Source organism: Variovorax ginsengisoli (genome assembly GCF_030486595.1).
Lineage (GTDB): Bacteria > Pseudomonadota > Gammaproteobacteria > Burkholderiales > Burkholderiaceae_C > Variovorax > Variovorax ginsengisoli_B.
Genome location: NZ_JAUJZH010000038.1, coordinates 1 through 57509, shown reverse-complemented (window position 1 = coordinate 57509; position 57509 = coordinate 1). Strand labels below are relative to the sequence as shown.

General features: G+C 61.3%; 47 protein-coding genes and 10 pseudogenes. 29 read left to right on the top strand and 28 right to left on the bottom strand.

The annotated features are described in order from the left end of the window. Positions 1 to 103: 103 nt before the first annotated feature. The 8 genes from QZH52_RS34145 to QZH52_RS34110 form a co-directional block, all read right to left on the bottom strand. Positions 104 to 1255, bottom strand: coding sequence for an alpha-hydroxy acid oxidase (locus tag QZH52_RS34145; protein WP_301815668.1), 1152 nt, complete (start codon positions 1253 to 1255; stop codon positions 104 to 106). 357 nt (positions 1256 to 1612) lie between these two features. Then, on the bottom strand, positions 1613 to 2758 hold the full coding sequence (locus QZH52_RS34140) for a multidrug effflux MFS transporter (RefSeq protein WP_301815666.1): 1146 nt from the start codon (positions 2756 to 2758) through the stop codon (positions 1613 to 1615). A gap of 92 nt (positions 2759 to 2850) precedes the next feature. After that, complete coding sequence (locus QZH52_RS34135; protein WP_301815664.1) at positions 2851 to 3963, bottom strand: alkene reductase; 1113 nt, start codon at positions 3961 to 3963, stop codon at positions 2851 to 2853. A gap of 259 nt (positions 3964 to 4222) precedes the next feature. Further along, complete coding sequence (locus QZH52_RS34130) at positions 4223 to 5359, bottom strand: epoxide hydrolase family protein (protein WP_301815662.1); 1137 nt, start codon at positions 5357 to 5359, stop codon at positions 4223 to 4225. A 381-nt stretch (positions 5360 to 5740) separates the two neighbouring features. Then, positions 5741 to 6721, bottom strand: coding sequence for a 3-hydroxyacyl-CoA dehydrogenase (locus tag QZH52_RS34125; protein WP_301815660.1), 981 nt, complete (start codon positions 6719 to 6721; stop codon positions 5741 to 5743). Continuing rightward, the gene (locus QZH52_RS34120) at positions 6718 to 7737 is read right to left on the bottom strand and encodes a Bug family tripartite tricarboxylate transporter substrate binding protein (protein WP_301815658.1); all 1020 of its coding nucleotides are present in this window, start codon (positions 7735 to 7737) and stop codon (positions 6718 to 6720) included. The genes QZH52_RS34125 and QZH52_RS34120 overlap by 4 nt, the downstream gene beginning before the upstream one ends. A gap of 855 nt (positions 7738 to 8592) precedes the next feature. Next, on the bottom strand, positions 8593 to 8994 hold the full coding sequence (locus tag QZH52_RS34115; RefSeq protein ID WP_301815656.1) for a tautomerase family protein: 402 nt from the start codon (positions 8992 to 8994) through the stop codon (positions 8593 to 8595). A gap of 92 nt (positions 8995 to 9086) precedes the next feature. Beyond that, entirely contained in the window at positions 9087 to 10226 is a 1140-nt protein-coding gene (locus QZH52_RS34110) for a saccharopine dehydrogenase family protein (RefSeq protein ID WP_301815654.1), read from the bottom strand. 288 nt (positions 10227 to 10514) lie between these two features. Here QZH52_RS34110 and QZH52_RS34105 point away from each other — a divergent pair, with 288 nt between their 5' ends. After that, positions 10515 to 11021 (top strand): winged helix-turn-helix transcriptional regulator, encoded by a 507-nt coding sequence (locus QZH52_RS34105; protein ID WP_301815653.1) that lies wholly within the window; start codon positions 10515 to 10517, stop codon positions 11019 to 11021. Between the two features lie 197 nt (positions 11022 to 11218). Here QZH52_RS34105 and QZH52_RS34100 read toward each other — a convergent pair whose 3' ends face one another. Together QZH52_RS34100 and QZH52_RS34095 are read right to left on the bottom strand one after the other, a co-directional pair. After that, positions 11219 to 12166, bottom strand: coding sequence for an IS5 family transposase (locus QZH52_RS34100; RefSeq protein ID WP_301815685.1), 948 nt, complete (start codon positions 12164 to 12166; stop codon positions 11219 to 11221). Positions 12167 to 12279: 113 nt separating this feature from the next. Further along, on the bottom strand, positions 12280 to 13086 hold the full coding sequence (locus tag QZH52_RS34095) for a gamma-glutamyltransferase (RefSeq protein WP_301815651.1): 807 nt from the start codon (positions 13084 to 13086) through the stop codon (positions 12280 to 12282). Between QZH52_RS34095 and QZH52_RS34090 the strand changes: the two genes are divergently transcribed. Beyond that, positions 13077 to 13271: a hypothetical protein gene (locus tag QZH52_RS34090; protein WP_301815649.1), complete on the top strand. Its 195-nt coding sequence runs from the start codon at positions 13077 to 13079 to the stop codon at positions 13269 to 13271. The genes QZH52_RS34095 and QZH52_RS34090 overlap by 10 nt on opposite strands. Positions 13272 to 13456: 185 nt before the next feature. On the opposite strand, the gene QZH52_RS34085 is transcribed toward QZH52_RS34090, so the two are convergent. From QZH52_RS34085 to QZH52_RS34075, 3 genes are read right to left on the bottom strand one after another with little or no spacing between them, the layout of a single operon-like run. Then, a complete protein-coding gene (locus tag QZH52_RS34085; RefSeq protein WP_301815648.1) occupies positions 13457 to 14890 on the bottom strand; it encodes an amidase in 1434 nt (477 codons plus the stop codon). Continuing rightward, positions 14887 to 15597: a TetR/AcrR family transcriptional regulator gene (locus QZH52_RS34080; RefSeq protein ID WP_286624973.1), complete on the bottom strand. Its 711-nt coding sequence runs from the start codon at positions 15595 to 15597 to the stop codon at positions 14887 to 14889. The genes QZH52_RS34085 and QZH52_RS34080 overlap by 4 nt, the downstream gene beginning before the upstream one ends. Continuing rightward, complete coding sequence (locus QZH52_RS34075; protein ID WP_301815644.1) at positions 15594 to 16430, bottom strand: cysteine hydrolase family protein; 837 nt, start codon at positions 16428 to 16430, stop codon at positions 15594 to 15596. The genes QZH52_RS34080 and QZH52_RS34075 overlap by 4 nt, the downstream gene beginning before the upstream one ends. Before the next feature lie 305 nt (positions 16431 to 16735). Between QZH52_RS34075 and QZH52_RS34070 the strand changes: the two genes are divergently transcribed. From QZH52_RS34070 to QZH52_RS34055, 4 genes are read left to right on the top strand one after another with little or no spacing between them, the layout of a single operon-like run. Beyond that, positions 16736 to 17653, top strand: a complete 918-nt coding sequence (locus QZH52_RS34070) for a BMP family protein (protein WP_301815684.1) — start codon at positions 16736 to 16738, stop codon at positions 17651 to 17653. A 7-nt stretch (positions 17654 to 17660) separates the two neighbouring features. Next, a complete protein-coding gene (locus tag QZH52_RS34065; protein ID WP_301815643.1) occupies positions 17661 to 19190 on the top strand; it encodes an ABC transporter ATP-binding protein in 1530 nt (509 codons plus the stop codon). Positions 19191 to 19213: 23 nt separating this feature from the next. Next, on the top strand, positions 19214 to 20266 hold the full coding sequence (locus tag QZH52_RS34060; RefSeq protein ID WP_301815641.1) for an ABC transporter permease: 1053 nt from the start codon (positions 19214 to 19216) through the stop codon (positions 20264 to 20266). 5 nt (positions 20267 to 20271) lie between these two features. Beyond that, the gene (locus QZH52_RS34055) at positions 20272 to 21192 is read left to right on the top strand and encodes an ABC transporter permease (RefSeq protein ID WP_301815682.1); all 921 of its coding nucleotides are present in this window, start codon (positions 20272 to 20274) and stop codon (positions 21190 to 21192) included. A 186-nt stretch (positions 21193 to 21378) separates the two neighbouring features. Here the strand turns inward: QZH52_RS34055 and QZH52_RS34050 are convergent. Further along, positions 21379 to 21768 (bottom strand): annotated as a pseudogene (locus tag QZH52_RS34050) (FAD-binding oxidoreductase); the annotation flags it as partial. A gap of 134 nt (positions 21769 to 21902) precedes the next feature. Between QZH52_RS34050 and QZH52_RS38785 the strand changes: the two are divergent. Beyond that, positions 21903 to 22316 carry a saccharopine dehydrogenase family protein gene (locus tag QZH52_RS38785; protein WP_366919355.1) on the top strand — a complete coding sequence of 138 codons (414 nt, stop codon included), beginning with the start codon at positions 21903 to 21905 and terminating at the stop codon, positions 22314 to 22316. 24 nt (positions 22317 to 22340) lie between these two features. Here the strand turns inward: QZH52_RS38785 and QZH52_RS34045 are convergent, their stop codons facing one another. Next, positions 22341 to 23078 carry a TetR/AcrR family transcriptional regulator gene (locus QZH52_RS34045; protein ID WP_301815639.1) on the bottom strand — a complete coding sequence of 246 codons (738 nt, stop codon included), beginning with the start codon at positions 23076 to 23078 and terminating at the stop codon, positions 22341 to 22343. Positions 23079 to 23329: 251 nt separating this feature from the next. On the opposite strand from QZH52_RS34045, the gene QZH52_RS34040 reads away from it, so the two are divergent. The 5 genes from QZH52_RS34040 to kce all read left to right on the top strand — a co-directional run bounded on the left by QZH52_RS34040 (position 23330) and on the right by kce (position 28579). Further along, on the top strand, positions 23330 to 24091 hold the full coding sequence (locus QZH52_RS34040; protein WP_301815636.1) for an enoyl-CoA hydratase/isomerase family protein: 762 nt from the start codon (positions 23330 to 23332) through the stop codon (positions 24089 to 24091). A gap of 1 nt (position 24092) precedes the next feature. Then, entirely contained in the window at positions 24093 to 25322 is a 1230-nt protein-coding gene (locus QZH52_RS34035) for a CaiB/BaiF CoA transferase family protein (RefSeq protein ID WP_301815635.1), read from the top strand. A 10-nt stretch (positions 25323 to 25332) separates the two neighbouring features. Continuing rightward, a complete protein-coding gene (gene fahA / locus QZH52_RS34030) occupies positions 25333 to 26715 on the top strand; it encodes a fumarylacetoacetase (RefSeq protein WP_301815633.1) in 1383 nt (460 codons plus the stop codon). Positions 26716 to 26758: 43 nt separating this feature from the next. Next, on the top strand, positions 26759 to 27541 hold the full coding sequence (locus tag QZH52_RS34025) for an SDR family oxidoreductase (RefSeq protein ID WP_301815631.1): 783 nt from the start codon (positions 26759 to 26761) through the stop codon (positions 27539 to 27541). A gap of 105 nt (positions 27542 to 27646) precedes the next feature. Beyond that, entirely contained in the window at positions 27647 to 28579 is a 933-nt protein-coding gene (kce, locus tag QZH52_RS34020; RefSeq protein WP_301815629.1) for a 3,5-dioxohexanoate:acetyl-CoA acetone transferase, read from the top strand. A gap of 164 nt (positions 28580 to 28743) precedes the next feature. On the opposite strand, the gene QZH52_RS34015 is transcribed toward kce, so the two are convergent. Next, positions 28744 to 29793 carry an IS630 family transposase gene (locus QZH52_RS34015; RefSeq protein ID WP_301815627.1) on the bottom strand — a complete coding sequence of 350 codons (1050 nt, stop codon included), beginning with the start codon at positions 29791 to 29793 and terminating at the stop codon, positions 28744 to 28746. Positions 29794 to 29863: 70 nt separating this feature from the next. Here QZH52_RS34015 and QZH52_RS34010 point away from each other — a divergent pair, with 70 nt between their 5' ends. Next, complete coding sequence (locus tag QZH52_RS34010; RefSeq protein ID WP_301815626.1) at positions 29864 to 30820, top strand: D-2-hydroxyacid dehydrogenase; 957 nt, start codon at positions 29864 to 29866, stop codon at positions 30818 to 30820. A 477-nt stretch (positions 30821 to 31297) separates the two neighbouring features. On the opposite strand, the pseudogene QZH52_RS38780 reads toward QZH52_RS34010, so the two are convergent. The 5 genes and pseudogenes from QZH52_RS38780 to QZH52_RS33985 all read right to left on the bottom strand — a co-directional run. Next, positions 31298 to 31966, bottom strand: a pseudogene (locus QZH52_RS38780) (MDR/zinc-dependent alcohol dehydrogenase-like family protein); the annotation flags it as partial. Further along, positions 31935 to 32650, bottom strand: a pseudogene (locus QZH52_RS34000) (SDR family NAD(P)-dependent oxidoreductase); the annotation flags it as partial. The pseudogenes QZH52_RS38780 and QZH52_RS34000, both read right to left, overlap by 32 nt. Before the next feature lie 13 nt (positions 32651 to 32663). Next, the gene (locus QZH52_RS33995) at positions 32664 to 33467 is read right to left on the bottom strand and encodes an alpha/beta fold hydrolase (protein WP_301815625.1); all 804 of its coding nucleotides are present in this window, start codon (positions 33465 to 33467) and stop codon (positions 32664 to 32666) included. Positions 33468 to 33519: 52 nt separating this feature from the next. Further along, positions 33520 to 33993, bottom strand: coding sequence for a hypothetical protein (locus QZH52_RS33990; protein ID WP_301815623.1), 474 nt, complete (start codon positions 33991 to 33993; stop codon positions 33520 to 33522). Positions 33994 to 34059: 66 nt separating this feature from the next. After that, complete coding sequence (locus tag QZH52_RS33985; protein WP_301815621.1) at positions 34060 to 34704, bottom strand: TetR/AcrR family transcriptional regulator; 645 nt, start codon at positions 34702 to 34704, stop codon at positions 34060 to 34062. Positions 34705 to 34916: 212 nt separating this feature from the next. Between QZH52_RS33985 and QZH52_RS33980 the strand changes: the two genes are divergently transcribed. Next, positions 34917 to 35708 (top strand): SDR family NAD(P)-dependent oxidoreductase, encoded by a 792-nt coding sequence (locus QZH52_RS33980; protein WP_301815619.1) that lies wholly within the window; start codon positions 34917 to 34919, stop codon positions 35706 to 35708. Between the two features lie 916 nt (positions 35709 to 36624). On the opposite strand, the gene QZH52_RS33975 is transcribed toward QZH52_RS33980, so the two are convergent. Continuing rightward, entirely contained in the window at positions 36625 to 36969 is a 345-nt protein-coding gene (locus tag QZH52_RS33975) for a DUF4148 domain-containing protein (protein WP_301815618.1), read from the bottom strand. 430 nt (positions 36970 to 37399) lie between these two features. Between QZH52_RS33975 and QZH52_RS33970 the strand changes: the two genes are divergently transcribed. Further along, the gene (locus QZH52_RS33970; RefSeq protein WP_301815617.1) at positions 37400 to 37954 is read left to right on the top strand and encodes a tyrosine-type recombinase/integrase; all 555 of its coding nucleotides are present in this window, start codon (positions 37400 to 37402) and stop codon (positions 37952 to 37954) included. Between the two features lie 10 nt (positions 37955 to 37964). Next, positions 37965 to 38139: pseudogene (locus QZH52_RS33965) on the top strand (transposase zinc-binding domain-containing protein); the annotation flags it as partial. Between the two features lie 270 nt (positions 38140 to 38409). Here the strand turns inward: QZH52_RS33965 and QZH52_RS38905 are convergent. The 3 genes and pseudogenes from QZH52_RS38905 to QZH52_RS33940 all read right to left on the bottom strand — a co-directional run bounded on the left by QZH52_RS38905 (position 38410) and on the right by QZH52_RS33940 (position 41932). Further along, positions 38410 to 39557 (bottom strand): annotated as a pseudogene (locus QZH52_RS38905) (IS110 family RNA-guided transposase). Between the two features lie 388 nt (positions 39558 to 39945). Then, a complete protein-coding gene (locus QZH52_RS33945; RefSeq protein WP_301815681.1) occupies positions 39946 to 40578 on the bottom strand; it encodes a nitroreductase family protein in 633 nt (210 codons plus the stop codon). 601 nt (positions 40579 to 41179) lie between these two features. Then, a complete protein-coding gene (locus QZH52_RS33940; protein WP_301815610.1) occupies positions 41180 to 41932 on the bottom strand; it encodes a TetR/AcrR family transcriptional regulator in 753 nt (250 codons plus the stop codon). A 420-nt stretch (positions 41933 to 42352) separates the two neighbouring features. Between QZH52_RS33940 and QZH52_RS33935 the strand changes: the two genes are divergently transcribed. The 5 genes from QZH52_RS33935 to QZH52_RS33915 all read left to right on the top strand — a co-directional run bounded on the left by QZH52_RS33935 (position 42353) and on the right by QZH52_RS33915 (position 48191). Then, entirely contained in the window at positions 42353 to 42670 is a 318-nt protein-coding gene (locus tag QZH52_RS33935; protein ID WP_301815608.1) for a DUF485 domain-containing protein, read from the top strand. After that, entirely contained in the window at positions 42667 to 44370 is a 1704-nt protein-coding gene (gene actP / locus QZH52_RS33930) for a cation/acetate symporter ActP (RefSeq protein ID WP_301815607.1), read from the top strand. The genes QZH52_RS33935 and actP overlap by 4 nt, the downstream gene beginning before the upstream one ends. Before the next feature lie 697 nt (positions 44371 to 45067). Beyond that, the gene (istA, locus tag QZH52_RS33925) at positions 45068 to 46336 is read left to right on the top strand and encodes an IS21 family transposase (RefSeq protein WP_301815605.1); all 1269 of its coding nucleotides are present in this window, start codon (positions 45068 to 45070) and stop codon (positions 46334 to 46336) included. Continuing rightward, a complete protein-coding gene (gene istB / locus QZH52_RS33920) occupies positions 46333 to 47154 on the top strand; it encodes an IS21-like element helper ATPase IstB (RefSeq protein WP_301815604.1) in 822 nt (273 codons plus the stop codon). The genes istA and istB overlap by 4 nt, the downstream gene beginning before the upstream one ends. 98 nt (positions 47155 to 47252) lie before the next feature. Next, complete coding sequence (locus QZH52_RS33915; protein WP_301815603.1) at positions 47253 to 48191, top strand: NADPH:quinone reductase; 939 nt, start codon at positions 47253 to 47255, stop codon at positions 48189 to 48191. A 470-nt stretch (positions 48192 to 48661) separates the two neighbouring features. Here QZH52_RS33915 and QZH52_RS33910 read toward each other — a convergent pair whose 3' ends face one another. Next, entirely contained in the window at positions 48662 to 49756 is a 1095-nt protein-coding gene (locus QZH52_RS33910) for an AraC family transcriptional regulator (protein ID WP_301815601.1), read from the bottom strand. A gap of 153 nt (positions 49757 to 49909) precedes the next feature. On the opposite strand from QZH52_RS33910, the gene QZH52_RS33905 reads away from it, so the two are divergent. The 6 genes and pseudogenes from QZH52_RS33905 to QZH52_RS33880 all read left to right on the top strand — a co-directional run. Continuing rightward, entirely contained in the window at positions 49910 to 50449 is a 540-nt protein-coding gene (locus QZH52_RS33905; protein WP_286622432.1) for a 2,4'-dihydroxyacetophenone dioxygenase family protein, read from the top strand. After that, on the top strand, positions 50446 to 51528 hold the full coding sequence (locus QZH52_RS33900) for a zinc-binding dehydrogenase (protein ID WP_286622433.1): 1083 nt from the start codon (positions 50446 to 50448) through the stop codon (positions 51526 to 51528). Before QZH52_RS33905 ends, QZH52_RS33900 begins: the two co-directional genes overlap by 4 nt. Before the next feature lie 51 nt (positions 51529 to 51579). Further along, on the top strand, positions 51580 to 51843 hold the full coding sequence (locus tag QZH52_RS33895; RefSeq protein ID WP_301815595.1) for a hypothetical protein: 264 nt from the start codon (positions 51580 to 51582) through the stop codon (positions 51841 to 51843). 140 nt (positions 51844 to 51983) lie between these two features. Further along, on the top strand, positions 51984 to 53045 hold the full coding sequence (locus tag QZH52_RS33890; protein WP_301815593.1) for an alpha/beta fold hydrolase: 1062 nt from the start codon (positions 51984 to 51986) through the stop codon (positions 53043 to 53045). A 572-nt stretch (positions 53046 to 53617) separates the two neighbouring features. Then, a pseudogene (locus QZH52_RS38775) lies at positions 53618 to 53791 on the top strand (Zn-dependent hydrolase); the annotation flags it as partial. Further along, positions 53740 to 54150, top strand: a pseudogene (locus QZH52_RS33880) (M20/M25/M40 family metallo-hydrolase); the annotation flags it as partial. The pseudogenes QZH52_RS38775 and QZH52_RS33880, both read left to right, overlap by 52 nt. A gap of 329 nt (positions 54151 to 54479) precedes the next feature. On the opposite strand, the pseudogene QZH52_RS33875 reads toward QZH52_RS33880, so the two are convergent. Next, positions 54480 to 55537: pseudogene (locus QZH52_RS33875) on the bottom strand (IS630 family transposase). 207 nt (positions 55538 to 55744) lie between these two features. Here QZH52_RS33875 and QZH52_RS33870 point away from each other — a divergent pair. After that, positions 55745 to 56641: an alpha/beta hydrolase gene (locus tag QZH52_RS33870; RefSeq protein WP_301815590.1), complete on the top strand. Its 897-nt coding sequence runs from the start codon at positions 55745 to 55747 to the stop codon at positions 56639 to 56641. Positions 56642 to 56856: 215 nt separating this feature from the next. On the opposite strand, the pseudogene QZH52_RS33865 reads toward QZH52_RS33870, so the two are convergent. After that, positions 56857 to 57111: pseudogene (locus tag QZH52_RS33865) on the bottom strand (leucine zipper domain-containing protein); the annotation flags it as partial. A 98-nt stretch (positions 57112 to 57209) separates the two neighbouring features. Here QZH52_RS33865 and QZH52_RS33860 point away from each other — a divergent pair. Next, positions 57210 to 57410, top strand: a pseudogene (locus QZH52_RS33860) (IS5/IS1182 family transposase); the annotation flags it as partial. Positions 57411 to 57509 lie beyond the last annotated feature (99 nt).

Sequence of the window (57509 nt, the reverse complement as noted above, 5' to 3'; positions counted from 1 at the left end):
AGCGCGACCAGCGTGACCGCCTTTCTCGGGAATGCGGGTCGACCTCATAGTAGCAAATATTGATTCGTCACCAGCGGTACTTTTTCTGTTCTCACTCAGTCATCTATCGCGGAAAGCTTCCGGCGAATAGGATGCTTCTATCCACATCACCGATGTCCCGACAACCACAGAAAGCCATCGTGATGTCCAGCTCCTTGTGGATGATTTCGAGCGCCTTTGTAACGCCGGCTTGGCCCATGGCCCCCAGTCCATACAAAAACGCGCGCCCAATCATCGTGCCTCGTGCGCCGAGGGCCACGGACTTGAGCACGTCCTGGCCTGAACGGATACCGCTGTCCAGCCAGACCTCAATTTGCGAGCCAACGGCCTCGACGATAGCCGGAAGCGCTTCGATACTCGCCGGCGCGCCGTCAAGTTGGCGTCCGCCATGATTGCTCACGATCAGCGCATCTGCGCCGCTGCTGACCGCGAGTCGTGCATCTTGTGCATCCATGATCCCTTTGAGAATCAACTTGCCACCCCAAAGCTTTTTGATGCGCTCCACATCGGCCCAGTTCAGCCCAGGGTCAAACTGTTCTGCGGTCCAAGAACTGAGCGACGAAAGATCACCCACTCCTTTCGCGTGACCAACGATGTTGCCGAAGGTGCGCCGTGGGGTGCCGAGCATCCCAAGGCACCAGCGTGGTTTGGTTGCAAGGTTGATCAGGTTGGCCAAGGTCGGCTTCGGAGGCGCAGATAGCCCGTTCTTCAAATCCTTGTGACGCTGGCCCAGGACTTGCAAATCGAGGGTTAGAACAAGAGCGGAACAGTGCACAGCCTTGGCGCGCTCGATCAGTCGCGTGACAAAATCTCGGTCGCGCATCACGTATAGCTGGAACCAGAATGATGCAGTGCTGTTTGCTGCTACATCCTCCATGGAGCAGATGCTCATGGTCGATAAGCAAAAAGGCACTCCGAAAGCCTCAGCCGCGCGTGCCGCAAGAATCTCCCCATCTGCATGCTGCATGCCGGTAAATCCGGTCGGGGCTATGGCCACCGGCATCGCCACCTCTTGTCCGATCATTGTCGTTCGGGTGCTCCGCCCTTGCATATTGATTGCCACACGCTGGCGAAGCTTGATTTTCTGGAATTCGCTTTCGTTAGCTCGATAGGTGCTCTCTGTCCAAGAGCCCGAATCGGCGTAGTCGTAGAACATGCGCGGCACTCGGCGTTGTGCCAGCACTCGCAGGTCTTCAATTGTGGTGATGATGCTCACGATGTCTTACTCGGCAAATTCGACAGGCATGCCAGTGGGATCCGATGGATGAATTGACGCCAGGGCAGAGTCACGGCTCGAAAGGCGTCGAACGGCTCATCGCCGCTACTCGAGCTTGGGTATCTGCAGATGCCTGCGGGCTGTCATCCAGTCTGACATTTCGACTAACTCCCCGAGGAAACCGTCTACCGAACACATAGTCCATTTACCGTCGTCGCGACAGCCCCAATAGACAAATACGAACCAGAGTCCCGCCAGCGCCAGCCCCCCGACAAGCCCTGCGACAGACTTGAATGATTTCTCCTTTTGGGAGCTCAGTGCATTTCTCCCTGGGTGATCCGCCGACATACGTCAGCCTCACCTCGTCGTTCGTACGGACAAAAAGCATAGAAAGGACGCCGCAAGCGATGTAAACAATACGACACCCAAAGCGGTATACGCTGGCAAGATCAGCATCCCTCCAAAGGTGATGGCCAGCGCCGCGCACCCCATCTGAAGGAATCCCAGCAACGCCGAAGCGGCTCCTGCTTGCTGTGCAAAGGGTTGCAGCGTGATGGCCGTTCCGAGTGGATTGAAGATGCCCATCCCGAACAGGAAGATGGTCAGATACACGCTGAAGGAGACGAACTCTGTTCTGCCGAACAGCAATGCCGCACTTCCAACAAGTGCGATGGAAACACCAGCACGAGCCGCCACGACCGGTCCCCATCGTTTGGCGAGACGCGGCGCCAGTAGGCCTGACCCGAACACGACGAAAGTTGTCGATGCAAAGAACAACCCGAACGTCAGCGGCGAGAGCCTGAAGCCGGTGATCAGAATGGCGGGAGCCATAGAAAAGAAGGCATAGAGCGCCCCGACGACCAGACTCACAGACAGGGCGGGCGCCATGAGACGAGGATCAAAGGCCAGCTGCTTGTAGCTTGCAGCGACGCTTGTGGGCGAGAGCGCGGATCGCCGGTCCGGCGCGTGCGTCTCACCCAGCTTGGCGATGTATCCAACGGCCAGCGCGAATGCCAGCGCTGAAATCACGAAAAAGGCAGACCGCCAGCCGAAGAGGCTGTCCAGGGCGCTGCCTATCAGCGGAGAAAATCCCGGCGCAGCCGCCATGGCCACCATAGTCAAGGAAAGCGCACGCGCCAGTTCCTGGCCCTCGAATAGGTCGCGCGCGATGGCGCGGGACAGCACCGACGTCGCGCACACGCCCAGCGCCTGGACCACCCGGCCACCGATGAGCTGCGGCAGCGTGCTCGCTATCGCACAGACCAGGCTGCCAACGATGAAGATGGCCAAGCCGATCAGCACCAGCCGCTGGCGTCCAAACCGGTCCGAAAGCGGTCCGACGAACAACTGACCCAGCGCGAAGGCTACGAAAAAGCTGCTCAGCGTAGCGCCGAGATCCCGGACCGAGACGCCAAGGTCCTCGCCCATCGAGGGGAATGCTGGAAGGATGATGTTGGTGGCCAGTGCGCCCAAGGCTGCCAGTGCGGCCAGCAGGAACAGCACGCCTCCAGTGAGTGAACGCCCCTCCAACTGAACGGTAGATTCGACTGGAAATCGGGGTGCTGGCGGTGATGCGCGCGTCACGTGTCTACCGCTCACTGGTCCAGCGCTTCGAGCGTCGGATAGTCCACGTAGCCTTCGACGCCGCCACCATAGAAGGTGGCACGGTCGTAGGTATTGAGGTCGGTGCCCCGTCGTGCGCGCTCGGGGAGATCAGGGTTCGCGATGAACAGGCGTCCGAACGCGATCGCGTTTACGCGGCCCGATTCGATGGCCGCCGCCGCGGTGTAGGGCCTGTAGTTCCCGGCCGCGATCAGGGCTTTCGGCCAGTGCGGTCGGAACAGCTCGGACGCAAAAGGCACGTTCTGGTGATCAACGTCGGCCTGGCCCGCGCCACTGGCCCGCGGCTCGATCAGGTGCAGATAAGCCAGGTCCAAGCGTGCGAGGCTTTGAATCAGGTAGGTATACAACGGCAGCGGCTCGTCCTCGCCGCTGCCGTTGGCCACGCCGAAGGGGGACAGACGGATGCCGACGCGATCGGCGCCAAATACGGCAGACACGGCCTCAACCACCTCCAGCACGATGCGGCTGCGGTTCTCGATCGAGCCGCCGTAAGCGTCGGTGCGCCGGTTGCTGCGCCTTTGCAGGAACTGCTCCAGCAAGTATCCGTTGGCCCCGTGGACTTCCACGCCATCGAAGCCGGCCTGCTTCGCATTGCGCGCCGCTTGGGCATAGTCGGCGATCACCGAAGCGATCTCTGCCGTTTCCAGCGCTCTCGGAGTCTCGAACGGAGCGCGTTCAAAGTTCGCCTTGAACGCATTGCCGGGGGCCGCGACGGCGGACGGCGCCACGGGAAGTTCGCCACCCAGGAGCGACGAATGCGAGATGCGTCCGACATGCCAGAGCTGCAGAAAGATCAAGCCACCCTTGTCGTGCACGGCCTGCGTGACGGCTTTCCAACCCTCGACCTGTGCCTGGCTGTGGATGCCCGGCGTGGCCGGCATCCCCTGGGCGGTCGGCGAGATCTGCGCGCCCTCGGTGATGATCAATCCGCCGCGCGAGGCTCGCTGGCGGTAGTACTCCGCATTGAGAGCGTGTGGCACGTTGCCTGGTTGGGACGAGCGCATCCGGGTGACCGGCGCCATCACCACGCGATGCGAAAGCGTCAATGCGCCGAGCTTCAGCGGCGAGAACAGAACCTGGGTCATTCAAAGAATCCTTATACGAAAGTGATCGAGTCAGAGATTGATCGCGTGCCCCGTGAGCCCATGAAAGCCGTTCTGCAGGGCTTCGCCCAGACCGATCTCCGGTGCTTAGGTCGACGACCGATCCGATGTTGACGATGGCCCCTTGCCGGCCGGATTGCGCCGAGCGATTGTGAACACTGTGGCTCCCTCAAGTTCGATGCCCTCTTTGGCGCGCGGTGGAACAAGGCCGACGGTTGACCCGCAATCGGCCTTGAGCCGTCTATTTCCCATGTTCGAGCGCATCGAAAAACCGACGAAGATCGGCCAGCAGCAGCATTGGTTGCTCCAACGCCGCAAAGTGACCACCCGCGGGCATGTCACTCCATTGGACGATGTTGTAGCTTTTTTCAACTAGTGAACGCGGAGGCATCAGGAAAACGGGATCTCGAAACGCGGCGACGGCGGTCGGAACCGTGACGCGGTTGCCTGGGTCGAACAGGCGCGCGCCCTCGAGGATATTGCCCCGGTAGAACCAGGTTGACGTGACGATCGCGTTCGTCACGAGATACAACATGAGATTGGTGACCAGAAACTCCTCACTGAATGCCTTCCAGACGTCGGGACGCCCTTCGGCATCGCGTGGCACGTCGGACCATACGGCGAACTTTTCAAGGATCCAACCCGCCACCCCGACCGGGCTGTCCGCAAGCGCAACAGACAGTGTCTGGGGCCGGGTTCCCTGTTCGATGGCGTAGCCCATTTCGTCGGCGGTCGTCCGCTGACGAGCCTCCGCCCACCCGCGCTCTTCTTGGGTTTCAGGTATCGCATCTCTGGCTTGAACCATGATCATATTGAGATGTAGGCCGTAACAGCGTTCGGGAAAATCGTGAGCGATCCATGCAGCGACCGCAGCGCCCCAATCTCCCCCCTGTACCAGATAGCGCTTGGTGCCAAAGAGCCTCTCCATGATCTCGTTGCACAACATAGCAGTCCGACGCGAACCAATCGGAGAATGAGGACGCCCCGAAAATGCGAAACCGGGCAGCGATGGGACCACCACATCGTGCCCGTCCGCGACGAGATGGTCGACGATATGCCTGAACTCAAGGAACGATCCCGGCCAACCGTGCAGCAGGATGACTGGCGCCCTGCTCCCATCGCCCTTGCTGTGGAGGAAATGAATATCTTGGCCGTCAATAGTGGCGAGGAAGTGCGGTTGCGCATTCAATTGCGCCTCCGCGGCCCTCCAGTCGTATTGGCTCAACCAATAGTCCGTGAGGCGACGCAGATCGGCCAGGCCGACCCCGGACCGCCATCCGCCTGCGTCTGCCAGTCCGTCCCAGTTATATTGTTCGATGCGCTCTCGGATCTGATCGATCCGGACTTTGGGGATGTCGATGTGGAAAGGCTTAATCAAGTCCGTTCTCCGAGAATGAATATGCCTTGGTGAGAGGCGAACGCCTGATCGGCGTAAAGAGCAGGTTGAGTGCCCCATCCGACCAGGACCGCACCGGGAAGATTTAACGCATCGAGCAGACTCATGAACTCAACCACGGTGTGCAGGACGGTATAGGCATACGTTCAGGCAGCGCGCTCGACTTGCCGCAACTGCGCAGATCCGTCGATATGCTGCGCGGTAGCTCTTCCGACTGCAACCGCCAATCAAGCCACGTGTTGGGGAGCCCCTCGCAAAAGAGACTGGCTTGCCATCCCCTGCCTCAACGACGTTCAGCGTGATGCCATTGGTTTCAACGTGCGCATGCTTCATCTCATTCACCGGCGATGTGGTGCCAAGAGCCTAGCGTCCACGCTCGGCCTCTGGAGACAGTTTGGTGACGTTCTCAGCATGTGCGGCCTTCTGCTTATGTACCATCAATTGCATGAGCCGACGGTCACGCCAAGCTTGGCGCTCAGCCAACTCTGAGCTCGGGAGAGTCTCCCGACGTTGGCCGTTGAGCGTCTCTACCAGTTCCGGCGACCAACCCTGGCCCATTTTTCGTGAATTCGTGGACTGCTCGAACGACTGGTACATGCCGCCGTAGCGCTTACAGTAGTCAGACAGCCCGGAAGGCGCATTGAGGTCAATGGTTTCAAAGGGTCCCATAAATGCCCACCTCAGACCCAATCCTTCACTCACCGTCGCATCCAGTCCGGCGGCGTCAACATACCCGTTTTCGACCAGCCAGAACGCTTCCTGCAGCAAAGCACCCTGCAAGCGATTGAGAATGAAACCATCGATTTCGCGTTTCACCACCACAGGCCGCTGGCCGATGCTCTCCATCAAGGAACGTGCACCTTCGATCGCCGCTGATGAAGTCCACGGTGCTCCGCACAACTCGACGACGGGAATCAGGTACGGCGGATTGACCGGATGCGCAATCAGGCATCGCTGACACCCAGGGAGGCCTTGCGTGAAGGCGGATGCAGGGAAGCCGGAAGTGGAGCTTGCCAAAATGGCACCACCGGGTGCGAGCGCATCCAAGCGGCCGAATATCTCGACCTTCAACTCGAGCACTTCGGGCAAGCTTTCCTGGACATAGTGCGAACCGACCAAGGCATCCGCCAAATTGGAAGTTGGCAGCAGCTTCTTTAGCACTTCATCTACATCGCTCACGAGTCCATAATCTTTCAGATCGGACAGTCGCCGGGCGATGGCTGGCACGGCGCTTTCAAGAGCGCGTGAGTTCCCATCCCACAGACTCACCTCGCAGCCACCACGGGCAAAGACGATGGCCCACGCCTGTCCAATCAGACCAGCACCGACAACTGCTACTTTCATTCAGCTCGTCCTTCCTGGCGGCCGGTTTGGGGCTTTATCGCACTTGCCGCGCGCATCATAGTTGTGGACTCCGCCTGAAATAGTTCGTTCATCTGTTTCACCGACAACGGCTCTAGCGGCGATGCACCAATGGTCTCCTGACGCGCACGCCCTTCTGCGCTGGCAATGTAGACGTTCATGGCCTTATTGAGGCGTGCAATCACGGCTTCTGGCGTGCCGGGCGGAGCGAAGACTGCGGAGCGCGCAGCATAGGCAAAATCCTTGACGTGCTTGCTTTCATTGATGGTGGGCACATCCGGTAACAACGGATTGCGTTTGTCTGCAGCAATCGCGACTGGCTTCACGATCCCTGCTTTGATCAAACCCACGAGCGAGCCGCCCATCGGCGCGAAAGTCAGATCGATCTGCCCGCTACCAAGATCCGGAATAATGGGTGCGGCGCCCTTGTAGGGCACATGCAGTAGCTTGATGCCACCCCTTACGGCGAAGTCCGCAGCAACAACGTGTGTCAGAGAGCCCGCGCCCCAATTGCCGATCGACATCTCCTTCCCGCTGGACTTCGCGTATTCGATCAATTGGTCAGCGCTCTTGAAATTGTACGCTGGACTGCTGAGCAAAACGAGGTCACCCGAACCGAGCAGTCCAACAGGTTGGAACGCCTGAGGCTTGTACTTCGCAGTTGGAATAATCAGAGGCGCCAAGATCAGATCGCTCGTCACCGTACCCAAAAGCATGTAGCCGTCTGCTGCTGCATGCTGCACATTCATCGCTGCAATAGAGCCGTTGGCTCCCGGCATGTTCTCAACAACCACTGGCTGCCCGATTTCACGTTGCAGCACCGGCAGCACATCGCGAAGAGCGGAATCTGCAGGTCCACCTGCGGGATAGGCCATCCGTACCACAACCGGCCGGTTCGGGTAACCGGACTGTGCTGAAGCATGCCAAGCACAAGTTGCCAAGATCAGCGCCGTTGCTGCGCTGCGAACCGTTCCATACCAATCCAAACGTAAGTTCATTGCGGTCTCCTGTTGTTAAAGGCGGAAGATCACCGTGAGACTTCCGCCCCAGATGGTAACGCTGTTAACCAGGAGTCGCTAACAGTGTTTACCCCAACTCTCGCCGAAACCCACTGTGGTCAGTCCGGCCTCGACGGGACCCCGGAGCCCGGTTGCGACCGTCTCGCCCAGATCAAGCGATCAAGCTATGAGGCAACTGACGGGCTAACGGCCTGTCAAGAGGGCCTCGGCCGCACTCGGCCGCACTCGGCCGCACGCTTACGCGTGAGCGTGTAGCCAATGGCTCGCGCGAGTTCAGACTTGGCCGACACACGCCCGATCAAGCGCAACGGCGGCCTGAAGCGGCTTCAAGCTCTCGCGCGATCCGCGCCTTGAGCACAAGCTGTCGGAAGTGAAGTCGTGGAGTGTTGGCGCCGGCCGATCTTCACCGCAAAGAGGACTTCCGCGTAGGACAACGGGTCTGCTTCGCAGACCAGAATCTGAAGCGACATGTCGGGGAGGTCGTGCACATCAACCAGCGCACAGTGACGGTTCACTGCGACGGCCACGCCTGGCGAGTGGCGTTCGCTCTGCTCCAGCACATCATCGACGTAACGCCCTGAGCCTCACGAGGGTCAACCACGGCCTTGAGCGGACTACTACCCTGTTTCGAACTAACGGCGCGGGTTGTGCGGCGCTTGGTGCGATGGCGTAGCGACTTTCGACTTCGAGGTGATAAATGCGTCTCGAGCCTCATCAGATCGTTGCCGTGAGGATCCTCAAACACCGAAAGCACGTCGAAAAAGGTGCGCAACTCGTCGATCAGCTTGCGGTTGATGTTCCGATCGCCTTATGGAGCCGCCTGCCATCCCCTTCTCATCCCGCTGGATATTCGATATCGGAGGCGACTTTGCCGCCCCCGAACGACCAATCGTCCATTACGGTGTTCGCCGAGAGGCGGACGAAAACGTCGTCCGGCGACAGGCCTGGCGACGCCGCAAGCTTCTCGACGAGCCGGGCCACGAACGCCTGCTTCTCATCGCGTCGCCTTGCGTCGGACTCGATGTTGATGAGGATGAAATCGTCGCTTCGTTCGCCGTCGATCCCGAACTGCCGATCGTATATGAGCGCCCCAGGCTCCAACTGTTCAATGATTTGGAACATGTCGTTCTTAGGCATGAGATATTCCTCAACGAGGGTGTCATAAATGCTCTGTGATAGCTGCTTAATATATTCGGCGGGCTTGCCTTTAATCATAGTAACGCGTACGAGTGGCATGATCTTTTTTCCTCTTTCTGTGGCTCTGGGTTGTGTAGGCGAGAAACGAATAGGAGAGTGGCATTCTTGTGCGGCCACGGTGGCTTGGATGGCTAATCCTCGATGCTGAAACGCACGCCTGCGTGCTTCTGCAGCCGCTCAATCAGGCTGCCTTGCAGCGCAGCACCAGGGGTCCAGATGCCACCCGGCACGTCCTGCGCGTCGACCAGAGCGATCGCCGTTTCGGCCAGCATCTTCGATGACGCGCCATAGCCCGGGTCGATGTCGCCCTTCACTGACGTGCGTACTTGTCGCCCATCCGCCCCAATTCCGATGAACAGGATGTCGTAGAAGCCGGCCTCGCGCTCCTCCTTAGTCGGCCCCTCGCCGGGTTTGGGCAGGGGTCCCATATCCTCGACGTTCGGTAATTCGCCGCCGCCGACTACCATTTCGTCGTAGAGGAAATCCCTGCCATAGGGATGGCCCATCAGCAGGTTCGAACGATGGACGTTCTTGGTGTCGAGCATCGCCATGATGAACGGCCCGACGGGCCCCACGTCAGGGTCATTTCCGACCTCGTTGCCAGATGGCTGAGCTGGCCCCTCGAAGCCAGGCGTCAGGCCGAACGGGCTCATCATGACCGCGTGCTGCATAGCGTCATTCTGAACCGCCGCCATCGTGGCCATCACGCTCGCGACCGAGCCCCCTGAGGGGCCGCCTTGCATGCCTCGTAGCCGGGCCTTCACGCGCGGCGCATGGGCGCCCAGCTTCGCCTTCGCCCTCTCCTGGACGCAATAAACCCCCAGCTCGAACACCAAAGAATCGAATCCGCATGAGAATAAGATCCGGGCGCCGGACGCCTTCGCCGTCGCCTCGTGCGCATCGATCATCTGGCGGATCCAGCCGGGCTCGCCGCACAAGTCCAGGTAGTCAACCCCCGCAGCCGCGCAGGCGGCCACCAAGTTCGAGCCGTAGAACTGATAGGGGCCAACGGTCGTCACAATCGCCTTGGTCCGCTCGATCATCGCGGCGAGTTGAGCCGTGTCGTTCGCGTCGGCCTCCACCAGCGGCATGTCCTTCGGCGCCCCGAGCTGATCGCGCACCTCTGCCAGTTTGGCTTGGCTGCGACCGGCCATGGCCCACTTCACCTTACCGCCCACGCCATAGCGCCGCGCGAAGTGTTCCGCGACGAGTCGGCCTGTGTAGCCGCTCGCCCCATAGACAATAATGTCGAACTCCGCCGCCGGGTTCATGGCAGGCTCCCTTTAGCTAATCGCACTTGTTCTTCGCTCCAATTTGTCCGAGCTGGCAAGCATTCCTCGCAGGCCTCATCGGGGCGCCCCACCAGGAAATGTCTCAACAGATCAGTTTAACTTTGCAACTACAACCGACATGGTACTCTGCCTGGTTTATTTTTGCAACTCACAGCTTGAATACGAATTGATACAAAACACGACACCACAGTGACTTCGGCGCTGTCGGACTTGGATCGTCTATAGCAACAAGCCGCTGGCATGCACACACCAGCATGAAGGAGTGAGATGAAGGGCAAGCGTACAACGCTGGAAACCAGCACTTGCGCGATCGCGCGATCCCTCGAGTCAATTGGTGACTGGTGGTCGCTGCTGATTGTTCGTGACGCTTTGGCGGGAACGCGGCGTTTTGGGGAGTTTCAGCGGAGCTTAGGACTAGCAAAGAACATCTTGACCACGCGTCTGCGGAAGCTGGTGGCCTGCGGCGTTCTCACCACGGCACCCGCCTCCGATGGATCCTCCTATAGAGAGTATGTCTTGACCGAGAAAGGTGAACGGCTCTACCTAGTGGTCGCCTCGCTTTGGCAATGGGGAGAAGAATTCTGTTTCCCTCCCGGGCAACTCTCCTACGATCTGGTGGACCGACAAACGCACGAAAAACTCCGCCCACTTGAGTTGAAGTCACAGGACGGCCGCACGCTCGGCCCGCACGACTTCGTTTCGCGCGCGCTCGAACGAGGAGACAGAGATCCTTCCTCAACCGCCCTGAGTCAAGGGGATCCGCTAAGAAAATGAGCGCCTGACTCATGAGCAATCGAAGGCAAAATTTGCTCGAGTCGCGGGAATTGGAAGTTAAGGAGATGCTGATCAATGAACGACGTCGTCGGATCTGAGGACATCACGAAGCGATGCGGTCGCGATTCCGGTCGACTTTGCGCGGTGAGGCCCGCCGGCCGGGCGCTTTGCACCTCTTGCGAGGCCACTTTCGATGTTCAAGACGCACCTCGGCCATGAGCGATCAGCAACGACCGCTTGGCGATGACCAGATTGGCCAACCCGAACAGGCTGAACCGCTGTGCCTCGTTCTTCGCCAGGCCCTTGTAGCGGGTCTTCTTGTGACGAAACAGGTTCTTGATCACGTGGAACGGATGCTCGACCTTGGCTCGGATGCTAGCCTTCAACTGCTCGGCCTTCTCGAGCAGGCGGGCCCACTTGCGCGTCGGGTCGAGTTGCCGCCGCTTGCCTGGCTGCATCGTCACGTGCCACTGCGGCCCTTGCGCTTCCTCGCGCTTGTGCACGCCCCGATACCCAGCGTCGCCGAAGGCCGCCGTCTCCTCGCCGTGCAAAAGCGCGCGAGCTTGCGTCACGTCGTTGACGTTGGCCGCCGTGGCGATCACGGTGTGCACGAGCCCCGATTCGGCATCCACGCCAATATGGGCCTTGAGGCCAAAGTGCCAGGTGTTTCCCTTCTTGGTCTGATGCATCTCCGGGTCTCGAGCATTGCCCGCGTTCTTGGTCGAGCTGGGCGCCGCAATGATGGTGGCGTCCACGATGGTGCCCGCGCGCATCAGAAGACCTTGCTCGGCAAGATGGGCGTTGATCTCCTCGAACAGCGCCTTGGTGAGGTCGTTGTCCAGCAGCAGGCGCCTGAACTTCAGCAGCGTGGTGGCGTCGGGCACCGACTCGCGCGACAGGTCGATGCCCACGAAGTCGCGCAGCGCCTGACTGTCATACAGCGCGTCTTCGAGCGCCTCGTCGGCCAGGCCGTACCACTGTTGAAGGCAGTACATGCGCAGCATCCGGGGCACGCCGATCGGCTGTCGGCCGACGCGCCCGCGAGTGGGGTACAGCGGCTCGATGACGGCAATCAGACGAGACCACGGCACGACGCGCTCCATGTCAGCCAAGAACTTCTCGCGCCGCGTGCGCTTCTTCTTCATCGCGTACTCGGCGCTGGCAAAGCTGCGTTGGTTCATCTCGGTGGTGCTGTGACTTGCGGTGTCTTCACGCATGCACGGGCCGTGCCCGCCGCAACCTATTGATCAGCGTTTCCTTAAGGCACTGTTGAACCCGCGACATACGCAATGTCGTCACCCGGTAGACGTTGAACCAACTGAGCGCTGCCGAACTCGAGCGTGTCGGCCGGCATCACTTTCGCATCGTGGCCCATCGTGCGCAACCCTTGCACGCATTCGGTGGGCATCGATGCTTCCACGATGAGTTGTCCCTGGTCATCGATGCGCCAGCGGGGAGCATCCGAACTCGCCTGCGGATTGAGTCCCTCAACGGAATGAATCACCATCTGGACGTGGCCCTGAGATTGCATGTTGGCGCCCATCACACCAAAGGCCATGACGGGCTTCTCGTCCTGGAAAAGGAAGCCCGGCAGGATGGTGTGCGACGGAAGCTTGCCGCCGGCCGCTTCGTTCGCGTGGCCAGGCTGCAAGGTGAAGCCAGCACCGCGGTTCTGCAATGCAATGCCGGTGCCTGGCACCACCAAGCCGGATCCAAATCCGCGGTAGTTGGATTGGATGTACGACACCATCCGGCCCTCCTTGTCGGCAGCGCAGAGGTAGACGGTTCCTGAACTCGTGGGAGCGACTCTGGCTCTGGGCGAGGCGGCCGACGTCTCGATGGTGTTCGCAAGGGCAGTCAGGCGCTGCATGTCCAGGAGATCGGACACCGACATGCGCATGGTTGCGGGATCTGAGTTATGTGCGTAGAGGTCTCCGAACGCCATCCGCATCGCTTCGATTTCCAGACGCATGGACGCATGCGCCGCGGGGAGCACTTCGTAGTCGAGGTGCTCCAGGATGGCATGCGAAGTGACGGGTGGCAGGACTGGGCGGCTTGCCGCCATTCGGTCGTGAAACGTTGCAGCGACTCGGCAAGCCCGGCAGCCCGGCCACCGTTGCCAAGGTACGAGCCACCATCGACCGGCTTCTCCGTTTGAACCTGATCAGTCGCGTGGCCAATGCGCCGGTCGCAGTGGACGAGCTGCTGCTCGCGGAGTACCTCAGGCGTGACAACGACGCTGCCTTCTGATGAGTTGTGTGTGCGGCGTCAGGGGGCCGGCGCGGATCAACTGAATCCCTTGCTTCGCCCCACACGCTCGGAAACCGGGTCAAAAACCAATTGGTGACCCGCAACATCTCGCGAAGTGAGCAACGCTGACGTGGATGTTGGGCAGTCAGGACGCTTCAGGTCTGCAAGCCGGCAGTTGATCGAACTCAGCGGGACATTGTGTCCCCAGAGATGGCCAACGGTGGCCAGGATGTTGGAAAAAGCGATTCGACAACCGCCGACAACGCCATCACACCCAGATCGTCGAGGTGACGACCCATGATCTGCAGGCCGACCGGCCGACCGTCAACAGTCAATCCAATAGGAACCGACGCGGCCGGCGCACCGGTCAAGTTTGCGAGCGCGGAGAAAGCGATCCAGGCGCTACCCGCCTCCACCGCTCTGCCGTTGATGGTGTCGGGCCCGGGGATGTCCAGTCCGAAAGCCGCGCACGCGGTCGTCGGCGTTATCAGGAAGTCATGGTGTTCCATAAAGCGCCAGACCGTGTTCGCGATGCGCTTTCGTTCCATCAGTGCGTGCGTGAATGTGTCGGCGCTCCAATCGCGCGACAGCAGACTGGCCAGCCAGCCCTGCAGTTCGATGCGTTGTTCGGCTGCCATGCGCCTCAGGCCCTGCCGGTCCGTGTCCATGGCGACAAGGGTTTCGAACACGGCGGAGTAGTTGCCGACATCCGGCTGTACGACTTGGACGACACAGCCCAGCACTTGCTCCAGCCTGTGAACCGCGGCCTCCGTCCTCGCGCGCACTTCGGGATCGACCGCCGCAAAGCCGAGATCCGGACTGAACGCGATCCGAACACGACGCAACGTCTCGACCGGTGGCACCGCCCACTGCAGGATGTCGTTTGGCAGTGAAAACCTGTCCTTCGGCGTCGGGCCAGCGAGGACGGACATGGCAAGTGCGGCGTCGGCCACCGTCCGCGTCATGGGCCCGATGTGTTCGAGCGATTCCCAACTCGATATACCCGGGTGCCGCTCGTCCCGACAACCAGGGTAGGCCGGTACACGTCCCATTGAGGGCTTGAGCCCAAAGATGCCGCAGAGCGCGGCCGGCACCCGCACCGAGCCGCCACCATCGCTGCCAATCGCCAACGGGACCATGCCGGCGGCGACCGCTGCCGCCGAGCCAGCGCTGGATCCACCTGGCGCGAGATCGGGATTCCACGGGTTGCGTGTGGTTGGAAACAGCGCGTTATGACCGAAGGCGCCATAGCCGAATTCTGAAGTGTTGGTTTTGCCAACGATGATGGCGTCCGCCGCACGCAGCCGCTCGACCACAACGTCGTCTTCCTGCGGCACGTGTCCGGCGTAAAGGCGCGAGCCGAAGGTGGTGCGCAAGCCCTTCGTGCAGATCAAATCCTTGATCGCCACCGGCACGCCGGCCAGCGGGCCGACCGGTTGGTTGCGACCCAGGCGCTCGTCGAGCGCTTTGGCGGCCGCGCGCGCACCCGCTTCGTCGAGGGTGCAGAAGGCATGCAGCGACGGATCCAGCGCGGCGATGCAGCGGAAGGTCGCTTCGACCCTCTCCGCGGCGCTCGTGCGTCCGCTTTTCACCGCTTCGGCCATGGATGCTACGGTCATGCCTTTCTTCCCTTCTTGATGACAGGCGCCAGAAAACCCATCAGCATCTCGTGCGACTGTGTGCGATGCGCCGCCTGCCAGTCGTCGGCGAGCAGATCGGTTTCGAAGATGCGCGAAAGCGTCGGGCCGTGAGCCCGGCTGTAGTAAGCCATACTCACCATCGCAACGTACAGATGCAGCGGGTCGACGCCCGGCCGGAAGAGGCCGATCGCTTCGCCTCGACGCAACAGGTTGCCGATCAAGTCGAGCACCGGCGATGCACCCTCGCGGATCAGCGCCGAGCGCTTGAGGTGCCGGGCCTGGTTCATATTCTCGTAGGCCAGGAGCCGGCGCAACTCGGGCCGCGCGCCGAAGTGCGTGTCGATGAAGTCGAACATCTGCAGGATGCCTGCGGTGGGTGCGAGGGCATCGAAGTCGAGTTGCAACTCTGCCGCCCTCAGCTTGGACAGCACCTCCTCGAGCACGCAGACGTAGAGCGCATCCTTGCCACCGAAGTAGTGGTAAAGCATGCGAATGTTCGACTTGGCGCGGCTGGCGATCTGAACGGTTCGCGCGCCGCTGTACCCCTTTGCGGAGAACTCCGCGATGGCGGCCTTCAGGATGCGCGCGCGCGTGCGGGCCGGGTCGCGCGGAACGATCTTCTTAGCGGAGGCGGACTCGGAATGAGAAGCCATCTGTTCGTTGTAGAGCCCGTCGAGGTTCGTCATGCGCGCAGGTTCGCCAGTGCCGTCAGCAGCTGTTTGGAGTCACTGACGAAGCCGAAGCATTTCTTGACGTTCCACACCGTCGCCTCCGTGCAGAAGGGAGGCGACGACGTGGCGCAGCAATCTTCCAGCATGACGCAGCCGTAGCCGTAGCCGTAGCCGTAGCCGTAGCCGTAGCCGTAGCCGTAGCCCAGGAAGTTTGCATCGGTCAGGGAGTGCAGAACGCACTGGTCGGTGTTGCAACCCGCAAACAGCATCGTCTTCACGCCGAGGTTGCGCAGGATGCTGTCGAGCGGCGTGTCCCAGAAGCCGCTGATGCGGTGCTTGTCGACCCTTATGTCGCTTAGCAGGGGCGCGAGTTCGTCGACGACAGCTGCGGCCCACGAGTCCTTTTCCAGCACGTTGCCTCGACCTTCGGGTAGCGGATCGCCCAAGCCGGTACCCGTACCGCTGTTCTTGTACAGGTGAAACTGGTTTGGCGGCATGTTGGCGAGGTCGGGGCGATTGCCCCAGTTGACCCAGATCACAGGAACTTCGGCGTCGCGCAACGCGGGCAGCAACGCCTGCGGTGGCGCGATGGCTGCGCGGTCGGCAGCGAAGTCGCCACCGATGTGGTCGACCCAGCCGCCAGCCGTGCAGAAATCGTTCTGCATGTCGATCACGACGTTGGCCGTGCGGCGCAGATCGATCATCACGTTTTGCGGCTCGGCGCGGAGCCGAAGGGCTCTCGGCGCGGGTGCGGGCATCGCCATGTCGACCTCGTTCCGCGCGGCGCGCCAATGGTAATGAGGGGCGATGCCGAGCGGTCTGCTGCCCGATTCTGGCTGGGTTGGCATGGTCAATGACTCCAAGTTGGTGAGTGAACAAGCACCGCAATGGTGCCGCAATCGGCGCCCGGACGGTGCCTCGATGGATCGGCCGATATCCGAAACGCTTGCGCGCAGCCACCGCTCCCGGCGTTTGCGCCGAGGGCAAAGGCTGCCGCCGAGCCGATGGCATCGTTCTTGCATACGCCCGCACCATTCGTGTCCATTTAGTAATCGTTCAGTTACTTAATTCCATCTACCTAGCGAAAGGAATGCCAATGCCGAGAACTCACTCCTCCCTTGCATCGTTTGCGTGGGCTGCGACCGCCGCGCTCATGCTGGCCGGTGTGGCGCACGCCGCCGATCCACTCACCGTGGGCGTGCTGATTCCTGGCTCCAAATCCGATAAAGGCTGGATGGAGTCAGGCTACGACGGTCTGGCTGCAGCGCAAAAGGCCTATGGCGACAAGATCAAGGTCCAGATGATCGAGAACATCAACTACGCCGACATGGAGCAGGCGCTGGTCAACCTGGCATCCAAGAACCAACTGGTGATCGGTGTCGGCGGCCAGACGCAGGCGGCGGTCACTAAGGTCGCCAAACGCTTTCCCAAGACCAAGTTTTCCATCGTCGGCGGCAACAAGGGCGACACCGTGCCCAACGTGGCTGGCTACGACGTGAAGCAGGCCGAGATCGCGTTCGTTGCAGGCGCTACGGCGGCCATGCTCAGCAAGACCGGCGTGGTGAGCTACGTGGGCGGCATGGAGATCCCGTCGATCGTCAATGCCGGCAAGGAGTTCGGCAAAGGCGCCGCCTATGTCAACCCGAAAATCAAGTACGTGGAGAACTACACCGGAGATTTCGACAACGTCGCGAAGTCGAAGGAAGCCACGCTGGCCGCCATCGCGCAAGGTGCAGACATACACTATCACATCCTGAACCTGGGCCTGCGCGGCATGGAGCAGGCCGCGAAGGAAAAGAACACGCGCATCATCGGCAGCTACACCGACCGCTGCGGCACCGATCCTCTCTACCCGGCATACAGCATCACTGGCGTGGGTTACCAGGTGGAATACGCAATCAAGGAAGCCCAGTCCGGCAACTGGAAAGCCGGCTACAAGCCGTTTGGCCTCGCCATGGGTCCGAAGGCGTCCGACATGGTGATCTGCGGCGCAACACCCGACATGAAGGCGAAGATCGACGCGATCAAGAAGGACATCGAGAGCGGCAAGATCAAGGTGCTCGAAGGTTGATCCTCTCGTGACGCCGCTGCTGGAACTGTCGGGTCTGGGCAAGCGCTTCGGCACGCACCAGGTGCTCGACGATGTCTCGCTCACGCTGGAGGCGGGCGAGGTGCATTGCCTGCTCGGCGAAAACGGGGCGGGCAAGTCGACGCTGTGCAACCTTGTGTTCGGCGTGCACGCGCCGGATGCCGGGACCATGCGGCTGTCTGGTGCGGACTACCGTCCGGGCCGCCCGGCCGATGCACTGGCACAAGGTATCGCCATGGTCCACCAGCACTTCAGCCTGGTGCCCGACGTGAGCGTCGTGGACAATCTTCTTCTTGGCCAGTCGCGCGGCATTCTGAAGCGCGCGGAATGTGCCGCGCGCATGCGGGAACTTGGCGAGCGCTACGGCATGCAGCTGGACCCGCACGCACTCGTCAGTGGCCTGTCGGTGGGCGAGCGCCAACGCGTCGAGATCGTGAAGTGCCTCATGCGGGAACCCCGCCTGCTGGTGTTAGACGAGCCGACGGCGGTGCTGTTGCCCGACGAAATCCGCGCGCTGCTGCAGGTTTGCGAGAAGGTCGCAGCAAAAGGGTGCGGCGTAGTGCTCGTCACCCACAAGCTGGCAGAGATACGCCAGATCGCGCGGCGTGCCACGGTGCTTCGCGCGGGCCGTGTCGTCGCGCGCTCGGACGCTCCGGCGCAGGAGATCCAATCGCTGGTTCACGCAATGATCCAGCGCGACCTGTCCGATCCCTGCGATGCTGTCCCGGCGTCGCCGCGCCGAGCTGCCACGCCAATTGGCGAAGCCGTGCCGACGCCCGCGCTGATGGTGGACGGGCTGACCGTGCGTGACGCCCAGGGCGTGACCCGGCTGGACAAGTTCACCGTGCTGGTGGCGCCCGGCGAGATCGTCGGTGTAGCCGGTGTTGAGGGCAATGGGCAGGTCGAGTTGGCCGCCGTGCTGTCCGGATTGGCTGCGGCCACCGAGGGCCGCTTTTTCGTGGGCGGCACCGAACTCACCGGCAAGGGTGCCAAGGCTGTCACGGCGGCCGGCGTGGGCATTGTGCCCGAGGACCGGCACGCCTCGGGCTGCGTCGTCGCGATGAGCGTGGCCGAGAACATCCTGCTCAACCGGCTCGGCAACTACCGCCGCTGGGGCCTGCTCGATCGCGCAGCAATGCTGCGCGACGCGCGGGAACTCATGAAGACCTACGACGTGCGCGCAGCGAGCCCCGAAGTGGCATTCGCTGGCCTGTCGGGCGGCAATCAGCAAAAAGCGGTGCTGGCGCGCGAATTGACCACCGAAAGGCTGCGCTTCCTGTTGGCCGCCCAGCCGACCCGGGGGCTCGATGTGGGTGCCGTCGAGGCTGTCTACGGTCACATCGTCGGCGCGTGTGAGTGCGGCATCGGCGTGCTTTTGATCTCTTCCGAAATCGATGAACTGCTGAAGGTCGCCGACCGTATCGTGGTTCTGTATCGCGGCCGGATCATGGGGCAGTGCGACGCACGCCCTTCGCAGCGCGAGCGCATTGGCGCCTGGATGGCGGGACACACACAATGACGCGAACAAATCTCGTGACAGCCATGCGCGACCAGCGCGCCGTCGCTCTCTCACTGGCTGCCGTGGTGGTCGCGCTGTTGTGCGGTCTGGTTCTGGTGGCGGCCATCGGCGTGCCGATCGCCGATGCGGTGTCCGCGTTTGCCGAAGGTGCCTGGGGCTCTCCCTATGCACTGGCGGCGTCGATCAACCGCAGCCTCGTTTTCGCGTTGGTCGGACTGGGCTTCGTATTGGCGAACCGGGCCAATCTCACCAACGTCGGCGGCGAGGGGCAGATTGCAGTCGGGGCCATTGCGGCCACAGCCGTCTGCCTGCACGGCGGCGTTGTCGATCTGCCGGCTGGACTGGGCTTCGTACTGCCGATGCTGGCCGCTTGCGTCGTGGGCGGGCTCTGGGGCGCCATCGTGGGCATGCTCAAGATCCAGGTCGGGACGAACGAGGTGATCAGCAGCCTGATGCTGTCGTTCATTGGCGTGTGGATGCTGTATGGCAGCGTGCAGAGCGTGTCGCTGCTGCGCCAGCCCATGACCACCTCGAGCACCTTGCCCGAATCGCTGGATATTCCCGACACGACCAAGCTGCCACTGCTGACCGGCGATGCGGCCATGCCGATGCACGTCGGGCTGCCGCTCGCGCTGGTGCTGGCGCTGCTCGCCGCCGTGCTCCTACACCGCACCGTGTTCGGTTTGCGATTGCGTGCGGTGGGCCTCAATCCCTTGGCGGCGCGCAAGGCCGGCATTGCGATTGCGCCCTCGATCGTCGGTGTGTTCTTCGCGGCCGGTGCACTGGGCGGGCTTGCCGGCTCGATGATGCTGCAGGGCGAGCAGTACAGCCTAAAGGCCGGTTTCTCGTCCGGCTACGGCTTCGACGGGCTCGTGGTCGGGCTGCTGGCCCGCGGCTCAGTCACCGGCGTGATCGCCGGCGCGATGCTTTTCGGCTTCATCCGGTCCGGCGGCATCAACATGGAGATGGTCGCCAACGTGCCCAATTCACTGGTGCTGGTGATTCAGGGCGTGATCGTCGTGGCGCTGGCAGGTTCGGCGCGGTGGATTGACGGCAGCAAGGGAGGCACCCGATGAGCGACATGTCCGACGGCGCGATGCTTGCCGTCTTCGCGGGCTCGACCCTGCGTCTCGCGATACCGCTGGTGCTCGGCGCCACGGGTGAACTGGTGAGCGAACGCGCCGGCGTACTCAACATGAGCGTCGAAGGAATGATGCTCACCGGCGCCTTTGCCGGGGCCACCGGCGCCGTCGCAACCCGCAGCCCTATGCTGGGCCTGCTGATTGGCATCCTGGCCGTGCTTCCTGTGGCCTTGCTGCAGGCCTTCCTGAGCATCACGTTGCGCGCCAACCAGGTCGTGACGGGCATTGGCATCAACATCCTGGTGCTGGGCGCGACCACGCTCGCCTACCGAGAGATTTTCGGTGGTCGCTCGCGCGCAGAGGTTCCCGGCTTTGACAAGTGGCATCCGCCCCTGCTGTCTCAGATTCCCGTGTTCGGCGAAGCGGTGTTCAGCCAGGTGTGGCTGGTGTACCTGGCACTCGCGCTCGTCGCCTTGTTGGCATGGGTGCTGGGCGCCACCGCGATCGGCCTTGCAGTGCATTCAGCCGGCTCGGAGCCGAAAGCGGTCGAGAAGTCCGGCATGTCAGTGATGGCGGTGCGCTACGGCGCCGTTCTGTTCACCGGTGTTCTTTCAGCGATCGGCGGATGCTTCCTGTCGATCGGCGACATTCACACGTTCACTGAGGGCATGACGAGCGGCGCCGGCTACCTGGCCATCGCCGCCGTAATTTTTGGCAACTGGAAGGTGGGCCGCATGCTCCTGGCCTGCTTGTTGTTCGGTGGGGCCACGGCCTTGCAATTTCAGCTACCAGCCCTCGGTATTCAGCTGCCGAATGCGCTGTTGATCATGCTTCCCTATCTGATGGCGCTGCTAGCCGTCGGTGGACTCGTCGGCCGGCAGAGTTCACCCGCGTATCTGACGCAAGCATATGTGCGCTAGGGCGAATGCTCGACCTCTGCTGTTACGGCGCTAGGCACCCAGCGAGAGCTTGAACGAACCAAGTTGCGATGCGTCGTTCGTATAGGCGTCGCAACGACCGCCAACAAGCGCGTCGCGCAGCTGCTCGATCTTCTCGATGACCACCGGTTTCATCTCCAACTTGTTCGCACGGAAATAGTCGGAGACGCTGAACGCATCCTGTGCCAGCTGGCCGGAGACCGCGAGACGCAGTGTGTTGGCGCGGCCGCGGGTCAGGTGCTGCTCGTCGCGCGTAACGCGGTAGCTCGGACACATCGTGCCGGCGTCGAACTTGCGGCAGTGTCCGTTGTTGTTGCACATCTCGACAGCCTTAGCAAAGCCGCCGGTGACGTCACCGCCCGTGCCTGGCGTCGTCGTGACTTCGGTGACTGGGTCGGCCTGCACGTTCCAAGCTGACCAGTCCAACACCGGCTGGATGGGAATGCGCTTGTAAGGCTTGGGTGGCCCGGGAGGGGCGAACCGAAAGAGAGACCCGTCGTCCATTTTCGGCGTGTCGATGATCTTGCCGGGGTTGAACAGGCCCGTGGGATCGAACTGGCATGCCGGATCATTTCGCAATGGGCCGCGCCGATAAAGCCTACGAAGAACGCTCGCCAGCGCAGACGAATTGGACCGAAGAGCATGAAGCAGGTGCGATTCTCTGAAGGGAGCCTCCGGCGGCGGAGGTCGACATTCTTGTCTATGGGGCGAGCGGCTACACAGGCCGACTCGTCGCGGAACACTTCGCGCGGCGCTATGGCGTGGGCGGTAAGGTGAAGTGGGCCATGGCCGGTCGCAGTCAAGCCAAACTGGCAAAGGTGCGCGATCAGCTCGGGGCGCCGAAGGACACTCTGCTGGAGGAGGCCGACGCGAACGACACGGCTCAGCTCTCCGCGATGTTCGAGCGAACCAAGGCTATTGTCACGACCGTTGGCCCCCATCTTTCCACCTCTACGGGAGAGACGTCAACCTCAACGAACTTCCCCGCGATGCACCCAAAACGTTGCGCCGTGCTTTGCCCGGCCTGCCAGGCATCGTTGGCATGGAGGGCTTTGGACACTGGCCGCATTGGGAACGGTCTGGAGGGGCGAACGAAATCCTCCTGAGTTTATATAGTCTCTCGCATCAGACTAGGTGAGACACGCCCGGCCAGTCCCTGCTGGAGATCTTTGCGCTGACGTTCGTCCGGTTCGGGCCGGAAAAAACTTTCTGAACTGGGTCGGTCCGGCTGCTATCGCACTCAGAAACATGTCAATCGAAAAACTGACGGTCTGCTGTTGCGTGAGATTGGCTCGTTTGCGAGGAAGTTGGCGAGCGAGGATCAGTGATGCGATACCGTGTTCTACGGTCCAGGCCGCATGTGCCAGGACGTCTAGCCGTTCCTTGGCCCAACCACTTTCGATGGCGAGTGCGTGGATCGAATTGGCGAAATAGCTGAAGGACGCGTCGCCGGCATCCTCCAATTCGCCGACCCGGACTTCTGGCAACAGCCGCGGGCCGATCATCAGGTCGAACAGGCCCTCATGTGCACGCGCAAAATCAACATAGCTCAACATCATTTCCCGTGAGCGAGCCGCAGGCTCGGCCATCGAGTCGACGATACCTTTGCGCAGTTCAGCCAGCTCCCTGAAGCCGCTACTGGCGATGGCGGCCAACAAATGCTCCTTGCTTTTGAAATGTTTGAAGGGAGCTGCCTCTGAAACCCCGAGGCGGCGCCCGATGGCGCGAATGCTCAGTTCCGTCGCACCGTTCTCCTCAAACATCTTGCGGCCTTCTGAGACGAACGCCTCGCGTAAATCGCCACCGCGACGTACCGCTTGTTGAGCCAACTCGGCGTCGGCAGGAGGCAAACTTCGCGTACTCATCATGGAACTTCGTGAAAGTGATCTGACTTGGATCTTATAGCGGTGCGTGGCTTTGACATCAAAGCAAAGCTCGGCCCGATGGACTGACCCGCTCAGACATGCCGCAGACGATTCGGGTAAACACTGTTACCATCGACTGGTAAACGGCGTTAACCTTGTGGTGTTGCACTCGCCGCAAGCGACTGCAAGAGCGGCCCGACGGGACACACCCGGCTGGCCGGCAATCATTGATCTCAAGAAGGATTCCTGGAGCCATGACCACCGTCACGTTCGAAAAAGATGGCGCCGTCGGCGTCGTCACGCTTTGCAAGCCGCCCCACAACCTGATGGACAACGCCATGCTGGCGGATCTGTTCACCGCATACACGGCCGCCGTCGACAGCGGATGTCGTGCCATCCTGTTGAGGAGCTCTATGCGCCACTTTTGCGCTGGAGCGGACCTCGACGTGATCTTTGCGGAGCGGCCCGACCAACAGCGCCTTGTTGCTCTGTGGGCTGCGCTGGAGGATGTGCCGATTCCGATCGTTGTCGCGGTGCACGGCGCCGCCTTGGGTGGTGGGCTCGAGCTCGCTCTTATGTGCGACATGATCATCGCTGCCGACACGGCATCGTTCAGCATGGCCGAGGCTTCCATCGGACTGCTCCCGCTGCTGGGCGGCGTGCAGCGGATGGTCCAGCGCGTTGGTCCGGCTCGGGCGAAGGAGCTTGCAATGTTTGGGCGACGCCATGATCCACGCGCCATGGAGCGCTGGGGCGCGGTCAATCTGGTCACTCCAGAAGCGGAATTGGGGACGGTTTCCATGTCCTGGGCCCGGCAACTTGCATCAGGGCCTACGGTGGCATTCACGGGCATCAAGAAGCTGGCCAACTTGACAGTGCGCGAAGGTATCGCCGGCGCAGACGCAAAGCAGTCCGAGGTCAACGCGTCGATGTGGGCCTCTGCCGATCAGCAACGCGGTCTGGATGCGTTCAATGCCACGGGCAAGCCGGCAACGGCGATTTTTGAGGGTAACTGAGATGGCTGCACCGTTGAAAGGTCTCCGGGTCGTCGATTTCACCCGCGTGTTGGCGGGGCCCCATTGCAGTAAGACACTGCGCGACCTCGGCGCCGACGTGACCAAGATCGAGCCACCGGCTGGCGATGTGGGTCGCTCTGGAGTGCCGCTTGTCGGCCCAATGTCCCTGTATTACGTGCAGCAGAACGCCGGCAAGCGAAACATCAGCCTGGACTTGAACTGGCCTGAGGCACGCAAGATCGCAGTGGATCTATGTCGCGACGCCGACGTCATCGTGGAAAACTTTCGCCCTGGCACGCTTGCGCGCTACGGGCTGGGCTATTCGGATGTGGTCAAGTTCAACACCAAGGCGATCTATGTTTCCATGAGCGGCTATGGGCAGACGGGAGTATGGAGGAACCGCCCTGCATTTGCGCCCACCATTCAGGCTGAAACCGGATTGACCGAAATCCTCATTGAGCACTATGGCGAAGCGCTCAGTGAAGTTCGCAATGACGCTTGCAGCCACGCGGACGTGTACACCGGCTTGCAGGGAGTGATCGCCGTGCTGGCTGCGCTGGAAGATCGACACAAGACCGGCCTCGGACAACATGTGGACGTTTCGATGGCGGCAACGATGCTGTCAGTGAACGAGCGGGCTGGCGCACTGATGTCGGGCCTCGACGTCGACGGCGAACCGTACGCACTCAGCGCAACTGAATCGCCGATCTTCGACCTCCCTGACGGTCGTCGGCTCACCATCGCGTCCAGCCCGATCTTCTCACCGTCTTTTGTGAGCTACTGCGCCATGATGCGGCGCACTGACCTCTTGAGCGATCCGCGCTATGCCACGGCAACGCTTCGGCGAGCAAACATTGACAGTTTGATGCTGGAGGTCCGGGCCTGGATTCTGACCTTCAGCGACCTGGACGAACTCCAGGCGCAGGTGAGCGAGGCCGGATTGGCGATTGGCGTCCTGCGGACGACCCAAGAACTTGCCGAGTCAGAATGGGCCGCCGAGTGGGGCGCGGTTGTCGATGTGGACGATCGCAACGGAGGCACTGTACGCATGCCTGGGCCACCATGGAAGTTCGGGCGCTCCACACTGCCTGCCGCCGGACTTCCCTATTTTCAAGGCGAAAGCAACGCAGAGGTGCTGGCAGAGCAGGGCCTGTCACCCGCCGCCATCAACGACTTGCATCATCGCGGCGTCATTCGCTCTCGTCGCAGCGCTGCCGGCTCATTCGACTAAGGAAAACGCAATGGAATACCTAAACCATACGCACGATATCAATGCGAGCAGCTGGGTGACTTCCGCCAATGCAGCCGAAAGTCATTTCCCGGTGCAAAACCTGCCTTTTGCCATCTTTCGAAGGAAGGCGTCTGGCGAGCGTTGGCGCGGCGGCGTGGCGATCGGTGACCAGATCCTGGACATCGCGAACGCCTACCACCGCAATCTCTTTGCGGGCGCGGCGCGAGACGCAGCTTCGGCGGCCTCTCAAGAGGCGTTCAACGATTTGTTCGCGCTTGGACCATCAGCTTGGCAGGCGCTGCGCCATGCCTTGTTCGCGTTGATGCGGCAGGGTGGGCCAAGCGATACGCAAATGTCGACTCTGCGCGAATGCCTAGTTGAGCAAGCAGATGCAGAATACAACCTCCCGGCGAGGATTGGTGACTACACCGACTATTTCACTTCGCTCGATCACGCGGTTAACTGCGGGCGGCTTTTCGACCCCGCAAACGAACTGCCGCCCAGCTTTCGATGGATCCCAATGGCGTACCACGGGCGTGTTTCGACCATTGGCGTAGCCGGGCAGACATTTCGTCGTCCGAAGGGGCAGTTTCTACCCACTGGCTCCAGGGAGCCGATCTATCAGCCCACCCTGAAGCTCGACTACGAATGCGAATTGGGTATGTTCATCGGTCCCGGCAACCAGGCCGGCGAACGCATATCAATTGACGATGCAGAGAACCACATCTTCGGCCTATGCATGTTGAACGACTGGTCGGCCCGTGATATCCAGGCTTGGGAGATGAACCCGCTGGGCCCTTTTCATGCCAAGAACTTCGCGACAACCATCTCGCCTTGGATCGTAACGATGGAGGCACTAGCCCCTTACAGGAAGCCGGCGGTGCGCGCAGACTCCGAGCCTCAGCCGCTCTCCTACCTAGACTCCACCGAAAACCGATCGAGTGGTGCGTTTGATATCCGGCTGGAAGTCTTTATTGAATCTGAAACGATGAGAGCTAACGGCCGTAAGGCTCCGCTCGTTTCGGCAACCAGCTTTGAGCACCAGTATTGGACCCTCGCGCAGATGGTGACACACCATGCCGCAGGGGGTTGCGCACTTCGCCCCGGCGATCTGCTGGGTACCGGCACCATCTCCGGGCCTACACGCATCGAGGCAGGCGCACTCATCGAGCTCGGGTTGGCGGGAAGAGAACCCGTTCAACTTGGCGATGGAGAGGAGCGCGGATTCTTGGCCGACGGGGATGCGGTCATTTTCGAGGGCCATTGCGAACGAGACGGCTTCGTACGCATTGGCTTTGGCAAAAATTACGGAAGGGTTTTGCCAGCGGTCGCACCGTCAATCGACACGGCGGGTGCGTCGCGCGGCGAGACGCCGGAACATCTCTCGGTGTGAGGCGCTTCGAACCAGAATCTTCTTAAGCGCACAGGAAACTCAGATGTGGAACAAGACCGATTTCGCGCGGAAGCGCGTCCTTATCACCGCGGGAGCGAGCGGACTTGGCCTTGAGATGGCGCGCAGCTTTCACAGCGCCGGTGCGCAGCTAACAGTCTGTGATGTTGATCGCTCTGCACTCGAGCGCTTGGGCACCGAGATGCCGACAGTACATTCAATGTACGCCGACGTGTCTAGTGAAAGCGACGTTGAGGCCCTTTTTACGTACGCGGAACAGAAGATGCGAGGTGTCGATGTACTCGTCAACAATGCAGGCGTTGCCGGACCTACCAGGCGATTCGAAGATGTTTCTCTTCCCGAATGGGAGCAGACGTTTGCGGTCAACATGACGGGGCAATTTCTGTGCGCACGTGCAGCCGTTCGGTTGCTGCGAAAGCAGGCCGGTGCCAGCATCATCAATCTGTCCTCGGCTGCGGGCCATTTGGGAATGCCGGGTCGCGTCGCCTACAGCGCCTCAAAGTGGGCGGTGATCGGTTTCACGAAGACGCTTGCGATCGAACTCGGTCATGAAGGGATTCGCGTGAACGCCGTTTTGCCTGGGGCGGTCGATGGCCCTCGCATCCGGGCAGTCATCCAGGCGAAGGCTCTTGAGCGAAACGTGCCCATCGAAGACGTTGCCAAGGCCTATTCGGGACAGGCGGCGCTGGGTCGCATGGTGAGTGCAATGGACGTGGCAAACATGGTCATGTTTCTAGCCAGCGATGCAGCCGCCAGCATCACCGGCCAAGAAATGGCTGTCGATGGGCACACGCAGCAACTGAGCTGATAACCGGTAGCGACGGCAGTAGGTTGGGGCGCGCCATCGGCACGCCAACCTCGCATTCAAACCGCAAGAAAAGTCGCTCCTATTTTTATATATCAGGTGAACCCCTTGAGCCGTTCCAGAAAAGTCATCATTACCTGTGCACCCACGGGTGCAATTCACACGCCAAGCATGTCGCCCCATTTGCCAGTGACTGCAGCAGAGATAGCGGAGGCGTCGATTGCCGCAGCCCGCGAAGGCGCGGCAATCCTGCATCTTCATGCGCGAGATCCGGTGGATGGACGCCCGTCGCAGGATCCCAAACTCTTCAAGCCTTTCCTGACGGAAATTCGCGGACAGACAGATGCCGTGATAAATCTCACGTCTGGCGGCAGTCCGCACATGACGGTTGAAGAGCGTATGCAGCCAGCAACGTTCTTCAAGCCCGAACTCGCATCGCTGAATATGGGGTCAATGAATTTCGGCTTGTTCCCGATGCTTCAGCGATTTCCTGTCCTACGCCACGACTGGGAGCGCCAGCATCTGGAAAACAGCAAGAATCTGGTTTTCAAAAATACCTTTGCAGACATAGAACGAATTCTGCAGCTGGGTGCAGAGAACGGGACGCGTTTCGAGTTCGAGTGCTACGACATCAGTCATCTCTACAACCTGGCACATTTCATGGACCGTCAGCTTGTCAAAGGGCCGCTTTTTATCCAGTCGGTTTTTGGCATCCTCGGTGGTATCGGCGGGCACGTCGAGGACCTGATGCACATGCGTCGTACCGCCGATCGCTTGTTCGGAGATTCCTATCTGTGGTCGATTCTGGGTGCGGGACGCAATCAGATGACGCTGGCGACGATTGGCTTGGCCATGGGCGCCAATGTGCGTGTCGGTCTGGAGGATTCTCTCTGGCTTGGCCCGGGAAAGCTTGCGGAGTCCAGTGCAGCGCAAGTTCGTAAAGTCCGCAAAGTAATCGAGGCGCTCGATCTGGAGGTCGCAACGCCGTCTGAAGCCCGGCAACTTTTGGGCCTCAAAGGGGCAAGCAGCGTGGAATTTTGACAGCTGGCGAACCTTTCGGGGCTTCCGGCTTACCCCGACGTTCTTGCCTTGGTCCAGAACCGGCCAGTCAATACGGGGACCAAGCGGGTGCTGCAACGCCGGCTCAAACTAGTGTAGTGCGCCTCTCAGATATGTACCTATCTTGTACTCGTTTCCAGCGCGGCCTAGGCTCGCGTGACCTTGGCCAGGATGTCAGTCGCGCTCTTGGTCCAGATGAAGGGTTTGGGATTGGCGTTGTGGTGGGCGACATACAGATCGATGGCCAATTCCAGCTCAAGCACGCTGGTGAAGCTGTCGCGCCGGATGCGGCTCTCCGAGACGTCGCGGAAGAAGCGCTCAACCATGTTCAGCCACGACGCGCTGGTGGCCGTGAAGTGCATGACGAACCGCGGGCGCCGGGCCAGCCAGGCTCGGACCTCCGGATGGGTGTGGGTGCCGTAGTTGTCCATCATCAGTTGCAGGTGCTTGGGTGCGCGCCTCTGGATCAGGCGCAGGAAGCTCAGCCACTCCTCGTGCCGGTGTTGCTGCTGACACATCGAGATCACGGTGCCGTCCAGGGTGTTCAAGGCGGCAAACAGCGTGGTCGTGCCATGGCGCTTGTAGTCATGCGTGACGGTGCCGGCGCGACCTTTCTTCATCGGCAGGCCCGACTGGGTGCGGTTGAGCGCCTGGATCTGGATCTTTTCATCGTAGCTGAGTACCAGGGCGCGCTCGCGCGGGTTCAGATACAGCCCCACGGCGTCCAGCAGCTTGTCCTCGAAGCGCGGGTCGTGCGAGAACTTGAAGCTGCTCTGGCGATGCGGCTTCAGGCCGTTGCTCTGCCACACGCGGCGGATCGTCGTCGGCCCCACCCCGAGCTGCGCGGCAAACGTGCGCGTGCTCCAGTGCGTGGCGGCGATGGGTTTGTCGTGAAGCGACTTGTCCACGATGCTCGATTCAAGCTCCGCGGTCACGCTCGGGGTGCGCCCGGGACGCGGTGCATCGTGCATCAGGGACTCCACCCCGCCGTCCAGGAAGCGCTGGCGCCACAAGGCCACCTGGCTCCGACCCAGATCGACCTCGGCGGCGATGTCCTTGTTCTGCCAGCCTTGAGCGGCCAGCAACACGATCTTGGCCCTTTGCTGCGCGCGAGCCTCGACGCGGCCTCGGCACGCCAGGGCCGTCAACTCTCGTTGAACAGCGGCACTCAGTTCGAGTCTTGGAGCAATGCGCACAACGACCTCCGTCGAGGTCGGAGTGTGCCGCATCAAATAAGTTCAACTATATCGAGCGCACTACACTAGCATGAAGATCGTTTTCTTGGACCGTGGGACGCTGTCGCCGTCCACAAAGCTTCGCTCGCCGAGCTTCGCTCATGATCTGGAGTGCCACGAGCACACCAGCCCCGATACGCTCGCCGAGCGTGTGCGAAATGCGGATGTCATCGTGACCAACAAAGTGCGCCTGACCCGCGAGGCGATTGCTGCAGCCCCAAAGCTCAAGATGATCGCGGTGGCTGCTACCGGCACGGATAACATCGACTTGCGCGCCTGTGCCGAGCGCAGCATCGTCGTGAGCAACATCCGAGGCTACGCCGGTCGCACGGTGCCCGAGCACACCTTTGCGCTGATCTTCGCGCTCCGCCGCAGCATCCTGGCCTACCACCGTTCGGTGCAGCAGGGTCGTTGGCAAAAGACCAACCAGTTCTGCTACTTCGACTTTCCGATCCGCGACTTGCACGGCTCCACGCTGGGCATCATCGGCGACGGGGCCTTGGGCACGGCTGTAGCGGACATCGGCCGCGCCCTGGGCATGAGTGTTCTGTTCTCTGCCTACAAGGGCAGTACGGGCATGGGAACCCTTTACACGCCGTTCGAAGCGGTGCTGAAACAGTCGGATGTGATCACGTTGCATTGCCCGCTGATGCCGAGCACCCGCAACATGATCGGCGAAGCGGAGTTTGCTCAGATGAAGCGCCGGCCGCTTCTGATCAACACGGCGCGTGGCGGCCTCGTGGACGAGACGTCGCTGGCGCAGGCGCTGCGCAACGGCCAGCTCGGTGGCGCGGGCTTCGACGTGGTCACGTCAGAGCCCCCTCCTCCGGAACACCCATTCATGGGTCTGCTGGATCTACCGAACTTCATCCTCACGCCGCACGTGGCATGGGCGGCGGAAGAGGCAATCCAAGGTCTGGCAGATCAACTCGTCGACAACATCGAAGCGTTCGTCGCCGGATCGCCGGTCAACGTCGTGGCGACATGAACCTCGGGGAGCCGCGCGCGTTCCTCGAACACTTGTATGCAATACGAGATCAGCTGGTGAAGAAGTAGCAGCGCTACGCGCTTTGAATTCTCGATGTGCCGGCCGCTACCAGCAGCACCAGCCAGACGGCGTAGCCAGCAGGCCCGCAAGATTCTTGGTCATTTCACTCATCGGCGTCATTCTTATCCTTGCACATCCCGTCTGCATTGCGGAGTAGTTCGATGCTCTCGTTGACAAGCAAATGCAACTGAAACACTCGCTCTACGCCGAGCATCGCGTTGAGTTCCTGTTGAGCTGCACGCAACCTCGCTGCGCCTCGGCGCATTTTTTGCCCTGCTTTGGGTGAGCAGACGACTGCTGATGAGTTCGCCAACATCGAATGCCATTTGATGCTGTCGCTGTCGGCGGAATCATCGGGAAGAAATCGCGTCCCGAATGAGATCGAACGCGCCGGCTCGCGTACGGCACGCGCCTGATCAGCGTGCGGCTGCCGACCGAGTCCACGGCGCCGGCCCACCGTTCGCTCGCGAGAGGCGCTCCTGTCTCCGACAGCGTCCGGCGGTCAATGACTTCTGTCGCGCCGAGGCTGCGCAAGTAGTCTTTCTCTTCGAGACGCCCCGTCGACGCCACGACCCGGCAGCCCAAGTCCGAGAGAATCGCGATCGCGATGGACCCAACACCGCCATTGGCGCCGGTGACGAGGATGTCTCCGCGCTGCGGGGTGAGGCAGCCATGTTCGAGTGCTAGCACGGACAGCATTGCCGATCGCCATGGCATCCTCGGTCGAAAAGGAGGCGCCGGGCAACCGGCGAAGAGTGGCCCGATGAGTCGAGTTCACCGAGAAACCTATACGAATTGCCGTAAGGGGGGACTGGCTTAACGAGTCGGCGGCAATGCCGGAATATTGATCACCCATTCGCCTTCGCGGGCTTTCTGAGCGAATACGCCGTGGTGAGTCTGGCTTAGGCCCCAGCCGTTGACGACAACCCGGTCTCCAACTGCAGTGCAGCGATCCGCCGACGCCTCGACGGTTCCGGCCAGATCGATGCCCGCGATCAAAGGGAACTGGCGAATGACCTCTGCCCGAGGTACTAGGCAGCGACACCGTCGGCGCGTCGACCCGCAAATCCTTTCGAACGCCGGCATCCACTAGAGTCCGGTCGGCGAAAATCTGCGAAGCAGCCGCAAACGGTTCGCGAGACCGCCGGGCATGTACTGGAGTTTTGGCTGGGCGACGACGGCCGCTTCCAGCACCACTTTCGCCACGACGCCGGGCTGTCCAGCAGTTGCCGTAGCTTCTTTGATCCGAATGACTGACACACGGATGCTTTTGGTGCGCAACTCGTGATCGAGCGATTCCGAATAGCCTTCGACGGCACGATTGCTTGCGGCATAGAGTGCCGCGAATGGCATCGGAGGGAAACCAAGCACCGAACTGATGTTAATGATGCGGCCGCTCCCCTGGCGTCGCATCTGAGGCAAGACGGCACGAGTCATGCGGATCAGCCCGAAGAAGCTCGTGTCAAAAATCGCCCTGGCTTGCTCGATCGAACTCTCTTCCGTTCCGCCGGGCGCAACGCCGAAGCCGGCGTTGTTCACGAGGACGTCGATACGGCCGCGTAGCCGCAGCACGGCTGTGACGGCCGCCTCGACTGACTCGTCGTTGGTTACGTCGAGCCGGAGCATCTCGAACGATCCCCGCCCCTCTTGGCCTCCTCGGCGGCTGGTGCCATAGACCTTGTAGCCGGCCTTGGCGAGTCGCTGCGCCGTGGCTTGGCCAATGCTCGACGGGGCGTCCGTGACGAGCGCGACGGGTATTTCGATCTTCATGGGAGCTCCCTTTTCAGTGGGTGGTGGCGACGAAATCAATCGCCGCCGCGACGACCGCTGGGTTGCCGAGCAGTGGCCGGTGGCCCAATCCCTCGACTCGCAGGTGCCGAGGGCCGGGCCACGCGCTGGCGCCAGGCAGGCTGTCTTCGATTGCGACGACGCGATCGTCGGTGGAATGGATGAAGAGCGCCCGCTGGCGCAGTTGAGGCGCGCGACGCAGCAGCGATTTCTCACGCACGTCAACCCCGACTGCGCTGCGCAACAGCGCCAACATGACTTCGGTCGCTGTGCGGTCCAGGCCGGCCGCGGCGGCGAAGCCCCGCGCATAGCGTTCATAGTGGGCTGGTGCAGAAACTAGCACCGCACGCTGCGCCGCCAGCCCGGCGTGCAGTGCTTCCGCCAGCACCGCTGAGCCGATCGAGTGCGCGATCACCGCGTGCGACGGTTCCAACGCTTCGCCCACAGCGCCCAACGCCCGGGCGGACTGTGAGATTGACGTTTGCCGCCCGGCGGAGTCTCCGTGTGCTGGCAGATCCATCGCGAGCACGCTGAAGCCAGCGTCGAGCAGCGGGGGGCGCGAAGGCAGCCAGATCGGAGGCTTGTGGCCCTCCCAGCCGTGAAGAAGCAGCACCGCAGGGCCGCTACCGGCGCGCTGCAGCGCAGCCTCGCCCTCCAGCGTCGCGATGCGCAGCGCCTCACCGCCATCGAGCAGTAGCGGCAGGCGCTGCGGCGGAAGCCGTGGCGTCAGAAAGGCGTGTGCGATCTGTTCGGGACCCGGGTGCTCAACATTGGCATCAATCATCGTGCTGGATCGCATGATATTCATCATATTTTTAATCGAGATCCGCGCCGCAATGGTTCACATAAGGTCAGTCGTTGAGGACGGGGATTAGGTGGTTGAGCGCCGCCTCGCGCAGCGCATCGGAAAGGCGGGGGTCGTCAACGGCCCGCGCCAAGCCTCGTCCTCCGGGTCGGGAATCCATGCGGCGCTCAACTGGCCGGCACGCGAGCACTCGGCCAGTTTCACGCAGCCCCGCCCGTCCGTCTTGACTCGGTCGCCCGGAAGTCGCGGGATCTGCGAGGGCGCGATGCGCGATGATCTCGCACAGATAGCTCTTGGCGTTCAAGGCACGTTGCGGCCCGAAACCTGTCGGTCCGGCCTCGTAGACGATGTGCAGTTGCTCTGGCGTGCCGATCCTGACCAGCACCCTTAGTAGCTTGACCACGTCATGCGTGACCTTTGCGATCAACCGTCCCGGCGCCCGGCCACGCTCCGCTGCCGCGACGCTGATGTTGTCCTTGTGGATGTCCAAGCCCACGCGAAACTTGATACGCTCTTCCATGGTCGGTCTCCTTGTTGCTGACGACGCAAGTCACAGGATGTAGCTCTACACGCCTCGGCGTGCAACCTACGATCTTGGAGACCGGCCGCCTATCTGGGCAAGGTGACCATCATGCCTAGGTTGAGGCGAGCCTGCAGCAACAGTCTTCGGCAACGCTTCAAGAATCTGAGTGCGGCTGACGTCCAGGATTTCATCCGCAAGAGAGGATGCATCCGGGCAGGCCCTCGATAACACCATGGCGCCAATCGAATGAGCGAGTATGTTGATTGCCTTCGCGCGCGCCGCGCCCGGCTCCTCATCCTCCGTTCTGCCACATTCGCCCGCCAGAACGGTGACAAAGGCTTCGATACCGGCCTTAAACATGGCCTTGACATCATCCGACTGCCGCGCGGCATCGCCGCAGAGGGCCGCTACCGTACATCCGGAGCCGCGCGCATCACGGTGAGCCCTGGAAACGTAGCGGTTCACGAACTCAACGAGGTCGATCTCCCCTGCCCCCGCGGCAATTCGCGAGAACCCGAGCGCTGCCGATTCCGTCACCAAATCGGCCTTGGATCTGAAGTGATTGTAGAAACCGCCGTGGGTAAAGCCAGCGATTGACATCAACTCCGCCACACTCACGCCGTCGTAGCCGCGTTCACGAAAAAGCGTGGCGGCCGTTTCGATGATGCGCGTACGGTTTTCCTGCGCCTGTGCCTTGGTGACTCTCATGTGCGTGTACTCCTTCCGGGCTCCGCCCTTACCGAAGAATATACATTGATGTCAATCACCATCAAACCCTTGACATCTATGATGATGGTCGCCATCATAGTAGACAAAGTCTCCAGCCATTGGGCTAATCCGCGATCGAACCCACCTGACCGCGCCCACCCGATTCACAACGCACATTCCAACTTGGGCTTCGCCCTAAAAGAGAGCTGTACATGTCCACTCGTTCCTCTGTTCTCATAACCGGAGCCTCCTCCGGCATCGGCGCCACCTACGCCAAGCGCTTCGCAGGGCGCGGCCATGATCTTGTACTGGTTGCCCGCGACAAGGCGCGGCTGGATGCCTTGGCAGCGCAACTACGCCAAGAGCATGGCGTCGCAGTCGACATCATTCAGGCCGACCTGACTCAGTCCAGAGACTTGGCCGCCGTCGAGACCCGGCTCCGCGAGGACACCCGCATCGGCGTCCTCGTCAACAACGCAGGCGCCAGCATGTTCGGCAGCTTCATCGACCAGGCGACCGACGATGTCGAGCGACTCGTCGCGCTCAACACGATCGCGCTCTTGCGGCTTGCCAGCGCGGTCGCCCCGCGGCTTGCGCAAGCTGGCGAGGGCGCAATCATCAATATCGGGTCAGTGGTCGGGCTGGCGCCGGAATTCGGCATGTCGGTCTACGGCGCGACCAAGGCGTTCGTGCAATTCCTCTCCCAAGGGCTTAGCCTGGAGCTTGTGCCCAAGGGCGTCTATGTCCAGGCGGTGCTCCCTGCGGCGACCCGTACGGAGATCTGGGAGCGTGCAGGTGCTGACATCAACGCACTGCCCGAGATGATGGAAGTGGGCGAACTGGTGGATGCAGCACTAGTGGGCTTCGACCGCCGCGAAGTCGTGACGATCCCGCCATTGCACGACGCCGTACGTTGGGACGCCCTTGACACCGCGCGACAGCTCCTTCTTTCGGACATCAGGCAGGCTCATGCCGCGGAGCGCTACCAGCAGGCGGCCGCCTGAAGCGCTGCCAGAACACTTCTTCAAATCGAAAGAGGCTGAGTCTCCGACTTTCAAAGCGCTTCTGGCGACCAGAACAGACGAGAGGATACCAACGGATCTTGACCTGCTCGGTGAACGCGACTTCTGCCGTGGGACGTCGCGATCGCCGTCAATCACGCGACCGTGAAATACAAAAACGGATTGGCCATCACCGGTCGCGCGCCGACATCCAGCAGCTTCCGCTGACACCGGGTGCCGATCTTGCCGCAGAGTTGAAGCCTCGTCCTATCTTGGTATCGAAGTCGGCGACCGCGTCGTTGCCGCTGCTGGGGATTGGGTCAGACGCATCACGTCACGGCGGGCTCACCCAAAGAGCGCGGCTAAACGGAACGGCGGCTAGTACGTCAACACGCAAATGGCGGAACGTAGTGCGCTGAGTGTCTTGACCCTCGAATACGGCGGCATCGAGCCCGACCGGGGCGACACGTGGTGACTCGAGCCGGCGGCACCGGCTCGATCGCCATCTCGATCCTGTCCGATCTGGGCTATCGCGCGGCCGCTTTGACCGGACGTCATCACCACCAGCGCCTCCTCATGCGAACTCGCCTTTCCCAGTCGGAAGACTGGCGCCACGAGATGTTTAGACAGGGTGAACCGCAAGTATCTCCGAGGAGAACAGGCGACGGATTCGCAGGGATGGATGTTAGAGTAAGCGCACCGCTCAGCCAAGTCGAATTCCGCCGGCCGTGCCAATCGCTTGAAGAATGAGAGCGCCACCATCAGTGGCATATGACTTGAACTTGTAAACCATTGCTCTAGCGGTGAAGCTTCCCGCAGTTTGGTCAAGATCCGAGCCAAGAAAAAATCCCTCGCTATCGCGAAGCTCCTTGGTCTCGGAGAAAGCTAGTCCGATGTCCTTGACCGACTGGCGTAGACGTTATTTCGCTTGTGCACGTGCTTCCGCTGGGTGAGGCATCGTCGAGACGACCTTGCTGTTGACGCGCGAGCCCGATGCGACGTTCTGGTCAGGAGCAGAAGCAGTGCGAATTGCTTCGGCTTCAACGATTGCGCGATCCTTTGATGCGGCGACTGTTTCCGGGCCGCGGGAACCACGGGCTACGTTCTGATTCGGAGCCGAAGCCGTGCGCACTGCTTCAGCGTTAACGTCCTGCCGCGACTTTGAGGATACGGCGGGGTGAACACCGTCGTACGGTTCGGCTTGAGCGCCAGTTGCAACCAAGAGGGTCAATGCAGCATAGGAGAGAATGTTCATGGTCTTCATGTCGGTGATTTCAGAGTTGGAAGTGAGGTAGAGCTAGCAGGGGATCTTTTTCGATCCGTATGCGAGGTCAGTTTCGCAGTTGAACAAACGATCAGATCACTCCAATAAAGTACACCGTGTTTCTAATAAAGGAACAATCTTTCCTTGACGGCATGTTGATGTCCCAGGAAGTGGTGTAGGTCTTCCTTCACTCGCTCGGCAAGACGCGTAGGGCGTAGCCCGAGGCGACTTGCCACGCAGCGGCTGCTCCCTTCGGGAGTGGCCATCGTGAAGTCCGGATAGCGTTGAGGTGCGACCCACCAACCCTGTCCATGAAGGAAATCACAATGACCACCGAATGGTATGGACGCCTCCCCCTTTCTGCGTCGGCGCTCGTGCACAACGAGCTTGCAGCGCGCTGCAGGGTGAGCGTTCGTGCCCCGAGGAAGTCGTGCATTTCCTGGCCTGCGTCGACAGCCTCAAGCAACGCACGATTCTCACGACCGCCTATGCCACCGGACTGCGCGTGTCCGAGGCGACGCACCTGAAGGTGACCGACATCGATAGCCAGCGCATGATGCTTCGAATCAGTCAAGGCAAGGGCCATCGCGATCGCTACGTGATGCTCTCGCCAGCGATTGCTGGGGTGCTGCGCGAATACTGGAAGGTGGTGCGCCTCAAGACCTGGCTGTTTCCGGGCGACATTCCCGGCCAGGCGATCACGACTGGTGCCGTGGAACTGGCCTGCCAGAAAGCACACCGGGCGGCCTGCATCGCCAAGCCGATCACTCCACATTCGCTACGCCACGCATTCGCCACGCATCTGCTGGAGTCGGGCACCGACGTGCGTCGCATCCAGCTGCTGCTCGGCCACCGCAGCTTGGCCACCACCTCGCGCTATCTGAAGCTCGCGACCAGCACGGTCTGCGCGACGACCAGTCCGCGGGACCTGTTGCCTGAGGTCGCGCCGCTGCCGTCCGAGCCGACTCCGACTCCGGTGTTCTGAGTCGTCGTCGATGCGAGCCACCGGGCTCGAAGTGGTGGACATCTTCCGCCAGGTCGGGCCTGCCTACCGTCGGGACCACGTTGACGCGATCAGCAGTGGGCAGCGTGGTGTCATGCGCGCCATCGAGCGCTGCCGCACGGCAGCGCTGGGCGGCCAACGTCGAGCAGTGCGATGTCTGCGGCCATGTGCTGGCATTCATGACCTTCCCGCGGGCGCACTGGACGCAGATCTACGAACCAGTGCTCGGACGAACTTCTATCCGTGCAGGGCGTGGACGCCCTGCACCGCATGCTCCATGCGCGCAAAGCGCACTGGCAAACCCCGATTCTCGACGCGCCCCATCTTGAAGGACGGTCATCGTTCAATGGCCCGCGCATGTATCGGGCGTGTCGACTTTGATCATGATGATGATTTCTCCTGTTCCCAAGCCATAACTGTAGAAGGCTGTCAGGTCCTCAAACGATAAAGGGCTTGAGCGTGGCCCCGGCGGGAATCTCGCCGTGCTCGAGGTAGCGCCACAGCGCAACAGCCAATCGCTGTGCCAAGGCGACGACGCCCACTTTGCGCATGCGCATGCGCTTGCGCTTGCCCCCCCTGGCGAAGCGGCGATTGAACCACTGGGTCAGGGCGCTGTCGGGCTGCAAGCGCAACCAGCTCCACGCGAGCTCCACCAGAAACGTTCTGGCTCGTTTGTTGCCTACCTTGCTGATGCCTCGTTCAATTTGACGGTCGCCGCTTGCGTAGGGTGTGGGCGCAAGCCCCAGACAACCGGCCAATTCGCGCCGGTTGGCAAAGCGCCGCCAGCCAAACAACTCCTTCACCAGAACCCATGCGCTCTTCGGTCCGATAGTGCGCAACTGAACCAACTGCGCTACTTGCGGATGTTTGCCATCAGCCAGCTCCAGGCGCTACTCAGCTTCCAGGGCCTTAACCTGCTGCCTGACCAGTGCCAACCGCGCCCATTCGCGCTCGATCCCGGCGCGCAGCATTTGGGGTACCCGGGCGCCGTGGCGTGTCCACCAGGCGGCCCAGTCCCGCCCGCCTATGACGACGTTCGGGCGCAAGTTATACACCACCAGCAGCGAACCAATACGATTTATGCGCGCAGTGCGCTTTTTTATCAGGCGCTCGAGTTCGCGGTGTGTGCGGCGCGCGTCTTCGTCCTCAAGGGTCAGCTCGTGCAACACTGACCAGACTCGCTCGCCGAAATTGGTGACGCTGCATCATCGTCAGAAGCTTGTCTTATCGAGACGATGCGTCTTCGCCCGCCTGGCGCGCCGTTCACATCTTTGCTCGCGGAGTCGACCACGATGTTGTCGATCCCCTGACCGGTCAGCCAGCGGTGTAACCACCAGCTGTCGCGACCGGCCTCGTAGCGAGAGTGCACCTGGGGCGGCACATCGAGCTTGCCGCGCTCTCTGGCCCTTTCTATGCAGTGCGCCACCGCGTCTTTGTCGCCGGCATCAACGCTGTAGCGGCTCGGGCCGCGATGGCCATCGCTTACCGTCACCTTCCAGGACTTGTCGCTGAGCTCGAAGCTGATAAATAGCTCGCTCCGGATCGCCGCAACCTTCACTTGGGGGCTGGTCTGCGTCGCCTGCATTTCCGTCTCCTTTACAAAAGAAGTTCAGGAAATCCCGTTCTAGCCGAACGGGTGTCGGTTGGGCAGCCCACATAGCATCTCAAAGGCTTGCAGACCCTGAACGACACTGCGCCCACTCCGCTGTCCGCGTGGCGCGCTGAGTACCGTGCAACTCAGCTCTCTCCGCGCTGTGGAGCTAAACCACGGAATGGGACGCGACCTCAAGCTCCGGAAGGCGCATTCCTTTGGCGTGCTGAACGAAGAGCTCTGCCCCCAGCATCAGCTCCTGGGACCGTACTGGTTGCCTTGGGCCATCGGCATATTTTCGCCGCACAGGTCGGCCGTTCCCAGCGGGTCTTCGTCAAATATCCCCAAGGACTGCACCTCCATGAACCCCAGCAACGCCACGTCAGATTTCGGTCACGAATTGGTCGCGCGCACGGCGCACTTTCTTGAGATTGACCAGCCAATCCTGGTCTGCTTCCCTGTACCCCAGAGCAAGGATGGCAACGCTGCGAAGGCCACGTGCGCGCAGGTCAAGGATCTCGTCCAGGGCTACAGGGTCAAACCCTTCGATCGGGGTGCTATCCACCTCTTCATGTGCAGCAGCAATCAAGGCCGCGCCCAGCGCGATGTATACCTGCCTGGCCGCGTGCGCAAAGTTCACCTCGGCACCCCTCTGCGGATAGCTGCCGAGCACCTGGGCACGGTAGTTCTCCCAGCCCTCGTGCTTGGTGCCACGCACGGTGTTGGTTAAGTCGAACATCAGGTTGATTCGCTCGACCGTGTAGTCGTCCCACGCAGCAAATACAAGCAAGTGCGAGGACTCGGTGATCTGCCCTTGATTCCACGCAATCGGCTTGATCCTTTCACGGGTCTGCGGGTCGTTCACCATGAAGATTTCGAAAGGCTGCAGCCCACTGGATGTAGGCGCAAGGCGCGCGGCCTCCAGGATGCGCTCTACCTTCTCTTTCGATACTTTGAGCGTCGGGTTCATCTTCTTAGTCGCATAGCGCCAGCGCAGGCGATCGAGCAGCTTCAACGCGTTGGGTTCGTCGGTGGCAGTTTGTGGATTCAAAGTGCCGAGCGCAGTGGCAGCAGTAGGTGCGAAGTTGGTCATTGGTTCTTCCCATTGATGAGAGCCCTGGGTGCGTAGGGCGCACAGGGTGCGCAGGGTGCGCACGTTCGGATTGTCAAAGTCCTGACGGGAAGCACCACGCCATCGGATGCAAAACTGAGTTTCCGCGTTGGAAACAATATGCATGAACGTCAGACGGGGCCCGCGCTGAAACGCAGCTGCACGCAGCCCCGCCCGCCGCGGGGATCTGTGAAGGCGCGGGACGTCACGCGACTTGAGAATGAAGTCCCAACCCGTCCGCGCAACAGGGTCAAGTCCAGTAGCATGAACACGCCGCACCTGTCTCGCGTCTACCAAACTACCTGGAATCGACGCCACTCGCAGGGTGAACCACTCCCGCATGCCTAGGTCGTAGGCGCCAGTGTGCTGGTCCACATCGGAGTTCAGAAACTGATCGACCAGATAGCCATTAACGGCCTGCTATTCGACGCCATCAAACGCGATTTGAAAGGGGATCCGCGTCGACTCGGCTGCTTCTCCTCGGCGTGTGCGATGTCAGTCACGGCTAACGCCCGAGGGATGCTGTGCGGCTGCGTGTCCTGTGAGCCGACTCTGAACTGCTCTCTTGGCGCGGGCCCGCAGACACTGAATCCAGGAAGAAATCAATTGAGAATTCGATCAGTTTCTGGAGTTCGAGCTGGCTGCCTTCTCGCGGAACTCGCCGCGCAAGGATCAGCGCCGCAACGCCATGTTCCATTGCCCATGCCGAATGGGACAGGTACTCCAACGACTCTTTTGCCCAACCCTGCGCAAGGGCCAGATCAAAGATCGAATTCGCGAAGTAGGCATAGGACTTGTCGCCAGTATCGGTGAACTCGCCACGCCGGAACTCGGGCAGCACACGAGGCCCGATCATCAGATCGAATAACCCCTCGTGCATCTGCGCGAAGCGCACGTAGCTGAGCATCATTTCGCGAGCTTTCGATCGTGGCGCCAACTTCTTACCGGATATGGCTTCGCGCTGCGAAACCAATTCACGAAATCCGGCGCTAGCGATCGCCGCCAGGAGTTCCTCCTTTCCCCTGAAGTGTTTTGATGGAGCAGCTTCCGAAACACCAACGCGTCTGGCCAACTCACGCAGGCTGAGTTCGACGGCACCCTTCTCCTCGAACATCTTGCGCCCCTCCGCGACGAGGGCATGCCGAAGCGTCCCAGGCGCGTAAGTGGTTCCTTGCGTTTTCGCCGCAACCATTGGGCTAGCCACTCCACGCTTCGGTCCTGTTGGCTTTCCTGCGGTGACTGCTTGCTTCTTCGCCATCGGTGTCCTTCTCGTTGAACTCAGCTAGGTGGCTCAGGGCGGGAAAAGGTTCCCGCATTCCCTGTCCACTGATTATCCACTCCTAGGGTTAACACCGTATCTTCGCCAAAGTTAACATCGTTATCCTTGGCGATAACAACAAATTCCGATGCGCGATGAGGCTCGGACAGGAGCAAATATGACATCCATAGCCACGGTATGGCTACACCCTTGGAGTCGTCACGATGCGAAGACCTCTCGCCCTCAATAATTGCGTGCCGATCGCCTACAACTTTCTTTAGGGCGGGGGCCGCCTCAACCGAAGGGTTTGTGTAAACGCGAGGTCCTCCCCCCAATCGAATTCGGAATGCGCGCTAACTGCATACCGGCGACATAGCGCCAACCATCATGAGTCACCCAGACATGCAACGGAAAGAAGAAATGGAATCACTGACTGAAACGTCGGTCCGGCTCATCACGGCGAATCCGCGATTCATCGCTCTGGTGAACGCGCGAGCGCGCTTTCGATGGGCCTTGTCCGCAACCATTGTCGGGCTGTTCTTCGGATTCGTCTTGATGGTTGGCTTTGCCAGGAAATTCCTAGAAACGAGATTAGGCGATGGCCCATTCCCCCTTGGGTTCTATCTTGCGATCGGTATGGTGCTCTCTGTGGTAGGGCTCACCGGCATCTACGTGCACAGGGCAAGCAGCCTTTTCGGACGCATGACCGACGAACTTGTAGAGGAGATGGGACTGTGAACCCACAAACCCATTCCCGGTTGGGCTCTCTGTTTGGAGCCGTGGCACTGGCTCTCATCGGATCGAGAGTAGCCCACGCCGACGGCATGCCTTCGACGACGCCGCACACATCTGGAACGTCCGCCATCGCCCTGGCGATGTTCTTGTTGTTCGTTGCCGCGACGCTTGTCATCACGTGGCGCTCGTCCCACAAGACAAAATCAGCCGCAGATTTCTACGCGGCTGGCGGTGGAATCACGCCACTTCAGAACGGCTTCGCAATCGCAGGTGACTTTCTCTCCGCTGCCGCCTTCCTAGGGATATCCGCCCTGGTCTACGCGAACGGATTCGACGGCATGCTCTATGCCATCGGCTTTCTAGCGGGATGGCCGATTGTCCTGTTCCTGATTTCCGAGCGCTTGCGTAACCTGGGGCTCTACACGGTCTCGGACGTGACATCGTTCCGACTCGACAGGAAGCACGTTCGCGTCTTTTCGTCGATCAGCAGCCTCATCGTCGTCGCGTTCTACCTGATCCCACAGATGGTGGGAGCAGGCAAGGTCGTGCAATTGCTGTTCGGTCTCCACTATGTTTACGCGGTCGTCATTGTGGGTGTCCTGACGGTGGTCTATGTGACGGTCGGGGGCATGCAAGCCACTACTTGGGTGCAGATCATCAAGGCCGCGCTCCTGCTGATCGGCGGCACTCTGCTGGGGTTTTCAGTCCTCTGGCACTATGGCCTCAGTATCGATCGCTTGATGGCCGATGTAACGCAAGTGCATCCAAAGGGCAGCGCTATCCTGCTCCCGGGCGGGCTGTTCAGCAATCCTGTATCTGCGATCTCGCTTGGCCTGGCCTTGATGTTCGGAACAGCCGGGCTTCCCCACATTCTGATGCGTTTCTATACCGTGCGTGATGCACAGGGAGCGCGCAAATCGGTCTTCTATGCGGGGTGCTTCGTCGCTTACTTCTGCCTTGTAATTCCGTTGATCGGGTTTGGAGCCGCGGCGATTCTGATGAATGACCCGAGCTACTTCACCAGCCCTTCGGCGTCCAGGACCACAGGCCTGATCGGTGGCACCAACATGGCTGCGCTGCATCTCGCAAATGCCATGGGCGGCCCATTGTTCTTTGGCTTTATTGCGGCAGTGGCATTTGCAACGATCCTGGCCGTAGTCGCTGGACTGACGCTCGCAGCGGCCTCGGCTGTCAGTCATGACTTGTATGCGCAGGTCATCGCCAAGGGGCGTGTGTCCGAGCGGACAGAGATCTGGGTCTCCAAGATTTCTGCGATCGCTATCGGGCTCATTTCCGCATTGCTCGCTCTCTTGTTCGAGAACCAGAACATCGCGTTCATGGTCGGCCTGGCCCTCGCCGTTGCGGCAAGCTGCAACTTCCCGGTGCTTGTCATGTCGTTGTACTGGCGTGGCATGACGACTTGGGGTGCGCTGGGCGGAGGCGGGCTCGGCCTCGCGAGCTCGGTGGTTCTCGTCGGATTGAGCAAAACGGTATGGGTGGATGTATTCCACTTCAAGGCAGCGATCTTTCCATACGACAACCCCGCGATCGTCTCGATGCCGCTGGCGTTTCTCGGCATCTGGCTGATCTCGAGCCTGGACCGGAGCGTCCGTGCAGCTTCAGAGCGCAACGCGTTCGATGCTCAACTGGTTCGCGCCGAAATCGGGATAGGACGTCCAGTGACCGCAATCGTGTCACACTGAGAGCCCACGACATTGCGATAGCGTTCAGTGAGAGCCGGCCCTTTCAAACCGCTTTGTCCGTGAGAATCCAATGAAAACAGCCGGCTATCAACAAGACGGCGCCGCGGGCATCGGCACTATGTGCAAGCGTCCCAAAACCTCTTGGACGTGGCCTCGCGGCGAGCAGATCGGCCGGCCGCATCGCGTCGTCGGTCTTACGCCCAGGCACAGGGCCGCCGCCCGCGATGCTAACGCAGGTCATCACGGTTTTCTTTTGAAGGTTCATGCCCGTACAGCGCATATAAATAACTTGAATGGTCGCCAACATTGTGCGGCAACATCGGCATGCGGCCCTTGTCATCGAAGTCTGCGATGCGTGCTCAGGGGAGCAATGCTCCAGGCGATCGTCCGGGGTTCTCGTGAACCCGCGGGTCCAACTGATAGACGGGTTCGAGGCCCCAAGTACAAACCGACCTCTGTGCCGGACGCCGCCCCCCGCTAGGGGCATGCCGTCATGGGTCGTGGATCCCGCCAAGTGCGGTGGAACGACTGACTACTAGTATGAAAGCCATTTGGTACGACAGCGTTGTCAGGCGACACGACAAACTGCCCCCCTGACGACATGAGGAATTGACCCCCCTCATGGCAGGAGGCCAAGATGGAAGGCAACGTGTTCGAGCAAGCTCCGCGATCCGAACGGATCGATTGGAGACAGGCGATGCAGGCACCGGAGGACGTGGAGGCGATGCTCAAACTGGCGTCGCTCGGCTGGGGCGCCAAGCGCATCGCCAACGAGTTGGGGTGCAGCCGCAACACCGTGCGGCGATACCTGCGCCAAGGCGGCTGGCAGCCCTACGAATCGCCTCCGAGAGTCGGTCGCTTGACCGAGCACGCCGAGTGGTTGGCAGGCCAGTTCCGCCAGCACCGAGGCAACTGCGATGTCGTGCGCAAAGAGCTACTGCGCGTGCACGGCGTCGCGGTCAGCCTGCGCACGGTCGAACGCGCGGTGGCGCATCTGCGCCGAGAGCTCCTGGCCCAGAGCGTGGCGACCGTGCGCTACGAGACGCCGCCCGGCCGTCAGTTGCAGATCGACTTCGGCACCGTGCGCGTTCCGGTGGCCGACGAACCGCTGAAGGTGCACCTGTTCGTCGCAACGCTGGGCTACTCCCGGCGCACCTTCGTCGCCATGTTCCTGCACGAGCGCCAGTCGGCTTGGCTGCAGGGCCTGGAAGGCGCCTTCAGGCACTTCGGCGGCACGACGCAGGAGGTGCTCGTGGACAACGCCCGGGCCCTCGTCAACGAGCACGACATGCAGACCCGGGAGGTTCGCTTCAACGACCGCTTCCACGCCTTCTGCCGGTACTGGAAGGTGACGCCCCGGGCTTGTGCGCCGTATCGCGCACAGACCAAGGGGAAGGACGAACGCGGTGTCGGCTACGTCAAGCGCAACGCCATCGCAGGGCATCGCTTCGCGTCGACAGAACACCTGCAGGCCCACCTCGCGCGCTGGATGCGGGAGGTTGCCGACCTGCGCGTGCACGGCACGACTGCGGAGCCGCCGGCGCAACGCTTCGAGCGCGACGAGCGCCAGGCACTCGCTCCGCTGGCTGCCCGCGCTCCCTTCCTGCAGGTACGCGAGCTCACCCGGCGCGTGCACAGCGACGCTTGCATCGAGCTGGACACCAACCGCTACAGCGTGCCGTGGAAGCTCATCGGCGAGAGCGTGACTGTCGTCGTCTCCGAGCGGCAGGTCCGAGTGCTCTATGCGGGCCAGGAGATCGCCTGTCACGCGCAGAACGCTGGCCGGCGAACCACCGTCATCGAGCGCACACACCTCGCTGGCATCGTCGGCGCGAACCTCGTGGGCGTGAGCTGGCTGGTCAGGCCACCGGCCGACGGCTCGCCCGCGACCTTGCCGCCGGCAATGCCCGCCGAACTGCTGCGCCCGCTGGCCGAGTACGAGAGCGCGCTCGGAGGCCGCTGGTGACGGCCGCCGGCAAGAGGGCCAAGGCCCCGGCGTTGGAAGTGTCGGGCGACCTGGAACCGATGCTGACGCGGTTGAAGCTGACCGCCATCCGCGACCAGCTCGATACGCTGCTCGACCAAGCTGGGCGTGCCGAACTGAATCTGCGCGAGGCGCTGTCGATGCTGTGCGCGGCCGAGGTCGCGCGTAAGGACGAACGACGCATCCAGATGGGCATGTCGATTGCCAAGTTCCCGTGCGTGCGCACGCTGGAGGGCTTCGAGTACGAAGCGCAGCCGTCGGTAGATCCCAAGCAGATCCGCGAGCTTGCCACCTCGCGCTGGATCGGCAACGGCGATAGCGTGTTGCTGCTCGGGCCGCCCGGCGTGGGCAAGACGCAACTGGCCGTGGCACTCGGCCGCGAGGCCATCGTGCGTGGCTACTCTACGTTGTTCGTGCCGGCCACCGGGCTGGTGACGCAACTGGCACGTGCTCACGCCGAAGGCAGGCTCGAGGAGAAACTCGTGCACTTCACCAAGCCCAAGCTGCTCGTCGTCGACGAGCTTGGCTACCTGCCGTTCGAGGTCAACGCTGCCCACTTGTTCTTCCAACTGGTGAGCAGGCGCTACGAGCGCGGCTCGATGCTGGTGACCAGCAACCGCTCGGTTGCCGAATGGGGAGCCGTGTTCGGCGACGCCGTGGTCGCCACCGCGATCCTGGACCGGCTGCTGCATCACAGCCACGTCATCACGATCCGCGGCGATAGCTACCGCCTCAGATCGAAGCGCCGCGCTGGCCTGGTTTACCAGGCCAGCGCGAAAGATGCGGTCACAACAGATTGATCAACAACCCGGGGGTCAGTTCTTCATGTCGCCAGGGGACCAGTTCCTGATGTCGCTTGACAAGCGTGGGGCCTGCGCGTGACACACTGCGGTATGGCGTGAAGCCCACGCCGACGCCCGCGCCCGGAGAAGTGCTCGTCCGGCTTCAGGCATTGGGCGTCAACCCATCCGACGTCAAGGCACGCGCCGGCTTGCGTGGCGGCAAGAGTGCAATGGCTTACCCGCAGATCATCCCTCACAGCGATGGAGCAGGAGTCGTGGCAGGTTTGGGCAGCCGGTCGAGCCGCTTTGCTACTGGTGATCGCGTCTGGATCGCCAATGCTCAATGGCATCGAGCCTGTGGAACCGCGGCGGAATTCATCAGCATCAACGAGGCCTTGGTCTTCCCACTGCCAGCGAATGTTCCTTTCGAGGTAGGTGCAGCGCTCGGCATCCCTGCCCTGACAGCCTGCCATGCAGTTACGGGCTACGGCCCAGTCGATTCGAAGGTCGTGTTTGTCAGTGGGGGCGGTGGAACCGTGGGCAGCCTGGCTGTCCAGATCGCAAAGCAATCCGGTGCTTTCGTCGTCGCATCAGGCCGCGGGGCCGACAAGGTCCGGGTCCTTCGCCTCGGCGCGGATGCCTTCGTCGACTACACAAGCGAACACTTGGTCGACGAAGTGCTGCGTGCTACGAATGGGAGAAGGCTGGAGCATGTGGTCGAAGTAGAGTTCGGCACTAACATTCCGGCCGTCTCGGAACTCGTGTCCGAGCGAAGCGTGATCGTGGCGTATGGCTCCAGCAGGAACCAACAGCCGCCGCTGCCGTTTTATGCACTGATGTTCAAGGGCGTACGTTTGGAGTTCTTGCTGGTGTACCTTCTCACCCCGCAGGAAAGACATGCTGCGGCCAGACGAATCAACGAGATGCTGACGCGCGGTGCGCTGGAGGTCCCCGTCGCCAACATCCTCCCTCTAGAAGCATGCGCCCAGGCTCATGAGATCGTCGAGACAGAAAAACGGACGGGTGCGGTGGTGCTGCAGACCAAGGAGCCATGACAGGAATCCGCAATCCTAAAAGGGTTCAACGCCGCGTGGTTCGACCTGTGGCGCGGGGCTGCCCGCGATGTCGGCGATACGATCAACGGTCGCTGCGTGTCGAGTCGAGTCGTCCGAACACAGAGGGTGCCCTACTGGGCGCCGAGCTACGCGAAAGATTGGAGTCCCCGCGCGCAGCATCGCCCGCCCAGCCGCGCATCGCTCGTTCGGGAGGAGTATGACGCCGGCTCGCATCGGGATCGGTGTGGGTCGAGCACAGCCTGGCCTTCCGCGGTCGCGACCGCCTTTTCCAGCCCGCGGAGGGCTAGCAGGCCAGGCCCAACTAGGGGCGGCGGCCTTACGCATGACTGTCGCTGCCGGCCAAGGTAGGCGACTTCCTTACTCATCGACGCGCAGCGGGGCCGTGGGCCGCCCCGCGACTTCGACTTCAGCGCACCTGCGCCAAAAGCGGACGAGTCGCCCTCATTGCACTACCAGCGGGCTATTCGAACCATGTCATTGGCGGCCGCCTGTTTCGTCGTCCTAACAACGCGCGCGTTCTCAAACCTCTGGGCGGGTCCACTTGCGTCCGTCAGGCTCCGACGGCGCTCGATCAGTTGCCGGGGTGATTCGCCGTACCACCGCCGGCAAGCTCGAGCGTAGCTGCTCTGTTCAGAGTATCCGAGCTTTTCCGCGATCTGCGAAATCTGCATGCCCGTCGTCGACAGCTGCCAGGCTAGGGCGCGCCGCACGTCGTCCAAGATTTCCTCGAATGACGTGTCTGATTCGGCAAGTCTGCGCTGAAGTACACGAGGATGAACGGCCATCTCGTGTGCGACCTCTACGAGGGTGGCTCGGTTCAGGTTCAAAAGCCGATGGATCATTTCCTCAACGTGATGGCTCAGGGAAAAAGTGGGGCCGGTCTGGGCGAGGTAGTTTTCTGCCAATGAGAGCACCATCGCGTCCCTCCCGCGGATTGGTTCATTCAGCGCGCCGCTGGGCAGATGAATAGAGTTCACATCGCTTCCGAACTGGACTGGGCAGCCGAACACGTCGCTATACCTCTCGGAAGCCGAGATGCGACGATGCTGAAAGGTGACACGAAGCGGCACAAAACCTTCGCCGAGCATAAGTCGGAAGGCATCCATCGCGATACTGAGGCTCTTTTCGACCATCTGATCCCGATACGCAATTTGCCGCCGGGCGATTCCGAAGGTGAATTCTGCCGATCGCGATCCACGGGTGAGCAAAGTGGTATCAGGCGGCGCGCAGAAATATAGATATCGCGACACCCTGTCAAGTGCGTGGGCGACGGTCTCGGAATGGCGAATCAGGAGCGCGACGGGACCGAGGATTTCGATCCCCTGCTTGCGGCCGAGACGCATACCGAAGTCGGGGCAATCAAGTTCAACCGCCGCCGAACCGATAACTTCGGCGAAGCCCCTGTAGGTGACGAACCGCTCATAGCTACCTGCCGCGTCTGGATCGACGCCGTGCGCTCGCAAAAGCGAGTCGGCGTCGCCACCGAGAGTCGACACCAAGTTTGCAAAGTGGAGCAACGCCAAGCCCCGGATCAGATCCGTCATAGTCGTCAAATGCTAAGCAAACTTCGCTCAAAGGCAAGTCGGAGAAACCATGCCCTGTCATGATTTCCCTCGAGCGCGGTGGAACCGAACTAGCGCTCGTGCACTACAAACCGATTCAAGTCACACCGAAATTTACAACCACAGGAGAATTCAATGACCACCCACGCTGCATTCAAGGCACCCGTCTTCACGCTTCCGCAGGACGAGCTTCTAACGCTCAACGTCAAGGACATCCCGGTCATGAAAGACGCGCTAGGACCGGGGATTCACTTCCAGCCGCTGTTGGCCGATCCCGAAGCCGGGGTTTCGGCAGTAATCGGCATCTTTGCGCCCGGGATTGTGGTGCCGTCCCACCTGCACACGGGCGCCGTCCACGGATATACGCTGAAGGGCAGCTGGTTCTACAAGGAATATCCGGACCAGGTGCAGACCCCGGGCTCCTACCTGTACGAGCCCTCCTCGTCGATGCACACCTTCTGCGTCCCGGAAACCAACACCGAGGATACGGTCGTCTTCTTCATCGTCTTCGGCGGAAACGTGCACTTCGATGAAGAAGGCAAGTTCATCTCAGTTCTCGATGCCATCACATTTCAAAACCTGATCAAGACGTGTGCAAAGGCTCAGGGCCTCGATGCCGTTCAGTACTTGAAGGGTGGCTCGGCCCACTATGCCGTCGAAAGGAGTCAAAAATGACGATGCGCGCTGTTGTCATGCAAGGCGGAGGCCTTGCGATGGCCGACGCACCAATTCCTCAACCCGGATCGGGCGAGGTCCTCGTCAAGACTCTGGCGTGCGGAATTTGTGGGAGCGACCTGCACTGTGTTGCGCACGGCGGAAAATTGCTCGCTAGTGCACGCGAGGTGGCAGGCATAGAGCTCTTCGATCCCAGCAAGCCAGTAGTTCTTGGTCACGAATTCTGTGCAGAGGTGGTTGAGCACGGGCCGGGAAGTCGTGGGGCACAAAAGGTCGGCACGCGCGTCGTCTCGGCACCCTTCCTCCTCCGACCGCAGCCGGTGACACTCGGATTTGGCGGCTTGGACACGCCTGGCGGATTTGCCGAATACATGGTGCTGTCGGAAGATCTCCTCATGCCGGTGCCCGACGACGTGCCCAGTGACATGGCTACCTTGGCCGAGCCGCTCGCGGTGGCCTTGCATGCCGTCAATCGGGGTGGGCTGGGATCCGATGACGTGCCGATCGTCATTGGCTGTGGCCCCATCGGGCTGGCAGTTATTGCCGTGCTCAAGATGCGCGGCGTTGGCCCGATCGTCGCGGCGGATTTTTCGCCATCGCGTCGTGCGATGGCCGCCGCTCTTGGGGCCGACATTGTGGTCGACCCACGCGAAACGTCGCCCTACGACTCGTGGCGATCTGTCGCCGCCGCTCCGGACCCAACGCGCTTTGGTCGCCAAACGCCGATGTTCCCAGCGTTTTCATTTCGCCCTTCAATCATCTTCGAGTGCGTCGGCGTACCCGGCATTATCCAGAAGATTCTGGCCGGTGCCCCTCCGTGTTCCAAGATCGTTGTAGCTGGCCTTTGCATGGAACTGGACACCTTCTACCCCACGTTCGCCATCATGAAGGAGGTTGATCTGGCCTTCAGTATCGCCTACACGATCGAGGAATTCGCAGAGGCGTTCTCGCATATCGTTTCCGGCCGATTGCAGGTCGGTGCGCTTATCACCAGCCATGTAGGACTCGACGGGGTACCGGACGCCTTTGCCCGATTGGCCGATCCAGAACGTGATGCCAAGATCATCATCGTTCCATAGCCCAGCCGCGCACCGTCCAACTAGTGATCGGCACTAGCAGCTGTTTTACCTATGAATGCGGCACACACCAGAGACCCGGAAGGAAGCACCCGCTTCCTCAATCTGGTCTCCTTTAAATGGCTGATGGCTGGCATGGGCTGGCGCGTCGATCTGTCGCGCCTGCAGAGTGACGAGGCCTACATCGACGAGTGTCTGCAACGCGCTCTGACTAGTGACTCAGAGTTGCTGCGCAAGCGCGGTGTCGAGATGCTTGGCTTGCGGCGCGCTTCGGATGCGCATTGTGACCCTTCCATGCCGTCCACATTCGTCGCTTGACATTGTAGTGGGGGCTCAAGGGTCCAATCGTTTGGCTGCTTCGCTCCCCGGGCGTATGGGTCTGGGGAGGAATTTCATTGAGCAGATGCGAACAAGTACAAAGCTGCTTGGCGCATCTAGAGTTAATTGGAGAGTGGACTATGTCTATAGCTGACTGGGAATCGAGAAGTGTTCAATCCAATGGCCAGCGCATTCGCCTGAAGATTGCCGGATCGTCAGGGCCGATGGTGCTGTTGTGTCACGGATTCCCCGAATCGTCGTACTCTTGGCGACACCAACTCGACGCGTTAGCGGCGGCAGGATATCGCGCGGTCGCCATGGATATGCGGGGCTACGGGAGATCGTCCAAGCCCGCTGAAGCCGTCGCATACCGAATCACAGAACTGGTTGCAGACTGCGTCGGCGTGGTCGAGGCTCTGGGTGAATCGAGCGCAGTTATCGTCGGCCACGACCTAGGAGCGCCGGTGGCTTGGACCGCAGCGTGGACGCGACCAGATATATTTCGCGCAGTGGTCGGGCTTAGTGTTCCGTTCGGCGCGCGTGGCTTGGCTTGTCTACCGGGTAACCCCTTCGGCGAATTGCGGCCGAGCGTGGCGAACCGCCAGCTGGCTGGTCCTGACTCGATGTTCTATCACGAATATTTCTCCCTCCCCGGCGATATCGCGGCGCGTGAAGCAGAGCGGGATCTGCGGAGTTGGCTGACGAGTGCGTTTTACACTCTATCTGCTGACCGGCCCTTGCCTCCAGAGCTTGCAGGTGTGGACTTAACAAGGTTGCCCGAGGATATGCTCCGCGATTTTGTTCGTGCCGTCATGTCCGTGCCTCGATCCGGAACCTTCAATGCGCTACTCGAGCAACCAGAGAAGCTGCCGGCTTGGCTCAGCGAAGACATCCTAGAAGTCTGTCTGGCAGAACTTGAATATGGTGGACTAACCGGTCCGCTGAATTACTACCGGAACTCAGATCTAGATTGGGAGATTCTCGGTCAGCATCAAGGCAAGCCGATCGAAGTACCAGCGCTTTACATCGGCGGTGATCGCGACATTGTCACCATCTGGAGTCAGCAGGCGATCGCTCGCGCGCCAGAGGTGCTCATGGACCTGCGCGGATCGATCATTATTCCGAATTGCGGGCACTGGATTCAGCAGGAGCAACCCTTGGCGGTCAACCGGGAACTTCTGGCGTTCCTGCGGGCCCTGTGAGCCGATTTCAATGCAACCGACATTGGGAGTGACCTAAGGGGAACTGGCTCCTCGCTTCCTTCTAGTCCATGGCCGCGTGCCCCAGTCGGCTGTGATGTTGCGGAGGAGCCGCGTCATTGCTGAAGGGGCAGTGGATGCGCTCAAACCGCCAGGTCCGACGTCGCCAAGAGAGCGCCGACCCCGAGTTCGGCAGTCGACCCATGGACGAAACCCTTAGAAGTAAGACCAGGGCCCGGCCACCCTAGCTCGCCAACCTCCACACATGAGTTCGTGGCGATGTTCAGGACATCGGTGCAGAGTCAGGTTCGGCGGAAGCCGCTCTCGACGCGATCGGAACTGATGGGACGCGGTTGGGCGATGAATTGGCCCGCATCGGGTACGCAGGCGAGATGGAGCCCAGGCGCCATCATCCCTCGTGAGTATCTGGTACTGCATATCGAGCAAGGCCCCATTCTTGGGGGCTGAAGGTCGACTCATCGGAGTGGTCGAAAGTCGCCAAGGAATATCCGGGCAAAAGATCACGGTTCAAGGCACAGCGAACCACGCTGGAACCACGCCTACTCGCTTGCGCCATGACGCGGGTTATGTGGCCGCCGCGATCGTGGCTTTCCTGCGTGAGCAGGTGGTCAGGTGCAGCTCCCGAAACGACATTGGCCACGGTTGGCTCGCTGCGTCTCGAGCCCGACGTTATCAACGTTATCCCCCGCAAGGCAGTCATCACGGTAGACCTGCGCGATCCCGACGAACAACGTTTGCAAGCGGCGGAGAAACTTCTGGCTGCCTTCTTAGCGAAAACTGCGGTGCAGGAGGGGTGAAGATCGAAACCGAGCGGCTCGTGCGCTTCGAGCCGGTGGTGTTCGATCCCAGTCTGGCCGACGAAATCGAAGCATCAGCGCTTCGTTTTGGTTTCACGTACCGCCGCATGACATCGGGAGCTGGCCACGACGCCCAGATGATCTCGCGCATCGCACCGGCAGCCATGATTTTTGTGCCGAGTCACGAAGGCATCAGCCACAACCCGCGCGAGCACACGGAAGAGCAGCAACTCGTCCAGGGCGCTCAGGTGCTGCTGGACGTGGTGCAGCGGCGCCTAGAGGTCGGCTGAGCTGACGCGAGTCACCAGCGCGACAAAAGTCGTCGGGAGTGGCAATGTTGACGGCAACTCTCGCCCGACGATGAATTCAGAGGATTTCGGCGCTTTGCTGACAGTCGATCCATGTGCCACAGCGTTCATCGGTATCAGCGCTGTTGGTTCGAAACGCGGCGTCCCCTCCACAACGCAAGCCGCAACTTCAACGACGCCTTGCCGATCGGCGCAAGACATTTTGTCGCATTGATCAGGCACCGTCGAGGCGACTGGCGCGGCGCAGTCATTCAAGTTCACGGCGCCAGACTGAACCCGATGCCTTCGTCGAGCATTGCTAGTCCACTGAATCAGAAGAATTGGTGGTGTCGGCGCTGGGGATTGTCGTACTTACACTTCAGCGGCTTGGGGTCCTTGTTGTGCCGACGGATATATCGCATGAGCTTCTTGTCCAGGTCCTTGAACGAGGTGAAGATGCCGCGGCTGATGACGTCGCGCTGGATGCGCGAGAACCAGTTCTCGACCTGGTTGAGCCACGACGAGTAGGTGGGCGTGTAGTGGATCCGCACGTTCTCGTGTTCAGCCAGGAAGGCCTCGACCAGCTCGGTCTTGTGGCTGCTGACGTTGTCGCAGATGACGTGGATCTCGCGGCCCTGCGGCTGAGTGCCGACGACGTCGCCGAGGAAGCTGACGAACTGCTCGCTGGTGTGGCGCGAGGCGGTCATGCCAAGGACTTCGCCGGTAGCGGTGTTCAGGGCAGCGAACAGGCTGAGGGTGCCGTTGCGCTTGTACTCGAACCCGTGGCTCTCGGCATGGCCCGGCGCCAGCGGCAGCATGCGGTCCTTGCGATCCAGCGCCTGGATCGCCGTCTTCTCGTCCACGCAGAACACGGCGGCGTGCGCCGGCGGGTTCAGGTACAGGCCGATCACGTCCGCAGCCTTGGTCTCGAAGTTGGGGTCGTTGGAGACGAGGTGCCGCTCCAGCCGATGCAGCTGCAGTCCGTGCTTGCGCCAGATGCGCTGCACGGCAGAGAACGATACGTCGCCCAGTTCGCCCGCCAGCTTGCGGCTGCTCCAGTGCGTGGAGCCATCTTTCGGTTTGTGCTTGAGCGTCCTGTTGAGCACACGCGCTTCCAGCTTGGCCACCGGCCGTACAGGCGCGCGGCCCCGGGTGCAGCGACACCAGCCCGGCGAGACCTTGAAGTTCAAACGCCTTGGTCCATCGCGTGACGAAAGCGTCGTTGCAGGCCAGCTTGGCGCGGATGTCTACCCGACGTTCACCCGTCGGCCCACAGCAGAACGCAACGCGCGCGCCGCGCCAACGCTGCACTGCCACTGCGCTTGCGAATCACTGCTTCCAGTTCGCCGCGCTCGTCGGCCGTCAACTTCATCCTGTGCATGCCTTTCAAGATGGAGCATACACATCCGATTTCAACGATTCAGTGGACTAGTACCCGGCCCACACCGGGGAGAGCGGATTCTCACACAAGCAGCCATTCCCCAGCGGAGGGCTTCGATTGTTGTCGGTTTGGAAACGGCGCGGGGGCGGCTTGCCTGTTCAATGTCTCACTGGGCGACTTATATTTGAACCATCGCCCACCCTCCCGAGGTCGCCTATGTCTACCGTTCCATCGCCCCGTTCTGCCGAAGCCGCTGCCCGCGCGGTGGCACAAGGCGTGGAAGCCGATCTGTCGATCGAGCTGCCCGGCCGCGAACCGGTCAGTGCTCGTGCGTACGGACAGCGCGCCAAGGGAGACGTGGCGCCGCTGGTGCTGCATTTTCACGGCGGCACCTTCGTCTGCGGCGGCCTTGACAACGGCCGCAATGTGGCGCGGCTGCTGGCTGGAGCGGGTGCGGTGGTGGTGTCGCTCGCCTACCCGCTGGCGCCCCAGTCGCCATTCCCGGAGCCCATCGAGGTGGGCTATGCCGCCCTCGAATGGCTCTACAAGCAGCGCACCAAGCTCGGCGGCAAGGGCGCGAAGGTGTACCTGGCTGGCGAGGAAGCCGGCGGCAACCTGACGGCCGCAGTGGCGCTGATCGCCCGCGACCGGGCCTATCCGCCGGTGGCGGGCCAGATCCTGCTTTCGCCGATGCTCGACCCGTGCGCCGGCACTGCCTCGCTGCGCAACGCCACCAGCGACGAGCCCGAATGCCGCTGGGCCAGCGGCTGGAAAAAGTACTTGAACGGCCCCTCGAGCACCGTGCATCCCTATGCGGTGCCGAGCGGCTCGTTGCGGCTGTCGTCGCTGGCGCCCGCGCTGGTGCTGGTGGGGGCGGACGACGCCATGCGCGACGAAGCGCTGACCTTCGCGGGCCGCCTGCGTGCGGCGGGCATCGAGGTCACGAGCAGCGTTCTGCCCAGTGCTTCGAACTGGCCGAAGGCGCTGTACGACCCCGAGAGCACGGGCTGTGTGGACTGTGCGGCCACGGTGCAGCAGCATTTCCGCGAGTTCTTCAGCGCGACCATGCCACCGACCGTGCCTTCGGGTGCCGCGGCGAACCACCCCAGCTAGCTCTCGGCCAGCCACGGCTGCCTGATCGACACACTGCCAGTGCGGCACCGTGCCGGGGCCTCTTTTTCCCTGATATCCGCCTCCTAGTGCAGTGCGCGCAAAGTATCAGAACGTAATTGCTCCGGCATACTCCAATCGCCCAGGAGGTTGGAGCGATGCGGGTTGCCAAGACGATTGAGTTGGACGAGAACACCGAGCGGGAGCTTCGTGTACAGCTTGCGGCGCAGCTCAACGATGGCCAGAGCTACATGAGGCGCGATGGACCGAGGTGACTTCTCGGGGCGAGAGGATTTGTCCAGCAGGCCCGACGCGCCATCGACCAGGTGACGGGCGAGCCACTTGCGGGCGGTGACGGCACTGACACCATGCGCGGCAGCGGCATCTGATGCGCTGACGCCACGCTCAGTGATGTCTTGAACCATCTCCAGGCGGCGCAGGTACGTCAATCGGGCATTCTTATGGGTGTTCATCCGGTTCAGAGTTGTGAGTCGATTGGGGGTTTGGCGATTTCCAGTCTCTCAAAACTTCTCCGGGTGAACACCCGCAATAACCTATTGGGCCTTCATACCTAGCCGTTGGCATGCTGCGCGTGGTCAACGACATCCTTCAAGCCAAAGGCCTGTTGCTGCGTACCGGCACTGCTGTGGATGCCACGCTGATCGCCGCGTCCAGTTCGACCAAGAACGCTGAAGGCGAGCGTGACCCCGAGATGCATCAGGCCAAGAAGGGTAATCAGTGGTATTCCGGCATGAAGGCCCTACAAGGGCTTCCCTCAGTTTGTCAAACGCCGAGCCACCGCGTTGGATCGGAATGATCGAACACGTCGGCTGAATAGCTCCTTGAGAATCTCAACACCGACTGCTGCTGC

Bases quoted from the DNA above. Each gene is read 5' to 3' on its own strand.
- QZH52_RS33975 (WP_301815618.1), bottom strand. From the start codon at position 36,969: ATGAAGACCATGAACATTCTCTCCTATGCTGCATTGACCCTCTTGGTT.
- QZH52_RS33910 (WP_301815601.1), bottom strand. From the start codon at position 49,756: ATGACGGATCTGATCCGGGGCTTGGCGTTGCTCCACTTTGCAAACTTG.
- QZH52_RS34125 (WP_301815660.1), bottom strand. From the start codon at position 6,721: ATGAAAGTAGCAGTTGTCGGTGCTGGTCTGATTGGACAGGCGTGGGCC.
- QZH52_RS33890 (WP_301815593.1), top strand. From the start codon at position 51,984: ATGTCTATAGCTGACTGGGAATCGAGAAGTGTTCAATCCAATGGCCAG.
- QZH52_RS34025 (WP_301815631.1), top strand. From the start codon at position 26,759: ATGTGGAACAAGACCGATTTCGCGCGGAAGCGCGTCCTTATCACCGCG.
- QZH52_RS33990 (WP_301815623.1), bottom strand. From the start codon at position 33,993: ATGGAAGAGCGTATCAAGTTTCGCGTGGGCTTGGACATCCACAAGGAC.
- QZH52_RS33995 (WP_301815625.1), bottom strand. From the start codon at position 33,467: ATGCGATCCAGCACGATGATTGATGCCAATGTTGAGCACCCGGGTCCC.
- QZH52_RS34135 (WP_301815664.1), bottom strand. From the start codon at position 3,963: ATGACCCAGGTTCTGTTCTCGCCGCTGAAGCTCGGCGCATTGACGCTT.
- QZH52_RS34115 (WP_301815656.1), bottom strand. From the start codon at position 8,994: ATGCCACTCGTACGCGTTACTATGATTAAAGGCAAGCCCGCCGAATAT.
- QZH52_RS34110 (WP_301815654.1), bottom strand. From the start codon at position 10,226: ATGAACCCGGCGGCGGAGTTCGACATTATTGTCTATGGGGCGAGCGGC.
- istA (WP_301815605.1), top strand. From the start codon at position 45,068: ATGCAGGCACCGGAGGACGTGGAGGCGATGCTCAAACTGGCGTCGCTC.
- QZH52_RS34120 (WP_301815658.1), bottom strand. From the start codon at position 7,737: ATGAACTTACGTTTGGATTGGTATGGAACGGTTCGCAGCGCAGCAACG.
- QZH52_RS33985 (WP_301815621.1), bottom strand. From the start codon at position 34,704: ATGAGAGTCACCAAGGCACAGGCGCAGGAAAACCGTACGCGCATCATC.
- QZH52_RS34035 (WP_301815635.1), top strand. From the start codon at position 24,093: ATGGCTGCACCGTTGAAAGGTCTCCGGGTCGTCGATTTCACCCGCGTG.
- QZH52_RS34055 (WP_301815682.1), top strand. From the start codon at position 20,272: ATGTCCGACGGCGCGATGCTTGCCGTCTTCGCGGGCTCGACCCTGCGT.
- QZH52_RS33935 (WP_301815608.1), top strand. From the start codon at position 42,353: ATGGAATCACTGACTGAAACGTCGGTCCGGCTCATCACGGCGAATCCG.
- QZH52_RS33905 (WP_286622432.1), top strand. From the start codon at position 49,910: ATGACCACCCACGCTGCATTCAAGGCACCCGTCTTCACGCTTCCGCAG.
- QZH52_RS34080 (WP_286624973.1), bottom strand. From the start codon at position 15,597: ATGACGAACCTCGACGGGCTCTACAACGAACAGATGGCTTCTCATTCC.
- QZH52_RS33900 (WP_286622433.1), top strand. From the start codon at position 50,446: ATGACGATGCGCGCTGTTGTCATGCAAGGCGGAGGCCTTGCGATGGCC.
- QZH52_RS34100 (WP_301815685.1), bottom strand. From the start codon at position 12,166: ATGAAGAAGAAGCGCACGCGGCGCGAGAAGTTCTTGGCTGACATGGAG.
- QZH52_RS34095 (WP_301815651.1), bottom strand. From the start codon at position 13,086: ATGGCGGCAAGCCGCCCAGTCCTGCCACCCGTCACTTCGCATGCCATC.
- QZH52_RS34075 (WP_301815644.1), bottom strand. From the start codon at position 16,430: ATGCCAACCCAGCCAGAATCGGGCAGCAGACCGCTCGGCATCGCCCCT.
- QZH52_RS34060 (WP_301815641.1), top strand. From the start codon at position 19,214: ATGCGCGACCAGCGCGCCGTCGCTCTCTCACTGGCTGCCGTGGTGGTC.
- QZH52_RS34010 (WP_301815626.1), top strand. From the start codon at position 29,864: ATGAAGATCGTTTTCTTGGACCGTGGGACGCTGTCGCCGTCCACAAAG.
- QZH52_RS33940 (WP_301815610.1), bottom strand. From the start codon at position 41,932: ATGGCGAAGAAGCAAGCAGTCACCGCAGGAAAGCCAACAGGACCGAAG.
- QZH52_RS34040 (WP_301815636.1), top strand. From the start codon at position 23,330: ATGACCACCGTCACGTTCGAAAAAGATGGCGCCGTCGGCGTCGTCACG.
- QZH52_RS33895 (WP_301815595.1), top strand. From the start codon at position 51,580: ATGAATGCGGCACACACCAGAGACCCGGAAGGAAGCACCCGCTTCCTC.
- QZH52_RS34105 (WP_301815653.1), top strand. From the start codon at position 10,515: ATGAAGGGCAAGCGTACAACGCTGGAAACCAGCACTTGCGCGATCGCG.
- QZH52_RS34045 (WP_301815639.1), bottom strand. From the start codon at position 23,078: ATGATGAGTACGCGAAGTTTGCCTCCTGCCGACGCCGAGTTGGCTCAA.
- QZH52_RS33980 (WP_301815619.1), top strand. From the start codon at position 34,917: ATGTCCACTCGTTCCTCTGTTCTCATAACCGGAGCCTCCTCCGGCATC.
- QZH52_RS33870 (WP_301815590.1), top strand. From the start codon at position 55,745: ATGTCTACCGTTCCATCGCCCCGTTCTGCCGAAGCCGCTGCCCGCGCG.
- QZH52_RS34070 (WP_301815684.1), top strand. From the start codon at position 16,736: ATGCTGGCCGGTGTGGCGCACGCCGCCGATCCACTCACCGTGGGCGTG.
- fahA (WP_301815633.1), top strand. From the start codon at position 25,333: ATGGAATACCTAAACCATACGCACGATATCAATGCGAGCAGCTGGGTG.
- QZH52_RS34085 (WP_301815648.1), bottom strand. From the start codon at position 14,890: ATGACCGTAGCATCCATGGCCGAAGCGGTGAAAAGCGGACGCACGAGC.